Genomic DNA, 55,272 nt, shown 5'->3' on the forward strand with positions numbered 1-55,272 from the left:
CAGGTTTCATCAGAAACCAGAAGCCGTACAAACAGTGAAGCTGACTATCCATCATCGGGTCATGAGCAAGCCCAATCCCCTAGGTAGTTGATATGCAGATGCTTGATCCATCGAATGAACCAAACCGCCCACATATCTCTTCAGTTACTAGCAATTTCAAAGAGCGTAGAGACAAAATCAACAGGATGCGCCGTATCGTAGCTGGCGCGCCCCGCCTCAAGTATCCCTGTTTTTAGTCTACGCCATCCGCTTAGTGGCTTGCGCCGCCGCCCGTCTGACGTCCCGTTGTGCGCCTCAGCGCCGCCGGTGAAAGGGCTTTTAGGGGTACCCACCCAGGGTCGCAAGTGGTTTTTTTCAGCTAGATGACATTTTTTTAAAGGCTTTTAATTTTCAAGCAAAAACAATTAGTTACGACATGCCCTGTTTTTGGCCTTCGGCTCTTTCCGCTATGTTTACCATGGTTTTGCGCGCGCGCTTAAGCGACTCGATTGCCGCCTTTGCACCATATCTTGGGTTATGCACAGGCTTACCCCCAGAATCCGGTGATTTGCGCCGAGTCGGAGTGGATAACCGCGACTCGTGCAAGAATCGTGATTCAGGCCTGACTCGCCCGGCGCACGGGAAATTTGAGCCGCAACGCCAAAAGAAGCACGATCGCCGCGTTGTAGAGCATCGGCTCTAGGTTCCAGGTCTTCGCCAGCATAATGAAGTGGATGCCGCCCAAGAGGACCGCCGGGTAGGTCAGCTTATGCAGCCTGCGCCATTTGATCGGCCCAAGCTTGCGCACCATCCGGTTATTCGAGGTCCAGGCCAGCGGGATCAGCAGCAAGAACCCCGCCATCCCTATGGTGATGTAAGGCCGCTTGACGATGTCACGCCAGATGTCGCCCAGGTCTCCTACATCCAGCACCAGCCAGACCAGCAGGTGCAGCGTGATATATAGGAACGCCATCAGCCCGATTGCGCGGCGGAATTTGACCAGGTCGATCTTTGTGAACCGCCGCAACGGGGTGATCGCCAGGCCAAAGATCAGGATCTGCAGCCCCAGCTCTCCATAGAGGTGCTCCAAAGCGCGGATCGGCTCGGAGCTTAGCGTCCCGTTCAGGGCTTGAAGGAACCACAACACGGCCGGGACCGGCATCACGACATAAAGGACCCAGGCGGGCAGACGGCGCGTCCACGCGTTTATGCGCTGCGCGACGCCCATGGGCTTAGCCCGTGATGCTGCCAATGTGCCTGCGGGCATCAGGATCGGCTCCTTGATTTATCAAAGCGATCAAAAGTGCTCGTTGATCAGATCCATGCCCTCGTACAGGCTGGCGACCTCATCCTCGTAGCCGTTGAACATCAGCGTGGGGATCTTCTGGGCGAAGAGCCCGCCGCCCACGCGCCGCTCCTTGGCTTGGCTCCAGCGCGGGTGCGAGCGTTCGGGGTTCACATTCGAGTAGAAGCCGTATTCGCGCGGGATGAGCTGGTTCCAGCTCGCATGCGGCTCTTCCTCGACCAGCGAGATGCGCACGACGGATTTGATCGACTTAAAGCCGTACTTCCACGGCACGACCAAGCGGATCGGCGCGCCGTTTTGTTTCGGCATAGGCTCGTCGTAAAGCCCAGTCGCCATGATGGTCAGCGGGTGCATAGCCTCGTCCAGGCGCAGCCCCTCGCGATACGGCCAATCAATGAATTGGCGCCGCTGGCCCTGCATCTCTTCCGGGCGCAGCAAGGTCTCGAAGGCCACATACTTGGCCTCGGGTTTCACGCCGACGCGGTTCAGCAGGTCGGCCAGCTCAAACCCGACCCAGGGCACGATCATCGACCAGGCCTCGACGCAGCGGAAGCGATAGATCCGCTCCTCTAGCTCGACGCCCTCCATGATCTGCTCCATGGAGTATTCGCCGGGCTTCTCGACCAGGCCGTCGATGGTGATGGACCAGGGGTCGGTGGTCAAGGCGCCGGCGTGTCGCGCCGGGTCGCCCTTATCGGTGCCGAACTCATAGAAGTTGTTATAAGTGGTGATGTCTTGGAGGGAGTTGGGCTCTTCGCTGATCGAGTACTGGCTAGGCTTGGCATTCAGCTTGGCCCAGGCCGCGCCGCCGATGCCGCCCGCAGCGGCCAGGGCCCCTGCCCCGGCCATAACCTGGCGCCTGTTCAGGAATGCCGCCTTAGGCGTCACATCCGCATGCGTAAGATCGTTCTTCCAACGTCCAGCCATCTATCCCTCCGCTTCAACGCTTGCCCTCACGTAGCCTCCCATACCTTGAAAACCAAATTACTTGTGCTCACGATTGCGTCGGGAATCATTTCAATTCTTAGTGGTACGGCGCAGCATCACCGCGGCGGCAGCCTGCGCGTCATCGTCAAACTCGTCGGACGGTCATAGCCCGGATGGGCGGTGCGGCCGGTCTCCGCAAAGCCCTGGCGCGCGAAATAGGCGTGGTTCTCGGTCAGTTCGACGCGGGTCTGCAGTTCCAGATACTGCGCGTCCCAACCATGGGCTTCCTGCTCGACCCAGTCGAGCAAGGCTCGCGCCAAACCCTGCCCCCGCGCGGATGGGTGAACCGCAAGCTTCCCAAGATAAAGATGATCGGGATGCACGGTGACAAAAAGGCAGGCGAGCGGTTTGCCCCGCTTATCCAAGATGGCCAGTAAGACCTCGTCGGCGGCGAAGTCCCGCACCTGCTGGGCGGTCATCCGATGCAGCGACGACGGTGGGTCGACCCGGCCCTCCATGTATCTGAAGGCGTCGTGCAGGAGCGCTAGAAACGCCTCCGCATCGGGCCGAAGCACCCAAGAGACGTCATCCACGCTCGCCCTCTTCATAATGGACGCATCATGGTGACAACGCCGGGCTCTCCATCGCGCTCTTGCGGTGTCTCGAACCCCAGGCGTCCGAATGTGGCCTGCAGCTGCGTCAAGCTGGCACCGGTATCGAGGGTCAATGCGGCGAGGCCCTGCGTTCTCGCCTGACTTGCGGCACGCTCGACCAACTGGCGCGCCAGACCTTGGCCCCGGCAAGTCTCCTCAACCGCCAGCTTGCCAAGATATAGCGCGTCCGGATGATCCCTTGAGGCGCGCGTGAATAGACAAGCCACCGGGTAGGGCGTTCCGATCAGCCAGCACGCACCTTGCTGGGCTTCCTCCGCAAGCGCCTCTGCCGTCGCCTGCGTCGCCCCGGCGGGGCGCCCAAGGATTGGCTCCATATAAGCGAAGGATTTTGCCAGCAGACGCTGCACGCCCGCCCAGTCGGTCTCATTCCCTGCACGGTAGGGCGTAAGGTCGCCAGGCCAGGGCACGAATTCAAGCTCTGGCCAGAACTTAACATGCCGCGCGGCCTTCGCCTCATGGGTCACACGATTGTTGGTGTCTGTGTTCCCGATCAGGCGAAAGCCAAAGATCGGCTCTAGCCCGCATGGGGTGTAGATTTCCAGCTCCCCGCCAGAGAGCCGTGCGCCGATCATATGCGTCGTGCAGGCGAAGCGGCGGATGCCCTCATGACTGTCTGCAAGCGGCGTGTAGGCGGACCCAAAATGATCCTCATACCATAGATGCACGCGCGCCTGATTGCGGATCTCAACGGGCGGCTCGGGTGGGAAGAGCGGGGTTAGCCGTTGGATCACGGCGTCCTCGGCGGCGTAGCTGAGATCCGTGTCGTCAAAATAGAAGACGTCGTAGTCTTTTACGCCATAGTCGTCGGGTCGCCCGGTGAGGCTGTTCCAGATGTTGCCGTAGAGCGCGCCGGACACCAGCCACCCATCCGGCAAGCCGGTCTCGGCCAAAACCTCCAGACGCCGCATCACACCGCGGTTCGCCGACAGGATATCGCGGGCCGCCTTTAGCTGAATGGCCTGCGAAAGCCCTGAATAGCGAAGGTGGTCCATTCGATGCGCCCGGTTGAGTAAACGGCAACTACGCTCAGTCTAGAATGGCCTCGATCCGAGCACGAGCGGAATTCGACCTGGGCGTCCAAAGCCCGCGGTCCATTGCCTCCTGCAGCCGCTCGGCGATCTCTTTCAGGGCAGAGGGGTTATGTTCCTCGATAAAGTCGCGCGTGGCGTCGTCCTCTAGGAAGGCGCTTTCCACGAGGTCAAAGTGATGCCCGCGCACGGCACCGGTCGTGGCCGCGAAGGCAAAGAGGTAGTCCACCGTGGCGGCGATCTCGAACGCGCCCTTGTAGCCGTGCCGCTTGACCCCCTCGATCCATTTCGGGTTCACCACGCGGCTGCGCACCACCCGCCCGATCTCGTCCTCAAGCGTGCGGATCACCGGGCGCTCGGGGCGGGAGTGGTCGTTGTGGTAGATGGGCCGTTCTTTGCCCTGTAGCGTGCTGACCGCGGCCGCGGCGCCGCCCTCGAACTGATAATAGTCGTCGCTGTCCAGCAGGTCATGCTCGCGGTTGTCCTGGTTCTGGACGATGGCCTCGGCCTGGCTGAGGCGCTGCGTGAGCCCCGCGCGGTCGCGCCTGCCCTCTCCGCCGGAATAGGCGTAGCTGCCCCAATCCAGATAGGCCTCGGCCAGATCGGCCTTATCCGTCCAAAGCCGCTCGTCGATCATTGCCTGGAGGCCTGCGCCATAGGCGCCAGGCTTGGAGCCGTAGACGCGAGCGGCGGCCTCTCCGCGGCGGGACCGCGCGGCGGCAGGGTTCACGTCGTCGGGCTCGTCCAGCGCCTGCACGGCGCGGGCGGCGCTGTCCACCAGGGCCATCTGCTGCGGGAACGCATCGCGGAAGAAGCCCGAGACGCGTAAGGTGACGTCCACGCGCGGGCGACCCAGGGCGGTGTGTGGGATGATCTCGAACCCGGTGACGCGGCGGCTGGCGCTATCCCATTGCGGCTTGACCCCCATCAGGGCCAGGCATTGCGCGATGTCGTCGCCGCCGGTGCGCATGTTCGCGGTGCCCCAGGCGGTCAGCAGCATGGTGCGCGGCCAGTCGCCGTGGTCCTGCAGGTGCTTGTCGATCAGAAGGCTCGCCGACTTCCACCCAAGCGCCCAGGCGGTCGGGGTGGGCACGGCCCGGCTGTCGACCGAGTAGAAATTGCGCCCGGTGGGCAAGACATCGAGCCGCCCGCGGGTGGGCGCGCCGGACGGGCCCGGGGCAACGAATTGCCCTGAAAGGGCGGTGAGGAGCCCCGCCCCCTCGGCGGGTCCGCAGGATTGCAACATCGGGCGGAGCTGCGCCTCTAGATACTCTAAAACGGTGCGGCTCCTGGGCCCTGGCGGGCATCCCTCGCCATCGATCAGCCGCGAGGCCAGTATTTCAACGCGCTCCACCGTGTCGCCGTTGCTGCGCCATGGGTCATCCGAGAGCGACAAGAGCATCGCGGGGCATGCCCCGCCCCACCTTTCGGACATGTCGCAGTCCAGCGGATCAAACCCAAGGTCCAGATCGTCAGCGATGGCGCGCATCAGAGACTGGTTCTGATCCTTCCCGTCTCCCCGCGGCACCCGCAGCAGCGCCTGCAGGAGGTCGCGCTCCAGCCTCCCCTCCGGCGCGCTGCCGAAGATGTGCAGCCCGTCGCGGATTTGTGCCTCCTTCAGTTCGCAGAGATAGGCGTCCAGCTTGGCCAGGTCGGTGTCTTCGTCCTGCCCCGTCATCCCGGCATCCGCGTCCAGACCGGTGGCCGAGGTCAGCGAAAGGATCTCGCGTCGCAGATGCGAGACGCGCCTTGGGTCAACACCGGCGGCCTCGAAATACTCGTCCACCAGCGCCTCCAGCGCCTTCAGCGGGCCATAGGTCTCGGCGCGCGTGAGCGGCGGGGTGAGGTGGTCGATGATCACGGCCTGGGCGCGGCGCTTGGCCTGGGTGCCCTCGCCCGGGTCGTTCACGATGAAGGGGTAGATATGCGGCACGGGGCCCAGCACGGCCTCGGGCAGGCAGGCCTCGGACAGCGCCACCGCCTTGCCGGGCAGCCATTCCAGGTTGCCGTGCTTGCCCATATGCACCACGGCGTCAGCGCCCCAATGCTCCCGCAGCCAGATGTAGAACGCCAAGTAGTTATGCGGCGGCGCGAGATCGGGGGCGTGGTAGGTCTCGGTCGGGTCAACATTATAGCCGCGCGCGGGCTGCAGACCGACGACCGCGTGGCCAAACCGGTGGATCGACAGCTTAAAGCCCGCAGCGGGATCATAGAACGGGTCGTCCTGCGGCGCGCCCCAGCGGGCCTCGATCTGGCTTTTCACGTCCCAGGGCAGCGCGCTGTAATGCGCAAGGTAGGTCTCCAGCGGCAGGCTCTCACCGCCCGCCTTATCGGCCCGGTCGGTCAGCCAGTTGGTCGGCCCGTCCAGGAGCCGCTGCATCAACGCATCTGCGGTCTCGGGAGCCTCCGAGATGTCATAGCCCGCGTCGGCCAGGCTGCGCAGCGTGCCAACGGTGGCCGCGGGCGTGTCCAGCCCGACCCCATTGGCCAGCCGCCCGTCCTTGTTAGGGTAATTCGCCAGCACCAGCGCGACCCGTCGCGCGGACGCCGGCTTGCGGCGGAGGTGCGCCCAGCGCGCCGCCAGAGCGACGACGAAATCGATCCGATCCCCCCGCGCCCGGTAGGCCGCGATGGGGCACTCGGTCGCCTCGTCAAAGAACGCCTCGCCCTTAAAGCTGATCGCGCGGCTAAGCACGCGCCCATCCACCTCGGGCAGGGCCACATTCATCGCGATGTCGCGCGCCGAGAGCCCGGTCAGACCTTCGTCCCAGGTCTGCTCGGACCCGCTGGACAGCACGACCTGGAACACAGGCGCATTATTGGCCAGCAAGGGGTTCGCCACGGTCGCCTCACCCTGCGCAGAGCCAACGGCAAAGCTGGTGCAGTTTAGAATGACGTCTGGTGGTGCCGCAGCGAACAGCTCTGCAAGCGTTGCCGCCGATACCGGATCCTTTAGCGAGGCCACGAAGATCGGCAGCGGGTTCAGGCCCTTGCGCAGAAGAGACTTGATGAGGCGGTTGATCGGGTTGAGCCCCGCCCCCTGCACCAGCGCTCGGTAGAAGACCACCGGCACCACCGGCGCGCCCTCGGTCCAGGCGTCGCGCGCGGTGTCCAAATCGGACACCCCGGCGCCCGGCCAGTAGATTCCCGCCTTCAAAAGCGGCTTTGCCGGTGACGGGCGCTCTGTTCCCCCCAGCATCGCACGGGCGTAACGCAGAAAATTCGTGGAGTTTTCGGGGCCGCCCTCAACCAGATAGGCCCAAAGCGCATCATAGTCCTCAGTGGAGACGGTCGACAGCTCTCGTAGTTCGGGATCTGGCTTGTCGTCGCCGGGCAGCAGCGCCAGGGGCACGCCGGCGGCATGCAGATGCGCGGCGAATTGCTCGGCCCCATAGCGCCAATAGCCCAAACCGCCCAGCACCCGGGCGATCACCAAACGGGACTTCGTGGCGCAGTTCTCGATATGCAGGTCCACCGACATCGGGTGGCGCAGATGCATGATCGAGCCCAGGCGCAGCCCCGGAGGGTCCTGCATCTCGGCGCGCGCCTCGCTGAGCCCTGCCAGTTCGGTATCCGCCGCCGACAGGAACACCACATCCGCAGGGGTCTGGCCCAGGTCGACCGGCTCGGAACCGTCATCGACCGCGCCTGGTATAGCCGCGAGTAAATGCATCTAGGTCAGGGGCTTTTCCATAAAGAGGCTCGTGGGGTCATCCAGATACTCCCCAAACGGGCCGCGATAGGTGAAGCCGTGCCGCTCGTATAGCCGATGCGCCGCATGGAGCGTGTCGCCGGTCTCTAGCCGCAGCACCGGCAGTCCCATCGCGCGGGCCTTGGTCTCTATTGCCTGCAGGATCGCTCCAGCAGCACCAGTGCCACGCGCCTCAGACGCCGTGAACATGGATTTCACTTCGCCGTAGTCGCCCTTGTTGGCCAGCGCGCCGGTGCCGATCACTGTCTCGCCCTTCAAAGCGTGGAAGAAACTGATCTCGGGCGCGCAAAGCGCATCGACAGACAGGAAGTGGTTCGCTTCCGCCGGGAACAGCTCCTGCATCAGGGCATGGCTTGCCTTCAGCAAAGCCTCCGCCTCTGGGTGCCTGGGGTCGCCTTCGGTAACGCGGATCATGCAGCAAGCGCGGCTTCGATGCCCGCGCGATCCAGCCCAGCCTGTCCGATCACGACAAGGCGCGTCTCGCGCGCATCGCCGCCCAGAGGGCGATCAAAATAGGTCTCGATCCGGGGCCCCACCGCCTGCAGGGTCAGGCGCATTGGTTTGCCCTGTACGGCAGCGAAGCCCTTCAGGCGCAGGATGTCATGGTTGCGGATCACCTCGGCGACATGCTCGGCAAAGGCCTTGGGGTCGGTGATCTCGGGCAGGGTGACAACGAAGCTTTCGAACTCGTCATGGCCATGCGCATGTTCGTGATCGTGATCATGCTCGTGGTGGTCTTCGTCGCCCGCGTCATGGTGGTGGTGATGGTGATGCAGCTCGTGCCGCGCGCTCAGGTCGTCCTCAGCCGCCTGGCCGCGACCCAGCAGCACCTCAACGGGCAAAGCGCCCATGGAAGTCTTGACCACCTGCACCCCGTCCCGCGCCTCCTCTCCGAGGCGAGTGGCGAGGCTCATTGCCTGCGCGTCCCCAAGAAGGTCCGCCTTGTTGACGACGATCATGTCGGCGCAGGCGACCTGGTCCTCGAAGAGCTCTGAAAGGGGCGTCTCGTGGTCCAGGTTCTCGTCCATCTTGCGCTGGGCGTCCACCGCCTCGACGTTATGGGCGAACTGGCCATCGCTGACCGCCTTGCCGTCCACCACGGTGACCACGCCGTCCACGGTGACCCGCGTGGCGATCTGCGGCCAGTTGAAGGCGCGGACCAGGGGCTGCGGCAATGCCAGCCCGGAGGTCTCGATCACGATGTGGTCCGGCGGCTCGGGCCGGTCCAGCAGCTTCTCCATCGTTGGCACAAAATCATCGGCCACGGTGCAGCAGATGCAGCCGTTCGACAGCTCCATCACATCATCATCGGTGCAGGTCTCGTCGCCGCAGCCCTTCAGGATGTCGCCATCCACGCCCAGGTCGCCGAACTCGTTGATGATGAGCGCGATGCGCCGCCCTTCGGCGTTCTGCAGCATGTGGCGGATAAGCGTGGTCTTACCGGACCCGAGAAAGCCGGTGACAACGGTGGCTGGTATCTTGGCTGGCATGGCTGGCCCTCAAAACAAAAGGTATCGCGGCCCCTCCCACAAGGAGGGGCCGCCGTAGGTTGCGAGAGAAGGCGATCAGGCGGCTTTATAGAGCCGCGGTGTGGTCAGCGCGGGGCTGCGCAGCACGTCGCGTCCCGCCTTTGCGCCGGCCAGCACGGCCAGGTCGATCAGCGGCTCGACCAGCACCACCAGGATGTAGGCCGCAGCAAAGCTCATCACGGCGGCCATGTTCTCGGCGCCGAAGCCCTGCCCGTAGAAGGCCCAGAACGCGACCCAGGCGATCACGCCGCCCTGGTACATGCCCGAGAGCGTCAGCGCTTGGCCGTATTTGAGGTCAACATAAGCCGTGTTCGGCGCCACGATGCGCCGCGCCAGAGCGGCGATCGCAAAGATCGGCACCAGCAGCGTCGTAACATTCACAAAGTACATCGGCGCGTCCGGAGGCGCGAGGAACAGGCTCTGGATCGCCAGCCCCGCGGCCAAGCCGATCGCGGCGGGCGCGGCGCCCAGGATCAGCAGAAGCGTTGTTCCCAAGATGAAATGTACCTCCGAGACGCCGACCGGGAATTTCGGCAGAATCTCGAAAAAGAACAGGACACCGACAGTCGCGATAACCGCGCGCGTGGCCAAGGCCACCGCACCGTTCGCTTTCAAGTCGTCCCACGCCAGCTTGGCGGCGTAACCAGCGGCCCCAGCCGCGGTTCCATAGGCAAGCACCATTTTTGCGCCGTGCACGACACCCGGTTCGATATGCATAGTTTGTCTCCTCTGCCGTCGCCCCGACGGTCTCTGGGTTGCATTAAGCACGGCAGGTCTCCTGGCTTGCGGGTCGATGCTTGCGCCGCCTTCCCAGGGCTCTTTGGCCCCAGTGGCATTCAGCGCTCGCTCGCCGCGTACAGTCGCGGGGGCGGCTCTGGTTGTCGGCCCCTAATTGGGTCGCCGATCCCAGATTCCCATTTCGGCCCGCCGTGCTTGGGCACGGGCGCGGGCACCATGCATGGCCATCTCGCAGGAATTGCGACGAACGGTCAAGGTCATTTGCGACGCGCGGTGGCGGGATTCCGGCGCGCGACCAGCGCGGCCCCGGGCGACGCAACCGCGATATCTTGTGGAAAACCGGCGGCTAACCGCCAAATGCAGGGGGTTTTCGTTGACTCCTGCCGCCTCGGCCCGCGACACTGCTCGTCAAGAATCAACACGGGCAGCAAGATTGCGGTTCTCACGGCTCAGACTGAACGGCTTTAAAAGCTTCGTCGATCCCACCGATCTGGTGATCGCCGACGGCCTGACCGGTGTTGTCGGCCCGAATGGCTGCGGCAAGTCCAACCTGCTGGAGGCGCTGCGCTGGGCGATGGGCGAGAACCGCCCCACCTCGATGCGCGGCTCGGGCATGGAGGACGTGATCTTTGCCGGTGCCGCGACCCGGCCCGCGCGGAACTTCGCCGAGGTCACGATCCAGATCGACAATACCGACCGGCTGGCGCCCGCGGGGTTCAACGACCATGACCAGCTAGAGATCGTGCGCCGGATCACCCGCGACGCGGGCTCGGCCTTTAAGGTCAACACCAAAGACGCCCGCGCCCGCGACGTGCAGATGCTGTTCGCGGATGCCTCCACCGGCGCGCACTCGCCCGCCCTTGTCCGGCAAGGGCAGATCAGCGAGCTGATCAACGCCAAACCGCGGGCGCGTCGCCGCGTTCTCGAGGAGGCCGCCGGGATCAGCGGGCTCTATCAGCGCCGCCATGAGGCCGCGCTAAAGCTCAACGGCGCCGAGACCAACCTGCAACGCGTTGACGACGTGATCGAGCAGCTCGCCCAGCAACTTTCGCAGCTTGCCCGCCAAGCCCGGCAGGCCGCGCGCTATCGCGAGATCGGCGAGGCGCTGCGCCTGGCCGAGGGCCTTCTGCTCTACCGCCGTTGGCGCGAGGCCGACGCGGCACGCACCGCCGCCGCCGCCGATCTGCGCGAGCGCACCCAGGCCACGGGCGCTGCGGAACGTGCCGCCATCGCCGCCGCGCAAGCACGCGAGACGGCAGAAGAGGCCCTACCGCCGCTGCGCGAAGAGGAGGCCATCGCCGCCGCGCTCTTGCAACGCGTGCAGGTCGAGCGCGACACGCTTGCCGATCAAGAAGCCCGCGCCACCGCCGCGATAGAGACGCTGACCGCGCGCGTCACCCAGCTTGGCCATGACATCGACCGCGAAGAGGCCCTGAACCGCGATGCCGGCGAGACGATTGCACGCCTCACCGATGAGGCCCAGGATCTAGAAGCCCAGGGCGAGGGCCACGCGGAAGCATTAGAGCAAAGCAGCGCCCAGGCCCGCGAGGCGGCGAGCGCCCTGCAAGCGCAGGAAGGCCAGCTTTCGACACTGACCGAGGACACCGCGCGACTGGCGGCACGGCACCAGTCCGGGCAACGCTTGTTGGAGGACAGCCGAAAGACAAGGGAGCGCTCCGAGGCGGAAGCCGAGAAGGCAAAGGCCTCGCTTATCGCGGCGCAAGATTCGCTTGCCTCCGCCGCGGCGGCCTTCGAGCGGGCCGAGGGTGAACGCAGCGGCGCGGCCGATCAAGCCGAGCGCGCGGAAACAGCGCTGGTGGATGCCGACATCGCGCGTTCCGAGGCACAATCGCGCGAGGCGGACGCGCGGGCGGAGCGTTCCGAGGCCGAAGGCGAAGTGAACGCCCTGCAGGCCGAGGTCAACGCGCTGGCCAAGCTGATGGAGCGCGACACTGCCGAGGGCGGGCAGATCCTGGATCTGCTGCGCGTGGCCCCAGGGTATGAAAAAGCGCTCGGGGCCGCCTTGGCCGACGACCTGCGCGCGCCAGCGGTCGAGCCAAGCGCCGCCTCCGGTTGGGTCGCGCTGCCGGGCTACAGCCAGGCGCAGACGCTTCCGGATGGCGTGACCGGCCTGGCCAATCATGTCACCGTGCCCGAAGTGCTCGGACGACGGATCGCGCAGGTGGGCTTGGTGGACGCCGCCGACGGGTCCCGCCTGCAATCGGCGCTGAAACCCGGGCAGCGCCTGGTGTCTGTTGCGGGCGATCTGTGGCGCTGGGACGGGTTCCGCGCCGGTGCTGAGGATGCGCCCTCCGCCGCTGCCTTGCGCTTGCAGCAGTTGAACCGGCTGGAGGAGCTGAAACAAGAGCTCGTCCAGGCCAACGCCCGCGCCGAGGGCGCCGCCCGCGCGCATGAGGTTCTGACCCGCACCCTGGCCGAGCTGACCGAAGCCGACAAGGCCGCGCGTTTGGCGCGCCGCGAGGCAGACCAGAAGCTTGCGGATGTGAATCGCGCGCTCAGCCGCGCCGAGGCCGACCGCAACATCGCCGATGGCCGCGCCGAGAGCCTGCGTCTTGCCGTGACGCGTCACGCCGACGAGGCCACCGAGGCCCGCCGCGCCGAGAAAGAGGCCGCAGACGCCCTGGCCGGGCTCGACGACCTGGACACCGCACGACGCTCGGTCGAGGAGATCAAGGTCTCGGTCGAGGGTGCGCGGATGACGATGATGTCGCGCCGTGCCGCCTTTGACGAGCTAAAGCATGCCGGCGACGCGCGTGCCAAAAGGCTGACCGAGGTTCAAAAAGAGACCGCGACTTGGCAGCGCCGCCTGGAAACCGCCGACAAGCGGATCGCAGAGTTGGCCGAGCGCCGCACCGGGTCAGAGGCCGAGCTTGCCTCCGCCTCTGGCGAGCCCGCGCGCATCGCCGCCGAGCGCGAGAAGCTCTCGGACGCGATTGCCGAGGCCGAAGCCCGCCGCCGCGCCGCAACGGATAGGCTGGCCGAGGGGGAAACCGCGCTGCGCGAAGCCACCATTGCCGAGAGAGACGCAGAGCGCACTGCCGGGGAGGCACGAGAGGCTCGGGCCGCGGCAGAGGCCCGCACCGAGGCCGCCGCTGCCTCCGCCCGTGCTGCCACGGAACAGATCGCCGAGGCGCAAGAGATGTCGCCGCAGGACCTTCTGGAAAGCCTCGATACCGATCCTGACCAAATGCCCGCCGCCGAGAAGATCGAGCACGAGGTGAACCGCCTCAAACGGCAGCGCGACGCGCTGGGCGCGGTGAATCTGCGCGCCGAGGAAGACGCGCAATCCGTGCAGGAAGAGCATGACGGGCTGGTCAGCGAGAAGGCCGACCTAGAGGAGGCCATCGGCAAGCTGCGCTCTGGCATCAACGCGCTTAACCGCGAGGGCCGCGAGCGCCTGCTGACCGCGTTCGAACAGGTGAACTCAAACTTCTCGCTGTTGTTCAAGCACCTCTTCGGCGGCGGCGAGGCGAACCTGGTGCTGGTCGAGAGCGATGACCCGCTGGAGGCCGGGCTGGAGATCATGTGCCAACCGCCGGGCAAAAAGCTCTCGACGCTTTCGCTGCTGTCGGGCGGCGAGCAGACGCTGACCGCCTTGGCGCTGATCTTTGCGGTGTTCCTGGCGAACCCGGCCCCGATCTGCGTGCTCGACGAGGTCGACGCGCCTTTGGATGATGCCAATGTGAGCCGCTTCTGCGATCTTCTGGACGAGATGACCCGGCGCACCGAGACGCGGTTCCTGATCATCACCCACCACGCGGTGACAATGGCGCGGATGGACCGCCTATTTGGGGTAACAATGGGCGAGCAAGGGGTAAGCCAGCTGGTCTCCGTTGACCTCAAGAAGGCCGAGCAGATGGTGGCCTAGAGCCTTCTGCGTTTGACTTGAGGCATCAAGTTGAAGGCCATTTTCCGCTACATCAATGGGTTCTGCCGCCTGCCGCTTCAAAACCTGCGTCAGGTCTTTCGCGATCCGCCCTAGCCAAAACGTAACCCCGCAAGGCCGAGACCTCACGGGGTGGCGATTGGAGAGAGGTGCGGAGCAGTGTTTCCGCAGTGATTGGGTAGCATGCGATTCAAGTTTGTGTAAAATTTTATCGATTGGATTGGTTAAGATCCCGCCTCGCGCAAGCGTGATGGCAGGTGGGCTGATAACGCGCTAGGCTCCGTGCGAAATAGGAGGTCTCATGCGCTCTGTCATTCTTCTCCTTACGCTGCTCGCTGCACCGAGCCTGGCGCAACAAGCCCCGCGCGACGGCGACGTGCTGCTCTCTAAGGACGAGCTGACCGCCCTGGTCAGCGGCAAGATGCTGGAGTTCTTCACCGGCGGCTTTGCGCGGCATGGTACGGATGGCGGCTATGACTACCGCTACGCCATCGACGGCGCGCCTGCACCTGGGCGCTACGAGGTGCGCGATGACAGCACGATCTGCATCACCTTCCACAATGGGTTCGACCGCTGCGATCTTCTGGTGAAGTCAGGCGAGCGATATGTGATGGTGATCAAGAATGGCGACCGCTATCCGGTGAAGGCGATTACTTCGCTCGAATAATGGCGGCGGATTGGCTGACTGCTGGGAAATTCATCGAAAATTAGCGATTCTCCCAGGACAATGGTCCTGGGTGGGCTGGTCCCGGCGCCCTGGATCACGTTACGGCGTGGCGACTGAAGCCGTCTGTTGGCCAATCGGCCCGGCAAAGGACTGAACCCATGCAATTCCGTTCTCACCAATTGTGATCGCCTCGGATCTCACTCGCGCCCAGCCTTCTTCGGTGAGCGGGTATGTGGTCCCAAGCGCCGCGAAAGTGTTCGGCTGCGTTTCGGCGCGCGCCTGCTCTACCCAAGTGGCCGAGAACACGGACTCGAAGGGCGCGGGGTAGCTCCAGATGGCGTTATGCATCAATCCAATCGAGGCGATGACCCCAACCGCGTAGGCCGTAGCGCGCATAAACAAAGCATGTCGCAGCACCACTATCATCAACATGCCCGCCAAGAGCGTCACGACGCCGTCGATCACCATCATCCGTTCAGCACCACCTGCGAACAGCCCGTCCCCCCACATCCAGAAACGCGCATATCGGACGGCCACAACGGCAGCGAAAGCCATTCCGGCAATAATGCCCAGGCGGATTGGAAAGGTGAGGATATCTCCAAGAAGGCCGAAAGCACCACGCGGACGCCCCGTCCCGCTGCGCAGAGACGCGCCAGACCAGTCTGTATTCCCCTGACCCGGTTGATAAGAATTTACCCGGGATTGAAAGTCACTCGCGCCCATTTTCACGGCCTCCTATTAGCAGTTCGGGAGTGATGCGAACTGTGTTGGTTTTATTGTGGGATTGTGGCGTCCTGGCGCTGTTTTGATGATGATTTCTGGACCACTTCTTGCCCGTGCCAATCTGGGCTCAGTTCAGCGCAGGTTAGCTTATAGGACAACGCCTTAGCGGGCCATTCACCACGCGGAACGTCCATCGGATCTTTAGCGCATCGTCTGCGAGCGCGAACCCCAAACGATACCCCCGCAAAGCGTCCTCGCCACAAAGCGCACGGGCGCCCGTGAAGATCCCGTTCTCGCGCTTCTCGACCGGGAACCATATCAAACGGCACCATAATTGGCCGTGCCGCAGCCAACCGGGGCGTATCTCGAAGGGCTGGGCCGGGACGGTGCCGCCCTCTTTCAGCATCTCACCGGCGCATTGCTTGGGCGTGCCCCATATGCCGTAGAGCGCCGCGCGCTCATCGGCAGCGGCGGGTAAACTCAGCGTCAAGAGCAGCAATAAAGCACGCATGGTGAGCAGGCTATTGCGCATGAACCGCAAGCGCCAATCAATTTGCCAAGATCGGCGCGCCATGCCAAACCCAAATGGCCGCAAAGTGGAGACTAACATGCTGCGCATCTTGTCCGTGGTGACCGCCCTGCTCGCTCCGATCGGCGCGACCGCGCTGAACTGCGACGCCTATCAGGCGTCCGCGCTGGCCCTGCCCGAGCCGTGGGAGGCGCATACGCGGACCTATTCCAACGGCGCGATCCGCGTGGCCCTTTTGGACCTGATAGAGCCCGCCGCGGGCGCGATCACACCCTGGTTCGAACTGCCATGATCCTGGGGATAGGCACCGACCTAGCCAATATCGAGCGTATCGCGGGCACTCTCGAGCGTTTCGGCGACCGATTTCGCAACCGCGTGTTCACCGAGACCGAGCAGCGCAAGGCCGAGCGGCGGCGGGATGTCGCCGGAACCTACGCCAAGCGCTGGGCCGCGAAGGAGGCCTGCTCGAAGGCGCTCGGCACCGGGCTTCGGATGGGGATCTCCTGGAAGGACATGGCGGTGACCAACCTGCGTACCGGCCAGCCCCAGATGGCCGTGACCGGCTGGGCGGCGGAACGCCTGCGCGACATGACCCCGCCGGGACATGAAGCCGTGATCCACGTCACTTTGACCGACGACCACCCTTGGGCGCAGGCCTTTGTGGTCATCGAGGCGCGGCCCCTCGCTTGACTCGCGCCGCCAACCGCCTAAGACACGCCGGAGGCAAATCGCAGGCAGGACACGAGCATCATGGCAGCCAAGACTGAGAAGAAAGACGGCATCTGGGAGACCGTCAAGACGGTGGTCTACGCGCTGCTGATCGCGGGCGTGTTTCGCACCCTGTTCTTTCAGCCGTTCTGGATCCCGTCCGGCTCGATGAAGGACACGTTGCTGATCGGCGACTTCCTGTTCGTGAACAAGATGGCCTATGGCTACTCGGCGACCTCCTGCAAGATCCCCTTCACGACCCTATCGGCCTGCCCGTTCATCTCGGACCGCTGGCTGGGAAGCGAGCCGCAGCGCGGCGATGTGGTCGTGTTCGAGCACCCGGTTGCAAAGGTCGAGTTCATTAAGCGACTGGTGGGCCTGCCCGGCGACAAGATCCAGATGAAGAACGGCGTGCTATTCGTGAACGGCCAGGAGGCGGCGCAGACCCCGGACGGCGTGTTCACCGAGGATTACGCGTTGCAAGGGCCGATGCGGCAAACGCCGCGCTGCTCCAACGGGGCCGTGGGCCTTGGCGGCGTCTGCGAGAAACAGAAATTCGTCGAGCAGTTGCCCGGCGGCCCATCGCATTCCATCCTGAACATCGGCAATGCCAGCACCGACAACTCGCTGGTGCACACGGTGCCGGATGGGCACTATTTCTTCATGGGTGACAACCGAGACAACTCCACGGACAGCCGGGTCTCGCAGAACGCGAACGGTGTCGGCTATGTCCCGTTTGACGCGCTGATTGGGCGCGCGGACCGTGTAATGTTCTCCTCCGCCGGGCGGTCGATGCTGTTTTTCTGGACCTGGCGCGGCGATCGGTTCTTTAAGAAGATTTGACGGATGAAGCTTTCGGCTGAGGTACAGGCGTTCGCAGACCGGCTCGGGCACCGTTTCGAGCGCCCCGCCTTGTTGCTGGAAGCGTTGACGCATCCGTCCGTCTCTAACACTGTGCGCGCGGACAACCAGCGGCTGGAGTTCCTGGGCGACCGCGTGCTGGGGCTGGTCATGGCCGAAGCGCTGTTCTCTGCCGACCAGACCGCCAGCGAGGGCAAGCTGGCGCCGCGCTACAACGCCTTAGTCCGGAAAGAGACCTGCGCCGATGTCGCGCGGGCGCTGGATCTGGGCGATGTGCTGCGCCTTGGGCGCTCCGAGATGATGTCTGGAGGGCGGCGCAAAGAGGCGCTCTTGGCAGACGCGATGGAGGCGGTGATTGCCGCCGTCTATCTGGATGCCGGATTTGAAGCGGCGCGCAAAATTGTCCTTCGATCCTGGGGCGACCGCACAGATCGGGTCGAACAGGACGCCCGCGACGCCAAAACAGCCCTGCAGGAATGGGCGCAGGGCAAGGGCCAGCAACCGCCACGCTATGTGCTGGTCGATCGCAGCGGCCCTGACCACGCACCGGTCTTCACCATCGAGGCGCGCCTTCAAAGCGGTCAAAGCGCGACCGCCAAGGCCGCCTCAAAACGCCAGGCAGAGCAGGCCGCCGCCGCGGAACTGCTGACCAGCGTGCGGGGAAACTAGAGCCCAACCTCCGGTGGCGCACCAAATCTCTTAAATAAGAGATTTGCAACTTTCCTTGAAAGGAAAGTGCGCCCGCCCGTAGGCAGGCGACACAGGGTCTTGGCGATGGATCGCGGCGAAACGCGGAAACTCTTCTAAGAGTTTCGCCAATTTCTTCCAAGAAATTGGCCCCCCTCGGAAAGCGACGCCCCAGGTCAATCTGCGCGAGCGCTTCTACAATCGGTTGAGCAATTCGCGCGTCGGCCAGGCATCCGCGGGCAGGCCGAGGCGTTTTTGCTCTTTCTGTACAGCGCCGCGGGTGCCAGCGCCCAGGATGCCGTCGATTTTGCCCACGTCATGCCCGCGCGCGGCCAACTTCTTTTGCAGGGCCTTCATCTCGCCATCGCTCAACGACTTGTCGGGGCTGCCCGCGTCATAGACCTGTGCGCCAGAGAGCCGCGTGGCGAAGTAGCCCGCGGTGGCGACATAGACAAAGCTCTGGTTCCACTCAAACAGCGTCTGGTAGTTCGGATAGGCCATGAAGGCGGGGCCCTTGCGGCCCATGGGGATTAGGATGGAACCGGTCAGGTTCGCGCCCTCCCAGCTGCCCGCGCGCGGCTTGACCCCCAGGTTGGCCCACTCGCTGATCGCCTTGGTGGACGCGATTCCGGTGTCCTCCCAGGGCAGTTCCCGCGGCAGGACCACCTCTTGTAGCCAGGGCTGCCCCGGTTGCCAGCCGAAGCCCCGCAGCATGTTTGCGCCTGAGAACAGCGCGTCGGCGGGCGATTCCTTGAGGTTCACCTCGCCGTCGCCATCCCCGTCCAGCCCGCGCTCCAGGATGTCCTTGGGCAGCATCTGCACCATGCCGATCTCGCCGGCCCAGGCCCCGGTCACCCCAGTCGAGAAGTCGCCCTTGGAGTAAAGCTCAAGCGCCGCAAAAACTTGCGGCTGGAACAGCGCCGGCCGTCGGCAGTCATGGCTCAGCGTCATCAACGCATCCAGCGTGTTAAAGTCGCCCTGGAAGCTGCCGTAGTCGGTCTCGAACGCCCAGAAGCTTAGCAAAATGCCGCGCGGCACGCCCAGGTCGCGTTCGATCGCCGTAAAGATCCGGTCGTATTTCTGCGAATTCGAGCGCCCGCGGTCGATGCGATTTTGGCTGATCAGCTTTCGCGAGAAATCAATGAAGTTGGTCTTAAAGATCCCCTGTCGCCGGTCCGCCTTGATCACGCGGTCGCTATAGCCCGCGGCGCCAAAGAACTTGTTCAGAACGCTGTCGGAATAGCCCTGCGCCTTTCCCACCGCCTTCATCTTTCCAACGAAGCCAGAGAACGAACCGCCGCACTCGACGTAAAGCTTGCCCTCGCCCCCGGCCCCAAAGGCCATTGTCGCGGAGATTAGAAGGGCGGAAGCAGACAGGAATAAACGCATCGGAACCTCATACTGAATTTCGTGCAGGCTATCGGAAATGCCGCGTCACGGGAATCAGGTTTCGGGGCATTAATGCCAGAATTTTGTGACCCAACCAGAGCGCTTAGATCACAAAAGTGCCATCAAGACCGCCACGCCCAGAAGCGCGGCCCAGGCGCGCCACAACAGCCAGGCCGCCGCCTCGATATCGTTCGGCCCCGAGTCGTGGCGCCCCTCGGGGTTCACAAATGGGAACTCGCGCATCTCGCCGTCATAGGATCTCGGTCCGGCCACGGCGACGTCCAGCGCGCGCGACATGGCCGCCTCCGGCCAGCCCGCGTTGGGCGAACGGTGGCGACGCGCGTCGCCTACGATGCCGTGCCAGGCCCCCCAAAGCCCGGTGAGGCCAGTGAACAAGAGCGCCGTCAAACGGGCCGGTATCCAGTTCAGAAGGTCGTCAAAGCGTGCCGCCGCCCAGCCGAATTCCTCGTGTCTTGGCGTGCGATACCCGATCATAGAATCCGCCGTATTCGTCATCTTATAAAGAAGCATCCCCGGCAGACCGCCGATCGCATACCAAAAGATGGGGGCGGCAACCCCGTCCGAGAAATTCTCGGCCGCACTCTCGATCGAGGCCCGCGCAATGGCGGGGCCATCCATCGCGCGCGTGTCTCGGCCCACGATTCGGGCCACCATCACGCGCCCATCCCCGACCGACAACCGAAGAGCCTTGGCGACGTCGCGGACATGATCCACCAGGCTGCGATGCGCCAGCAGGACGGCGCACAGGAGTGTCTCGCAAAGCCAGGCGAGCGGCAGCGCCTTCACAAGCCACCCCACCGCCAAAGCCGCAACGCACATTCCAACCAAGGACAATGCGCCCTTTAACCTGCGCCGCGAACCGGCGTTGAACCGGTCATCGAGCCGCCCGACCAAGCGGCCCATAAGGACCGCGGGATGCGGCAGGCGATCCCAAAGCCAGCGCGGCTCCCCCAGGATTGCGTCCAAAATCATGGCGATTGCGAGTGTCATGTCCGGGCGCTCTCGTTAACTTTACCTTAGCAAATAAGCCTTAAATCCGGCACTGACGTTGACGTCAAAGGAAATTCTATCATTTCTGATGTACAAGCGGCTTGTTGGCCCATTTTGGGGGAATTCCGAATCGCTCGATCCACCCATGCGGGAATTTTTGCCACCGTCGAAGTGAGATTGCGCGGCGCTCTTTTCCTTCGCTCGCCCGCCTAGAATCAGACTCAGAAACGCGCGAGACCTTCATGGCGCGGGGCCTCTGTTCGCGGCCTTGGAAGTTGATCGCACCCATCTAGATTGCTTTGCCGCCAGACGCGCCCGCCTCGGTCAACGCGCCACCGCGCCCGAGACGTGAAACGGGCTTTGAAACATCGCCTTCAGAGGTGCGGCAAGAACCGGTCATCCTCGATACACACCCTGTGGCGAGGCCAGTGGCACGGCCCTAAAAACCGCCCGGCGCCGCGCATACTATACTTGGCCAGGCGCCTATTGTCCCGCGCAAACCCCTGTTATTCCTCAGGAATTGGGGGATGCCTTGTAACGAAGTGACCTTTGATGGACTGCGGCCACTGACGGTAAGGAACCTGCCCGGTTTCGCTCTCTTCAAAGAGCGCGGCGTAGTCGACAATGCCCTGCGCGGCGTCCTCGTTGGGCTCGAAATCACCAAGCGTGTAGGCGAGTTTCCCGGCCCCCTGCACCGTGATGTTGCAGCCATTCTTGCAGCCCATCAGGCAGGAATGCCGCCGCGCGCGGACCGGCCCGTCGGCGCGAATCAGCGCCTCAATGGCCTCGGCCAAACGCTCGCCATCGGTCTCGCCTTCGGGGCCGCCGTCCCAGTTTTCGCGCTTGCAGGTGTCGCAGATCGTGATCCAGGTGGTCATAGTCGCCTCATCTTTGCGGATCCGTTCAATCCGATCCGCGTTGGATAGGCAATAGCGCGTCTTGTTAACGATTTATTTGGCGACGTTAACGATCTGTTAGGGATTTAGTCACAATTTGCGGACATTGGGACTGAAACCGGAGCCAATGGGGTGGGTCCGGTCCCGGAGGCATTATGCGAGTTCTCATCGTAGAGAGTTGTCCAGAGCTGGCACGGCTATGGTCTGCTTACTTACAACGCCAAGGTGCCGAGGTCGTCGTGGCCGCCTCCGAATCGGGCGCGGTTGATCACCTACGCGACGGCACCGTCGACGTGATTGTATTGGACTTGGTCCTGGAAGTCGGCAGCGCCTTCGCTGTGGCCGACTTTGCAAGCTATAGCCAGCCATCGGCCCGGGTGATCTTCGTCACGAACACCACGTTCTTCTCGGACGGGTCGATCTTTCGGCACATCCCCAACGCCTGCGCCTACCTGCCCAGCGGCACCTCGCCAGAGGATCTGGCCGCCGTGGTCGACCATTACGGGCTGGCGCATTAGGTCGTTCTAAGGAACGACAGGAACTGTCGCCAATCATAGGCAAGCAGGTCGTGCCCGCCCTGTCTTTGGTGGAACCCCAAAGCCGCGTCTGAGAACGCGACCTCTGGGGTGGCATCTGGCCAAGAGCCCGGCGTTGCGTCCGGCCAGGCCCGCGCCGCGCAGCGCAGCGCCTGATAGCTCCCCGCCGGGTCGGCCCAGAGGTCCTCCGCGCCCTGCGCAAGGTAGACGCGGCGCGGCGACAAGAGCGCGAGCAGGTCCTGCTGGTCCAACCCGGTCGCCGCCTGCGGATCGACGACGGCCCAATGCGGGAAGCGCTCGACCAGCTGCGCCACGGTCTCGCCCGCGGGATGCGCCGCGGGCGCCGCGCCCAGGCAGCCCGATTGGTTGGCAAAAACCGCTGCAATCCGCTGGTCCTGCTCCGCGGCCCAAAGCGCCGCCTTGCCCAAGCGCGAATGCCCGACGGCAATCACCGGCGCGCCGCTGGTTTGAGGCAGCTGATGCGCCACATCCACCAACCGCAAGAGCGCCCAGGCCCAAAGCGAAATCGCGCCGGTGGGATGCGATAGCTGGCTCTTTATCAGCGGATAGACCCCGTGCGCCTGCCAGCCCTGCGGATCATCCGGCGTCCAGGATCCATAGCAAGAGGTCATCACCGCATAGCCCTGCGCGGTCAGCAACTCGATGGGCCAGCGATGGGCCGCCGTGCCGCGCAAGGTGTCGGTCAAACGGCCCTCCGCCGCGCCCAGATCCGGTCTGGGATGCACCCTTGCATGCGGGTCCAGCGGAAAGGCCTCATCCGCCAGGATGCCGGCGGGTCCGACAAAGTCCAGCCCCAGGATCACAGGCACAGGTACAGACCCAGGCCGATCCGGCAACCAAAGCGCAGCATCGACGGTAAATCGCTCGACGCCGCATCTCAGCGTTAGGCAGAGCCGCTCGGCGCGCGCACCCGGCAACAGGTGCCGCTCGATCTCTACCGAATCCGGTGGCGGCGGAACCTCGCCGTATATCAGCCGCGCAAACGCATCGACGGACGCGTCCGGGTTTAAGGCCAGCGCAGCCACGCGCTAGGGCAGCCAGCCGTCAAAAAGGGGATGCTCCGCCCCCAGGGGCAAGCGCACCGGAGCCTCGGCACGCGCAGAGTGGTAAACCGCCGTGACGAACTCCAACGAGCGCCGCGCGTCGGCCAGGGTCACGGCAACATTCGGCTGGCCGTCCAAAGCATCCGCCATCGCAGCGAAGAGCCCGGCGAAACCCACGCTCTGAGGCCCGACCTTGGCCAGCACCGCATCTAGCGCCGCCTGCTCGGTCGGCGCGCGGGCCAGGAACCGCCAGGGCGCGGCGGCGGGGGCATAGGGGGCGTGGTCGGATTCCACCGTGAAGCCCTCGAACATTAGCCGCATCCGGCTGGTGTTATCCGCCGCGCCCAGGGTCACCGAAGAGGTGACCAACGCGCCCTCCTCCATCCGCAGGGTGATCGCCGCGCAATCCTCCACCTCGATGTCATTCACTCGGGTGGCCAGCTCGGCATAGACGCTGGCGACGGGGCCCAGCACGGCGGGCAGGAAGTCGTGAATATGGATTGCGTGACCCAGGATCGCGCCGCCCTGCTCTCCGGCCCAGGTGCCGCGCCAGTCGATCGCGTAATAGGCGGCGTCGCGGTCCCAATGCGTCTCCAGCGTGCCCGCATAGCAGCGCCCGGCCAGCCCCGCGTCGATCAGCGCGCGCAGCTGCGCCATGCCGGTGCCAAAGCGGTACTGGAAGACCGGGAAGACCTGCCCGCCGGTCTCCTCTGCCTTGGCGATCAGCGCGTCGGCCTCGGCCAGCGAGGCCACAAGGGGCTTCTCGCAGACCACGGTTTTGCCCGCCTCCAAGGCGGCGACGCAGGCGCCGTAATGCAGGTGCGGCGGCAGGCAGACATCGACGATGTCCACCCCCGGATCGGCCAGGACCTTCTGAAAATCCGCCTCATAGCCCGCGCCGAACCGGTCCGCGATGGGCGCGGCGCGGGCCTCGTCCAGATCACAGATGCTGTGCAACCGGAACCGATCCGGCAAGGCGGCATAGCCCGCGCAATGCTGTGCGCCGATCCCGGCGCCGATGACCGCGACGCTACGCATCTTGGCCCTCGGCCTTCATCTGCGCGGTGATCGCGATCTGCATGGTGCGGAAGGTGTGCTCCTGCGGCGCGGCGCTCCAGCTGCGCGCCTGCACGTCGGCGACCAGGCGTGGGAAGTAGGGCAGTTCGGCATCCGAGCAGTCGATATGGCGGTTCTCGCTGCCGTTCACCAGATAGAGGTTATCCGTCCGGTGCGGCTGCCCGATTTCGGTGTATTTGCGGCACTCGATGGTGCCCTCGGTCCCCAAAAGAAACAGCCGCCCGTCGCCCCAGGTCGGCAGGCCATCGGGGGTGAACCAATCCAGCCGCAGATAGCCGTGGCCCTTGTCGCCCACCAGGGTCATCTCGCCGAAATCCTGGAACCCGGGCTCGGCGGGCATCGTGGTGTTCTCGACCAGCGCGTGGCCCACCTGCACCTCGGTGGAGCCGGTGAAATGCAGGAACTGGTCCACCTGATGCGAGCCGATATCGCACAGGATCCCGCCATAGCGCGCGCGCTGAAAGTACCAGGGCGGGCGCGTCTTAAGGTTCTGCTTGTGCGGCGCCAGGGTGACCACCTGTATGACCCGCCCGATGGCGCCCTCGGCCACCAGCTCGGAGGCGCGGGTGGTGGCGCGCACCTCGAACCGCTCCGAGAAGTTCACCGACCAGATGCGCCCGGTCTCGGCCTGCACCTGCTTGATCTCGGCAAGCTGCTCCAGCGTGGTGCAGCCCGGCTTGTCGACCATCACATCCTTACCCGCGCGCATCGCCTCAATGGCCAGGGCGGCCCGGTCGGCGGGCACGGCAGAGATCAGCACCATGTCCACATCGCTGTCCAGAACGGCCCGCCGGTCAGCGACCTTGGCGACCTCCGGGAAGACCTGATTGAACTTCTGCTCGGTCACCGCAGGGCCGTCCGTCCAGTACTGCGCGCAGGTGCAGCCCTGGGCCTTCATATTGGCGAGCATGCCAAAGATGTGCCCGTGATCGATGCCAAGTACTCCGAGTCTTAGGGTCATCCTAGCTGTCCTCTACGGTGGTTCTTCTGCCCGTGGCGGCGGCGCTTTCCAGCGCCGCGATCAGCCTATGAACCTCTAGCGCGTCACGACCGGTGACCAAAGGATCGCGATCCTCGTGGATCGCCGCCACGAAATCCTCGATCACAAAGCGGTGCCAGTCCGAAGTGAAGGCCATCGGGTCGGCCCCGGCGCCAGAGGCGGCGGCCTGCCCCAGCGTCTCAACCGAGCCGTCCTGGCGCGAGATGGTCAGCGTGCCCGCATCAAGATGCGCCGAGCCCTGGGCGCAATGCAGCGTGATGGTCTCGCCCCGGCCCGGGAAGCTCGCCGTGGTGGCAAAAAGCTGCCCCACCGCGCCATTGGCAAAGCGCAATCCGGCACAGACGAAATCCTCGGCCTCCATCTGGTGGAACCCGCTAGTGGCGGCCATGGCGGTGACCTCGGAGACCGGCCCGGTCAAAGACAGCATCAGGTCCAGGGTGTGGATCGCCTGGCTGATCAGCACGCCACCGCCGTCGCGCGCATAGGTCCCGCGCCCCGGCTCGTCGTAATAGGCCTGGTCGCGCCACCAGGGCACGTTGACCTCGACCGCGCGCAGATCGCCTAGCGAGGTCATCGCGGATCGCAGATCCTCCACCACGGGCCGGGCGCGATGCTGGAGCATGATGCCCAAGGGGACATCCGCCCGCTCGCAAAGCTCGACGAGCTCTGTCGCTGCGGCAAGCGTGCGCTCGATGGGTTTCTCCATCAAGATCGGCTTGCCCGCGGCCACCAGCGCCTCGACATAGGCCATTCGCCCGTTGGGCGGCGTCGTCAGGATGACGAAATCGGCATCAGAGGCGGTCACGTCCTCGATGGTAGCGACCTCCGCAGGGCCCGGCCACTCCGCCAGGAACGCGGCCCGACGGGCCGCCGTCCGTGAATAGACAAGCGACAGATCCGCGGCCTCTGTGTTCCGGAAGGCATCACCATAGGTCTTTGAGACCATGCCGAGCCCAATCAGTGCAGCCTTCATCCGGTCATCACTCGCTCGTCTTCGCCAAAGATGTGGAACGCCTCGGTGGGTAGGGTCACGCCGATCTCTTGGCCGCGGGTCAGCGGCACCTGCTCGGGCAGCTGCACCGTAAGGCGCTCGCCATTGGCGAAGGCGGCGTAGATATAGGTCACCGCACCGAGCTGCTCGAAATTCTGCACTGTCACCGTCGCATCCCCCGCGCCGTCCAGCGACACGCCAATCGCCTCGGGCCGGATCCCTAGGGTGACGGCCTCGTTGCCCCGTGCGGGGACGCCTCGGCCTATGCCGCAGTCGAGCACCAAATCCTGGCCGGACAGCTTGCCGGCGAGGAAGTTCATCTGCGGCGCCCCAATGAACCCCGCCACGAACTTGTTCGCCGGGTTGTTGTAAAGGTCCAGCGGCTTGCCCACCTGCTCGATATTCCCACCGCGCAGCACCACGATCCGGTCGGCCATGGTCATCGCCTCGATCTGGTCATGGGTGACATAGATCATCGTGTTGCCCAGCTCGGCATGCAGGTTCGAGATCTCCACCCGCATCTGCAGGCGCAGCTCGGCGTCCAGGTTCGACAGCGGCTCGTCAAAGAGGAAGATCACCGGCTCGCGCACGATCGCCCGCCCGATGGCCACGCGCTGGCGCTGCCCGCCCGAGAGCTGCCCGGGGCGGCGCGCCATAAGCTGGTCGATCTGCAAGAGCTTGGCGGCCTCATTCACCCGCCGTTCGATCTCGGCCCGGTCCATGCGGAAGTTCTCCAGCCCGAAGGACAGGTTCTGGCGCACCGACATATGCGGGTACAAAGCGTAGCTTTGAAACACCATGCTGAGCCCGCGCTCGGAGGCCGGCACGCTGTTCACCCGGTTGCCCTGCAAAACGATGTCGCCCGAGGTCGGGTCATCCAGCCCCGCGATCAGCCGCAGCAAAGTGGACTTGCCGCAGCCCGAGGGCCCCACGAAGACCACGAACTCGCCCTCCTCGATCTCCAGGTCGATCCCATGGATCACCTCCAGATCGCCCCAGGACTTGCGGATCTCTTTCAGTTCTAACGCGTGCTCGGTCATTTCAGCCCCGTTGTGGCGATACCGGTTGTGATGAAGCGCTGCAGCCAGACGAAGACCAGCGTGATCGGGATCAGCGACACGACCGTCATGGCCAGCACGTAGTGGAAGGCGATGTCGAACTCGCCCGAGAATGTGGTCAGGCCCAGCTGGATCGTGTGCAGTTTTGGGTCCGAGATCAGCACGATCAGCGGCCAGAGGAAGTCGTTCCAGCGCCAGATCACGCTGAGGATCGCCAAGACGCTGAGCGCAGGCAGTGACAGCGGAATGATGATCCGCCAGAAGATGCGCCATTCCGAGGCCGCATCCATCCGCGCCGCCTCCAGCAGCTCGTCGGGGATGGTCAGCATGTATTGCCTGAGCAGGAACACCCCCGTGGGCGTCGCCGCCGCCGGGATGATCACCCCCCAGAGCGAGCCGAATATCCCAAACGACCAGACCACAAAGAACAGCGACACCAGGATGATCGAGTTCGGGATCAGCAGCGTCGCGATGATCAGGATCGTCACCGTCAGCCGCCCGCGGAACTTGTACTTCGACAGCGCGAAGGCCGCCATCGCGTTGATCAAGAGCGTGATCAGGGTCGCGGCCACGGTCACGAAGATCGAGTTGAAGAGATAGGTGCCGAAGCTGAAGAAATCCTGCCCGTTCCGTTTCAAGAGCGGGTCAAGGTAGTTCTCGGTCGCCACGCGGATCTCCTCGTTGGGGCGCAGCTGCTTGCGGGAGGCCTGGAACACCTCCTCGGGGTTCTCCAGCGTGGCCACGTCGGTCAGCTTGCGGGTCGGCCCGGCCTTGTAGACATAGCTGACCGAGCCGTCCTCGGCATGGAACTCCCACACGGTCTTGGTGCCGACGCCCTCGACCTCGGCCTCGACCTGGGCATAGGGCACCAGGCGGGTGTCGAACGTGTCCAGCGTGCGCTCGGGCTTGATCGAGGAGAAGAACGTCCAAAGCACCGGCACCAGGATGATCAGAACGCCCAGCACCAGGTAGGAATAGGCCAGGAAATCCGCGACACCGAACCGGTCGGCGCGGTCGTTGCTGCCCCCGGCGGTGCGGGTGAGGAAGGTGACAAGGCGGCTCATCTCCTCGCCCCCCAATTCAGTGCAGATGCGGCAGGGATCGCGCGCAGACCGTTCACCACGACTGATGGCCAGAGCGACGCCTTCGCGGATGGCAGGTTCGAGCCCCGCTCGCGCCGAAATGGCGCAGCGAAACCTCGCATTTCTTCATGAAATATCAACCCGGCTGCGCGCAGAATCTGCGGGTGGTGGTCGGGGTCCAGGCTCGGGGTAGTCCCCGAGCCAACCACCCGTGGAGGGTGGCGCGATTCGGGTTGAGATAAGGTTAACTCAAACGGCTTTTGGCGCGCGCGCCCCGGCATAGGACGCGAACGCGCAGGTCCCGCACAAGCCTGTGGCACAAGAAGGTCAGACCAGGGCGTGCGTGTGACGCGCAAAGGTCGCAAGGCGGAAAAGGGCGCGCAAATCATAGGTCGGATTGCCTCCGCGTGATCCAGAGCTGGACGAAGGTGAAGACCGCGATCACGATGGCCATCAGCACCGAGCCCGCCGCCGCCTCGCCGTAATCCGGCACGTTGTTGGTGAAAGCGATCTCGTAGATGTTCTGCACGATCATGAAGGTCTCGCGCCCCGGCCCGCCGCCGGTCAGCAGGTAGACCTCGTCAAAGATCTGGAAGCTGCGGATCAGGCTCAGCACGATCACCACGGTCAGCGTGGGCATCACCAGCGGCAGGGTGATGCGCCAGAAGGCGCGGAAGGGCTTGGTCGCGTCCATCTTGGCGGCCTCGTAAAGATCCGTGGGGATCGCCTGCAGCCCCGCCAAGAGGATCAGCATGTAGAAGCCCATGTGGCTCCAGCAGAATACGAAGACCAGCCAAAAGAACGGCCAGTTGGTGTTCGGCGTCACCAGCCAGTTGATCGGGCGGTAGCGGCCGAAATCGAACACCGCGTCGAACTGGATCGACAAGAGCAGCGCGGCGGCGATCACCGCGGCGACCATCAAGGCGATGCGCGCCCAGGTCTGGCCGCTGCCCACGACCCATAGGATCGCGGCGCCCAGCGCCGCCCCCAGCCAGAAGCTGCCCGGCATCCCCAACAGGCTCAGCGGGTTGGCCCAGCTCACCAAGAGCGCCAAGAGCCCGGCCAGCACGGCGGTCCAGGCCAGGGAGGGATCGCGGCCCGAACGGGCCGCCGCCCGCTCGAAGACCACCATCAGCACCACGGCCATGACCACCGTCATCACCATGTCGAACCCGGTCAGCCCCGCTAGGCCAGACAGCGAGTCGCGCGTGCCACCGATCACCTCGTTCAGCACGCCCTTGCGGTGCAAGACCCAGTTCCAGATGTTGGCGATCACCACCGGCGACAGCATGACGGGGTAGAAGAACATCGCGCGCCAGAACCCGCGCCCCTTGATGTTCTTGTTCACCACCAGCGCGGTCAACAAGGCCGCCACGCAGAGGATCGGCACCTGGATCACCACGAACCAGAGCGAGTTGAACATCCCCGTCCAGAAGTTGAACCCCGCGTTGGTGCAGGTCTTGGGGCTAAAGATCGTCTCGCAATTGAAGATGTCGCGGTATTTCTCGAACCCCACAAAGGGGCGGTTGATCAGGTTGATGCTCTCGCCGCCGGTCAGCGAGACGTAGAAGTTCAGGATCATCGGCACGAAGGTGAAGAACCCGAAGATGATCAGGTTCGGCATCAAGAGCGCGTAGGGCACGCCGCCGCGGCCCCAGATCGACTGGGCGTACTCCACCGGGAAGCCCAGCAAATCGGCGGCGAATTGCGGCGCCTGGCGCAAGCGGTAGCTGCGCCGCGACAAGAGCCACAGTGTCCCGCCGCCGACCCATAAGAGGCCGAGCAGTGCCATGATCATTCCGGCAATAGACATGTTTTGGAACCCACCCAGGGATCAGGGGCGCGCGTCGCGCCCCCGATCTTTGCGATTTATGAGGATCACTTGTTGTTGGCGTTGGTGTCCAGGTCTTCCTGGATTTTCTCCAGCGCCTCGTCGAGGCTCAGCTCGCCATTCATCGCCGAGGCCAGGTACTGCGTGGTGGCGTTGAACATCACGAAGCCGAACTTAGAGCCCTGCAGCCGATAGGCTTGCGGCGTTTGCTCGGCTGCGACGGCGGCCATCTTGGTGAAGGCGTCCAAGCCCTCGGCCACCGCGGGGCCGGCGCCCGCGCCTACGTAATCCAATCCTTCGGCCTGCAGCTTGGCGTGGGCCGGGATCGCGTAGGTGCGCGTGTACCATTCACGCGCCTGATCGTCGGCCCCCATCCAGGCGACGAACTTCGCCGCTGCGTCCTCTTTCTCGCTGTCGCCCGACTTGAAGGCCACCAGGCCCGCGCCGCCCGGCATGATGCCGCAGCCCGCCGGGCCGCAGGGCACCGGCACCACCGTCCAGTCGAAGGAGTCGCCGACATTGTTCTGCACGTTGCGGGTGTTCCAAGAGCCGGACATGTAGAACGGCACTTCTTGGTTAAAGAACATCTCGTTGCCGTTGGCGTATTTGCTGCCCGAGACGGCGGGCCAGATGTCTGGCGGCATCAACCCACTCTTGTGCCAATCCAGCATAAGCTGCGCGAATTCCTTATAGCCGTCATCGACAATGATCTTGCCGTCATCGCTGAAGTAAGCGGCGCCATAGGACATCGCGGGCCCGGCCATGCGGTGGCCAGAGCGGTCCATGACCATGCCAGCATAGCTGTCGGTTGCGTCCATAACGGCCTGGGTCGCCTCCGCCCAGTCCTCCCAGGTCGCGCCCGGTCCTGGCAATTCAACCTCGGCCTCTTCGAACATGGTCAGGTTCACATAGGGCCCGGTGACGGTCATCTCGGTGTGATAAGCGTAGATCCCGCCGGGCTTGCCCGCGCGGTACCAAGACAGCACGGAGCCATAGTTGGCCTCCCACGCGTCGGCGTCCACATGCGGGGTCAGGTCCACATAGTAGGGGTTCAGCCCGCCCAGGTTCGTCACAAAGGCCAGATCGGGGCCGGTGCCCGCCTCTAGCTGGATCGGCAGTTGCTCGCGGATCACGTTATAGCCGACCTGGTTAACGGTGATCGTTACGCCCGGGTTTTCGGCCATGTACCGCTCAACCAGATCGCCGACGACCGGTCCTTTCAGATCGACGTCGCTGATCATCAGGTCCAGGTCCGCCGCCCAGGCGCCGGTGCCCAGCAGCAGGGCCGTGGTCAGCGCGGTGCCCGCAACCTTGTATTTTAGATGCATCGTCATAATTCTTACCTCCCAAATGTACCCATCGGCATTAGCTGCAATGGGCAGGTAATGAATACTGCAAGCAGAGTTCGAGTTGGGTCAACCGGCTTCGCTCGTTCGCGCCAGGGGTATATGAAATATATTTCACTCCCGCCGCCCAACTGGCCGTTGCCGTTTACAGCGGGTCGCCGACGTTCTATGCGAATTGAATCGAATACCCGTACGAGAAAGGCGCCGCCGTGGCCAATCACCTCTATCAGAAAGACCTGCCGGATGGGCTGGACCTGGGCCCTGTTGTGGCCATCGACTGCGAGACGATGGGGCTGAACCCGCATCGCGACCGGCTGTGCCTGGTGCAGATGTCCAACGGCGACGGCAACGCGCATCTGGTGCAGGTGGCCAAGGGGCAGAGCCAGGCGCCGAACCTGGCGCGCATGCTGGGCGACCCCAACGTGCTCAAGCTGTTCCACTTTGGGCGCTTTGACATCGCGGTGCTGCTGCAGGCCTTCGGCGTGCGGACCGCGCCGGTCTACTGCACCAAGATCGCCTCGAAGCTGGTGCGCACCTATACCGACCGGCACGGGCTGAAGAACCTGCTGGACGAGCTCTTGGGCGTGGACATCTCCAAGCAGCAGCAGATGAGCGACTGGGGCGCGGCAGAGCTGACCGAGGCGCAGCTTGACTATGCCGCCTCGGACGTTTTGTACCTGCACCGCATGAAAGAGGCGCTGGACGCGCGGCTGGCGCGCGAGAAGCGGACCGAGCTGGCGCAGTCCTGCTTCGACTTCTTGCCCGCCCGCGCCGAACTTGACCTCAAAGGCTGGCCCGAAATTGACATATTCGCCCATTAACCTGGACGCATGCTAAACCGGATGGACCAGAACAAGTTCCTCTCCACAGGCCGCCGCGTGGTCACCCGCGAGGCCCAGGCGTTGCACCTGCTGTCGTCCGCGCTGGATGACAGCTTTGGCCAGGCGGTCGAGATGATGCTGGGCGCCACGGGGCGCGTGATCGTCTCGGGCATGGGCAAATCCGGCCATATCGCGCGAAAGATCGCCGCGACCTTTGCCTCGACCGGGACGCCCGCGCATTTCGTGCACCCCGCCGAGGCCAGCCATGGCGACTTAGGCATGATGGCGCAGGGCGACGTGGCGCTGGTGCTGTCGAACTCTGGCGAGACCGCCGAGCTGGCGGATCTGGTCGCCTACACCCGCCGCTTTGGGATCTCGCTGATCGGGATCGCCTCGCGCCGCGAAAGCACCCTGCTGACGCAATGCGATGTCTGCTTGGTGCTGCCGCCCGCGGATGAGGCCTGCGAGCAGGGGATCGTGCCGACCACGTCAACCTCGATGTCCCTGGCCCTGGGCGACGCGATGGCCATCGCCATGATGGAGCACCGCGAGTTCACGCCCGAGCATTTCCGCCAGTTCCACCCCGGCGGCAAGCTGGGCGCACGGCTGAGCAAGGCCGCCGACCTGATGCATACCGACCTGCCGCTTGTGTCGCCCGACACCGATATGGGCGAGGCCCTGCTGGTGATGAGCCAAAAGGGCTTTGGCGTGCTGGGCGTGCAGGACGAGACGGGGCTGATCGGTGTCGTCACCGACGGCGACCTGCGCCGCAACATGGACGGCCTGCTGGAGCGCACCGCGCGCGAGGTCATGACCGCCGAGCCCACCACCATCGGCCCCGACGCCCTGGCCGAGTCCGCCGTGGCCGTGATGAACGAGCGCCGGATCACATCCCTCTTCGTGGTCGACCCCGAAAGCAGCCGCAATGCGGTGGGCATCCTGCACGTGCATGACTGCCTGCGCGCCGGCATCGGCTAGGCGCGAAGATCCGCGCAACCACCAAATGCCAAGATGCCGCAGTAGTCCTGCGCCGCGGAATGAATAAGTTGTAGCTTGCTCGTGTTGTTCTACAATTGCCAACACGAGACCGGGCTGCGCGCCCCGCGCGCGCACCCGGTTTGAACCCGTCAAGGAGAAGGTCGCCAAATGAAAACCATTAGCTCCCTAGCCGCCATAGCCACGCTCGCCGCCGCGCCGGTCTTGGCCGAAAGCCACCTGTCGGACGGCGCAATGATGGGCGAGGCGGATTTCACCCGCTGCCAGACCTGCCACGTGGTGCAGGACGAAGAGGGCAATATTCTAGCGGGCAAGCGCTCCAAGACCGGGCCGAACCTCTATGGCATCATGGGCGCGCCCATGGGCAGCGTCGAGGGCTATCGCTATGGCCCGGGCCTCCTGGCGGCCAAGGAGGCCGGGCTGGTCTGGACCGAAGAGAATATGATCGCCTGGCTGGTCGACCCCAAAGCGTTCCTGAAGGGTCTAGAGCTCGACAAGGACCGCACCAAGATGACCTACCGCGTGCGCGCCGATAGGAAGACCGACCGCAGCGCCGAGGACGTCGCCCGCAACTACGCGGATTTCCTCAAAGAGATCGGGCCGCAGATGCCCGAGGCCGAGACCGAAGCCGAGGCGGAAGAGGTCGAAACCAACTAGGCCAGATGCCGCTTTAGGATCGGCGCCAGCGCCAGCGCCAGGCGCCGATGCACGACGGGCCCCAGAAGTTCCTCGGCGGCGGGTTGCTCTAGCGCGCCGAAAACCATCTCGTCGAACCCGGCGGCGCGCTCCTCTGGCGTGGCGACGATCTCGACCGTCTCGGCGACGCGGTCCGCAAGGCGGGCGATCATATCGCGGTCGATGAACATCGGCTCGGTGTCGATGGGGCCCTCGCCCGGCGCGTGGTCGGCCAGCCAGAGCAGCACGACCTTGCCGCCGATTTGATCCAGCAGGTCGGACATGCGGGCCACCCAGGCCTCGCGCAGCTCCGTTTCGACCATGCCGAACTTCTCGGGGCTGACCGCGGCCAGGCTCGACAGCAGGTGCCGGGTAAAGCTGAACTCGGTAAAGTCCACCTCGGCGTAGATCTTATGCAGCAGCGAGGAGGCCCGCAGGAAGCGGTCGTTGCGGCGCGGATGCACCGCGTAGTAGCGGTTCGACATGTTCTGCGCGCCCATGACCTGGATCACGGTGACCCTGGCGTTGGCGCAGATCTCCAGCAGGCTCTTATCCGTCAGATAGGCGTCCACCCCGACATTCGCGCAGCCCAGGTTCACCGCCTTCACGCCGGTCTCATGCTCTGCCAGCGTTGGGAACGGAAGCTCAACGAATTTGCCGTAGGTCTCGATGCCACCCAGGAAGGCCACGTAGTCGCCGCTAAGGCGCCGCCGCGGCCCCCGGAAGAGAAGTTTCGATCTGCCATAGCGACACGGAAAGTAGTCCAGGACCTCTGGCCCATGGCTTTCGTAGGTCATTCCACCACCCAGTTTTCTTCACCCAATTTAGAGATTCGCAGAGAATCCTTTCCAAGCGGCTAATGGTGGGAATTGAGACGAATTGCGCATGCCATTGGCCCTTGGCGGCCCTGCCCGGTCGGCTTAAGGTCGCAGCAACAGCGCTAGGAGCGACAAGTATGCAAATTCAATCGGTGGGCGTCGTAGGGGCCGGGCAGATGGGCAACGGCATCGCGCATGTGCTGTCGCTGGCCGGCTATGACGTGCTGCTCAACGACATCAGCGAAGAGGCGATCGGCGCGGCCCTGGACCTCATCCGCAGTAACATGACCCGCCAGGTGGGGCGCGGCAAGATCGCCGAGGCCGATATGGAGGCCGCCATCGCGCGCATCCGCGGGACGCGGGTGCTGTCCGATCTGGGCGCCACCGATCTGGTGATCGAGGCCGCGACAGAGCGCGAGACCGTCAAGCAGGCGATCTTCGAGGACCTGCTGCCGCATCTGCAGCCGCACACGATCCTGACCTCGAACACCTCGTCGATCTCGATCACACGGCTGGCCAGCCGCACCGACCGGCCCGAGAAATTCATGGGCTTCCACTTCATGAACCCGGTGCCGGTGATGCAGCTCGTCGAGCTGATCCGCGGCATCGCCACCGACGAGCCGACCTATAAGGCCTGCTACGCGGTGGTGGAGCGTCTGGGCAAGACCGCCGCCAGCGCCGAGGACTTCCCCGCCTTCATCGTGAACCGCATCCTGATGCCGATGATCAACGAGGCGGTCTATACGCTCTATGAGGGCGTCGGGAACGTGAACTCGATCGACCAGGCGATGAAGCTGGGCACGAACCACCCGATGGGGCCGCTGGAGCTGGCGGATTTCATCGGTCTGGACACCTGCCTGGCGATCATGAACGTGCTGCATGACGGGCTGGCGGATACCAAGTATCGCCCCTGCCCGCTGCTGACGAAGTATGTCGAGGCCGGCTGGCTGGGGCGCAAGACCCAGCGCGGCTTCTATGACTATCGGGGCGAGGTTCCAGTCCCGACGCGCTAATCTGGGCGGCGCAAAACTCTTTGAAGAGTTTTGCAAATTTCTTGAAAGAAATTTGCGTCGCGCTCCAACGGCTCGCGAAGGACCTAGAACAGGTTCTGCAGTGAGAGGCTTTAGGCGTCCGGGTTGTCGCGCAGGGCCAGGGTGCGCTTGCGCAGCCAGGCCATAAGGGCGCGCGGCTCGCCCATGAGGTCGGCCATCTCTTCGGGCGGGATCGGGTTGCCGATAACCGGGGCCTGCGGCTTTTTGCAGGCCGCCACGATCTCGTGCAGCAGCAGGCCCTGGCGCAGCGTCGCCGACAGCCTGTTGGCGATCTGGTACTTGCGCGAGTTCGAGCCGGGGAAGAACACCGGCACCACGGTCGCGCCCGAGCGCCGGATCATCTTGGCGGTGAAGACGTTCCACTCGCCCTCCACCACGGGGCCCATCATCGTCTCGGAGGCGGCGACCACGCCCGACGGGAACAGCGCGACCACGCCGCCATCGGCCAGCTGCTTCATCGCGGCGGCGCGCATCTCGATCCCCTTCTGCTGCGCGTCCTCCTCATGCGGGAACGGCACCGGGATCAAAAAGCTCGCCGCGATCTCGTCGATCCCCGTCAGGATCGAGCGCGTCAGCACCTTGTAATCGACGCGGGACTTGCTGATCAGGTCCGAGATCACCATCCCGTCCACCAGCCCGTGCGGGTGGTTGGCCACGATGATCACCGGGCCGTCCTTTGGGATCCGGTCCAGCTGCGCCTGCGGCGTCAGCAGGTCGATCTGCATCACCTCCAGCGCGTCGGCCCAGAACGTGCGGGCCTCGTGCGGGGCGTTGGCCTGGAACTGCCGCAGCATCTTGATGATGGTGATCTTGCCGGTCAGCCATTCCAGCGCGCGGATGGCGTTCGCCTTCCACGCGTTGTCGAACGTGTTGGCATAGGTCAGCCGGCGGCGGTCGTATTTGGAAGGCTCGGACGACGACAGGTCGGGGCGCGCCGCGCCCTGGCCCTGCATCATCATCCGCTGTTGCGTGCTGCTGTCCACCAAAGTCAGCGGCCTCCCCTGCGGTTACTTCTACATGTCTTCGCCGAAGCGATCCCCAACGAGCGCCTCGATGGCGTCGGCAAGTGCCTCGGCCTGCGCCCCGTCCGTTTGCACCTCAATAGTGGTTCCTATTGAAGCTGCCAACATTAAAAGCCCCATAATGCTGTCGCCAGAGGCCTCCATACCGTCGTTTTGCACGACTGCCGTTGCGTCAAAAGATTCCACCACCTCCACCAGCTTGGCCGAGGCGCGGGCGTGCAGCCCTTTTACGTTGATGATCTCGAGGCTGCGGGTGATCGAGGCCATCCCGCGCTCAGCCCAGCACGCCGTCGCAGCAGTCGATATACTTCCGCCCCGCGTTCAGCGCCCGCGTCACCGCATCCGACAGCTCCAGGTGCCGCGACTTCGCCAGCTTGACCAGCATCGGCAGGTTCGCCCCGTAGATGATCTTGCGGTCGGCGCAGTTGCAGGCGTTCATCGACAGGTTGCTGGGCGATCCGCCGAACATGTCGGTGACCACGACCACGCCGTCGCCGCTATCGACGTTATCCGCGGCGTCGCAGATCTCGGTCTGTTTCTTGGAGCGGTCATGGTCCGCCTCGATCGAGATCGCGCGCACGCCGTTTTGCGTTCCCACCACGTGCTCGACGGCGGAAAGGTATTCCCTTGCAAGGCCCCCATGGGCCACAATCACAATTCCGATCACAGGCTTACCCCAGCTTGCGGCGGTACGGATCGGGCGTGCCGCTCAAGTTCCCTATGCCTTATAGACGCCTGCCAGCCCTGGTTTGCAAGGGCCTTTCCCAGCTTTTCGGTCATCATGACGCTCCGGTGCTTGCCTCCTGTGCATCCGAACCCGATTGTCAGATGCGACTTGCCCTCGGCTTGGAACGCCGGCAGCAACAATAGGACCATATCCGCGACTTTGTCGAAGAACGGCGCGCAGAGCGGGTCCGCGGCCACATATCCCGCCACCCCCGAATCGCGGCCGTCCCGGGCGCGCAGCGCGGGCTCCCAATAGGGGTTGCGCAGAAAGCGGCAGTCAAAGACCAGGTCCACGCCGCGGGGCACGCCGCGCTTGTACGAGAAAGACTGCACCGAGATCGCCAGCCGCCGCGCGGGCTCTGGGTCGTACCATTCCTGCAATGCGGCGCGCAGCTCGTGCGGCGACAGCTCGGACGTGTCCAAGAGCACCGTCGCCTGGTGCCGGATCGGCGCCAGCAGCTCGATCTCGCGCACGATGCCCACGCCCGGCGCGTCCCCCGGAGACATCGGGTGCCTGCGCCGCGTTTCTGAGAAGCGCCGCAGCAAGACCTCCTGCGTGCAATCCAGATAGAGAACCTCCGAGTCGATCTCGGGGTCCGCCGCCAAGCGCCGGATCGTGTCCAGCACCGCGTTCACCTCAAAGTCGCGGTTGCGCACGTCGAGGCCCAGCGCCAGGGGCCGCTCCAAGGGCGGGCCGTCCAGCAGCCGCGGCAGAAGGTTCAGGGGCAGGTTGTCGATCGACTCAAAGCCCAGATCCTCCAGGACGTTGATCGCGGTGGACCGCCCGGCGCCCGAGGGGCCGGTCACCAACACAACACGGTGGCTTGGGATTTCTGAGTTTCGTCCGGTCAACGGTCCGCCTTTCCTCCCTTAAGGTATTGCATCAGCCCCGCGGCGAAAGCCGCGCTCTCGACCTTGTGAAGCAGGGGCAAGGCGCAGCCGCAAAGCTCTATCGTCTGGTCCGCGGGCAACCGCGCCGTGGACAATGCCGCCATGTCGACCACAACCGCCACCGGGACATCATCCACGGCGTCCGCGTTCAACAGCCCAAGGCCGCGCATCTCGATCAAACCGCGAATAGAGGCCGGCGCGCGGGCCAGCAGGCGCCCATCCGCTGCGGCGATATCCGTCTGGTCGTCGGCCACAAGCCGCGCGCCAAGCGCCATCAACTGCAGCGCAAGCGCCGACTTGCCGCTGCCGGATGCGCCGGTCAACAGCGCGGCTTTGCCTTGGACGGCAACGCAACTGGCATGCAGCCGCATCCGCGAGTTCCTTGGTTGGGCGAAGGGGTGAGCGCCCCCCGCCTTCAGTTAGTTCGAAGGGCGCTCGGCTAGACGGGAAGACCGACGACGAACCGCGCGCCCAATGGGTCAGAGGTCACATCCGCGTCCGTCGGGCGGATATTCTCCGCCCAGATGACACCGGAATGCGCCTCGACAATCTGTTTCGATATCGCCAGCCCCAGGCCGGAATTGTTGCCGAACTGGCCTTCGGGGCGCTGCGAATAGAAGCGGTTGAAGATCTTGCTCAGCGCCTCTTCGGGGATGCCGGGCCCGGTATCCTCGACCACAACCAGCACGCGGTTGTCGCGGCGGCGCGCCCAGACGCGGATCGCGTCGCCCTCTTCACAGAACGAGGTGGCGTTCGAAATAAGGTTCACAAAGACCTGCGCCAGGCGGGCCTCTAGCCCGTGGATCTCGATCGGCTCTCTGGGCAGGTCGGTGATGAACTCAACGCCCTTCTCCTGCGCCTCGTTGCCAAGGAAGTCCGCCAGGTTGCGCAGCATCCCCAGGAGGTCAAAGACCTCCTCTTCCTCTTTCACCAGCTCGCTGTCGAGCCGCGAGGCGTTGGAGATATCGCTGACCAGCCGGTCCAGGCGGCGCACGTCATGCTCGATCACCTCAAGCAGCCGCTCGCGCTGGTCGTCGCGTTGGGCGACGCGCATCGTGCCGATGGCAGAGCGCAGCGAGGCCAGCGGGTTCTTGATCTCATGCGCCACATCCGCGGCGAATTGCTCGTTGCTGTCGATTCTCTGGTAAAGCGCGCCGACCATGCCGCGCATCGCGCCCGAGAGGCGCCCGATCTCGTCCGGGCGGCCGCTTAGGTCCGGGATGCGCACCCGGGCCGGGCTTTTCTTGCGATTGCTGCCGTCCTGTCCGAACTCGGCGGCAGAGGCCAGATCGCTGATCGGGTTGGCGATGGTAGAGGCCAGAACCAGGCTAAGCCCGATGGACACCAGGATCGCGATCACGAACATCTGCAGCACCTGCTCGCGCTCGCTGCGCACAAGCTGGTCCAGCTCGCCGGACGCGCTTGCAAGCGCGATCACGGCCACCGTGTTTGCGCCCTGCAGCACCGGCGCGGCCACGGCGAATATCTCGCCGCCATCCGCATGGGTCACCGTTTGCCTTTGCGTTTCGCCGGCGAGCGCGCCGGGTACAAGCATCTCGAGCTGCATCTGCAGCTCGGGGCGGTCCGCGGATCTATCGACCCCCGCGGCCAGGCGCGCCAGCCCATCCCAAACCGCGTTGAGGAAGTCCAAGACAACGGTATTGCCGCCGCCATCCACCAGCGCTTTCGCGGGTTCGTTGCGCCCGACCGTCTTGGCCACAAGCGTGCCGGACTGGTCGTAGACATAGACCTCAGACCCAAGCGCCAGGTTCAGCCCGGCCAGCGTTTCCGCCACGTCGATGCCGTCGCCGGTGATCAGGTTAACGGGCGCGCTTTCCGGAAGCTGCGCCTCGAACACGTCGGCGATTAGATGCGCCTCTTTGACCAGGCCGATCTCGCGCTGCACCAGCAGGTTGTCGCGCGTCGGGTTCAGCCAGAGCACGCCGAGCACCAGGATCAGAAGGCCCAGCAGATTGAAGGTGATGATCTTGCGCGCCAAGGGCGAGCCCTTGATCGCGATGAAACTACGGCGCTTGCGGCGCGCCTCTGTGGCGCGCCCCGCTTCGGACGTCGGAGAGATCCAATCTTCGCCTAGGACAAGATCATCGTCAGAGACTGGCTTGGATCCGCGAACATCGATCTCGGACGCGAGCGTCATTACTCCTCGTTATATCTGTAGCCGATGCCGTAAAGCGTCTCGATGGCGGTGAACTCGTCATCGACCGCGCGCATCTTCTTGCGCAGGCGCTTGATGTGGCTGTCGATGGTGCGGTCGTCGACATAGACCTGGTCGTCATAGGCGACGTCCATCAGCTGGTCGCGGCTTTTGACGAAGCCCGGGCGTTGCGCCAGCGCCTGCAGCAGCAGGAACTCGGTCACGGTCAGCGAGACGTCCATGCCCTTCCAGGTCACGGCGTGGCGCAGCGGGTCCATCGAAAGCTCGCCGCGGGCCATGATCTTGTTGGCCTCGCCCTCGGCGGTCTCGCCGGTCTCGATGGCCTCCTGGCGGCGCAGCAGCGCGCGGATCCGCTCCACCAGCAGGCGCTGGCTGAACGGCTTCTTGACGTAGTCGTCGGCGCCCATGCGCAGGCCCAGCACCTCGTCAATCTCGTCGTCCTTGGAGGTCAGGAAGATCACCGGCATGGTGGTCTTCTGCCGCACGCGCTGCAGCAGATCCATGCCGTCCATGCGGGGCATCTTGATGTCGAACACTGCCATATCGGGCAGGCGTTTATTGAAGGCGTCCAGCGCGGACTGGCCGTCGTTATATGTCTCTACCTCGAAACCCTCTGCCTCAAGAGTCATCGAGACCGACGTCAGGATGTTCCTGTCGTCGTCGACCAAAGCTATCCTCGACATGTGAGGTTTCCTTATACTGCTCTGCGATTTGCTTATTTTTTCCAGCATATTTCCCAATCCGGGCCCTCGAATCAACAAAGAAGTGCGAATCACCCCCAAAGTCCCCCCAAATCAAATGCTAAAAGTCGTAACTAATGGCTAATATGCCTCACTTTGGTTGCGCCGGCGGGCAATCGCCAAGATGGTTGCGCTAACCTTTGGATGGTTGCGCTAACGCCGCGGCTCCCCCCTGTTCTCAAATAAAATCCGCATGTTATAGCCCATCATAGTGGCGTCGGGACAGCCCGCGCGCCGCGGTATTTTGTGAACCGCCGCGAGAGGCGGCAAAGGAGAGAAGTTATGGACACCGGACGGGTTAACCCGAAAATGAGACTTGAGGATCAAGGCATCACGGGGCTCGGTCAGGTCTATTACAACCTCCTGGAGCCCGCGATCATCGAGCAGGCGCTCAAGCGCGGCGAGGGCACGCTGGGCAAGGGCGGCACGCTGCTGGTGGAGACCGGCAAGTACACCGGGCGCTCGCCATCGGACAAGTTCACCGTCAAGACGCCCGCCACCGAGGGCACGATCTGGTGGGAGAACAACAACGCGATGACGCCCGAGGCCTTCGATGCGCTGCATGCGGACATGCTGGAGCATATGAAGACCCGCGACTACTTCGTGCAGGACCTCTACGCCGGCGCGGACGCGGCGCATCGCCTGGACGTGCGCCTGGTCAACGAGATGGCCTGGCACAACCTCTTCATCCGCCACATGCTGCGCCGGCCAGAGCGCCACGAGCTGGAAGATTTCGTGCCCGAGTTCACGGTGATCAACTGCCCCAGCTTTAAAGCCGACCCCGCGCGGCACGGCTGCACCTCCGAGACCGTGATCGCGGTGAATCTCGACAAGAAGATGATCCTGATCGGCAACACCGAATATGCGGGCGAGAATAAGAAGGGCATCTTTGGCGTCCTGAACTACTTCCTGCCCGAGAAGGGCATCATGCCGATGCACTGCTCGGCGAACCACGCGCCGGGCAACCCGGTGGACACGGCGATCTTCTTTGGCCTGTCGGGCACCGGCAAGACGACCTTGTCGGCGGACCCCAAGCGGGTGCTGATCGGCGACGACGAGCACGGCTGGTCCGAGCGCGGCACCTTCAACTTCGAGGGCGGCTGCTACGCCAAGACGATCAACCTGTCGGAGGAGGCCGAGCCCGAGATCTACGCCACCTGCTCGATGTTCGGCACGGTGATCGAAAACATGGTCTATGACCCCGACACGCTAGAGCTGGATTTCGAGGATGACAGCCTGACCGCGAATATGCGCTGCGCCTACCCGCTGGGCCATATCTCGAACGCCTCGCCCTCGGCCCTGGGCGGGCACCCCAAGAACATCATCATGCTGACCTGCGATGCGTTCGGCGTGCTGCCCCCGATTGCCAGGCTGTCGCCCGCGCAGGCGGAGTACCACTTCCTCAGCGGGTTCACCTCGAAGGTGGCGGGGACCGAGCGCGGCGTGACCGAGCCGACGCCGACCTTCTCGACCTGCTTCGGCGCGCCCTTCATGCCGCGGCGGCCCGAGGTCTATGGCGCGCTGCTGCGCGACAAGATCGCCAAGCATGGCGCGACCTGCTGGCTGGTGAATACCGGCTGGACCGGCGGCGCCTTCGGGACCGGCTCGCGGATGCCGATCAAGGCGACGCGCGCCCTGCTGTCGGCGGCGCTGGACGGCTCGCTGGCCGAGGCCGCGTTCCGCAAGGACCCCAACTTTGGCTTCGACGTGCCGGTGGACGTGCCGGGCGTGGCCTCGATCCTGCTGGACCCGCGGCGCACCTGGGACGACGGCGCGGCCTATGACGCGCAGGCCGAGAAGCTGGTGCAGATGTTCGCCGACAATTTCGAGCAATACCTGGCGCATATCGACGCCGATGTGCGGGCCGTGGCAATCGGCTGATCTTTGACGGGCCGCGGCCCAAGGATGCAACCGCCGGAAGCTTTCAAAGCTTCCGGACCGATTTCTTTTAAAGAAATCGTTGCCGGGGGCGGCGGGACAAGTCCCGCCCTACCCCAAGACGGACCCACCGCGCGCTCTGTTAACCATGGGCTTTGCCATACGCGGGGCCGACGCAAGTCCGACGCTTTGCCGACGTTTTGCCGACACCGGATTTCGCCGCAAAATAAGGCGTTAACCGATGATTCGGTCCGGAACGGCGCGCGGCTCGGTAACATCACCTTAACCGCGCGGCCCCACCACTTTGCGAAACCCGCCCGCACCGCTAGTCTGCGCCCATGCGCTTTGTTTTGATTCTGGCATTTCTTTTGAGCCTCGCGACGGCCGGCCGCGCCGAGGTCTCCTCCCCCGGCGCGGTCTTTTTTGACTATGGCTATTTCTGCGAGGTCGAGACCATCGAACAGCAGGAGGCCGAGGGCACCTTGTCCGGCGTGGTCAACCTGGTCGCCGAGCCGCCGGACTTTCTCCGCCAAACCACTATAATCCCTGCACAAATCGGCGTGGGCTTTGGCGTGCATTTGATGGTCACACCCGAATTCGCGGGCCTGGTCACCGTCCAAACGACGCACCCGCCCATGGGGCCAGACGGCATCACCGTCGAGACCTGGGAGACCGAATTTGAGACCGACGACCTCAGCTATAACGGCTTCACCTTCGAATATGAGTACGAGCTGGTGAAGGGGCCCTGGACGCTATCCGCCTCGGCGAATGGGCGGCTGATCTACAGCGTGGATTTTGAGGTCGTCGACCAGAGGTTTCTGCCGCCGGTAAACTGCGCCGGCGGGCTGCTCAGCTAGAGCGCTGCCACGATCCTCGTCTGCAACCAGATCAGCGACGGATAGGCCGCCAGCCAGATCCAGAGGAACCTATTTAGCCCGAAAAAACAGGCATTTGCGGCGTGGAACGCCGCGCCCAAGGCCAGTGCCGCAAGCAGGCTAACCTGGGTCAATAGCGCCAGCGGGAACAGCACCTCAAAGAGGATCACCGCCCAAGAGGCGCCCCGCAAAAGACCCTCTCTGAGGGCCAGCGCCCGCAGGTTCTCCGCCACCGGATAGGCCGAGAAGGCAAAGACATCCGCCAGCGCCCGCCCGCTGCGCCAGTCGGGGTTGGTAAGCTTCACCTGGCCGGAGATGAAGTAGGACAGGGTGAGCTGCACCGCGAGATATCCCATAGCCAGTTCAGCCCAAAACGGGCTCGGCGCCAAATGCGCCGCCGTCAAACACCACAGGATAAGGCTGCTCATCCGGTCGCTGCCGCCATTATACGGCCCCTGAAAGCGCTGTAATTGCAATAGGTTGAGGGCCACCAGGCAGAGCAGACCGGGTAATACCGCGACGCCAAACAACAGCGGGAGGCATGCCAGCATGCGCAGCCCAAAGAGGGGCCGATCTGCGCGATCTACCAGGTGCTCGGCGGATTGCTGGAGGAACGCCAGCGCAAGCAGGACCTCGGTCGCGCGGAGGGCGATGTCAAAGCTCATAGCTCCATGCACTCCGAGACGTATAGCACTTCCTCCACGATCCGCTCCCCGTCCCGCGCCACAAAAACCAGACGGAACTGAAGGCGCTCCGCCGCAATTTCCGGGTGCTCCTTGGCGACGATCCGTAAGATCTCGGCGCGGCTGAAAGAGAGCTGCCCGTCCAGCAACCGCTCTGACAAGCTCACCAGATAAAGGCCCTCGTTCCAGCGCGGGTTCCAGACCAAACGGCGCAAATAACCCTGTGCCGTCAGCATGTTGGGCCTGGGCCGAAATTCTTCCCAAACACCGTCCTGAGCACGCCACTGCACCCGCGGCGACGGCTCAATCGACTTAAAGAACCGCCAGGACGGGACCAATGCCGGCAGCAGGAGGCGCAGAAGATGCAGCATGTACCAGGCGTAACCCCACGGCTTTAGAATGTGGTTAATGGGGATAGGGACGCACCCCGAACAGCGCCCGGCCAACTTCCTTCCAAGGAAGTTGCAAATCTCTTGGAAGAGATTTGGTGCCCGCCTCTAACCGCGCCGCAAAGCAACCACGTTCGACACCACCAAGGCGCCCAGAACGATGGCTCCGCCCGCCAGCGCCCAAGCGCCCGGCTCTTCGCCGATCACCGCCCAGACCAGCAGGGGCGCGAGCACAGACTCCAGCAGAATCAACAACGAGACCTCCGCCGCGCCGATATAGCGCGGGCCCAGGGTCAGCAGGCAGGTCGCCGCGCCGATGAAGGCGCCATGGCCCAGCAGCAGCGGCCAATGCGTCTCGAACAGCGGCAAAGGCGCGCTGACCAGCCCCAAAACGCAGGCCGCCCCCAGGTAACCCATTGGTACGGCTGGGATCATCGGCACGTCCCGCACCCGCCGCACCGCGGTCAGCGCCGCCGCATAGGCCACCGAGACGTAAAGCGCCCAGAGATCCCCCGACCAATGCGCCACCTCGCTCTGCGCCGAGCCATAGGCGATCACGCCCAGCCCCGCCCAGACCACCAGCATGGTCCACAGGATGCGCGGCCGGATCGGCTCGCCCAGGAACACCCGGCTTAAGAGCGCCGCGAAAAGCGGGATCGAGGCGAAGATGAACACCACGTTGGCCACGCTGGTATAGGTCACCGCCAGCACGAAGCCCGGCGCGGTGGTGCCGATCAGCACCGCGTAGATCAGCCCCGCGCGTCCGGTGCGCGCCACGGCCCGGAACCCCTTTGGCCCCTGCCACACAAGGGCCACCACCAGCACGATCAACCCCGCCGTGAGGCTGCGCCAGAAGGCCGTGACCATGGGCTCGGCCCCGATCAGGCGCACGAAGAGCGAATCCGGCACCACCAGCAGCACGCCCAGCGCGGTCAATAAAAGGCCCTTGGCTTGGTCGGTCATCGCGCCAGGAAGGCGCCTGGCATTGGGAATGTAAAGCGCGGATCCGCCTCCATGGCTGGCCACGGCGCAGTCGCGGCGCAACGACGCAGGCCCAATTTCTTGAGAGTATGTTCACCAAATCGGCGCAACATTGCAATTGGGTGGGCGCCGCCCCGGCGCGCGACGTCGCCCACCCAGGACGATTGTCCGGGCAGAATCACTAAAATTCGATGAATCGCGAACAAAAACCGAGCGCCCCAAGCATCGGCGCGGGCGGGCGCTCTACCCGCCCGCCAGTCTTGCTATTCGACCTCCAGCGGCTGGCTGGCCAGCACCTTGCGGTCCAGGTTCATCACATAGCGCAGCTCGTAGGTGCCGGGGCTGTCCGGCGCCCTGATCACCAGCGGAGAGCCGCCCTTGGTATAGGAATAGGTCTCCCAGCGGTCATCGCCGACCTTCGAGATCGCGATGAAATCGCTGCGATAATCCGGCCCCTCCCAGGTCACGGCGAGGTTCCCTCCCGCGGCCACGAACCCCTCCGCCGACAGGGTCGCCTGCACCGGCCCGACCTCTATGGGCTGCCGGGCCAGGATCATATCCTGGCGCCCCTGGGCGATGTAGCGCAGCTCGTAACTGCCCGGCTCAGACGGCATCTGCAAACCCAAGGGCGAGCCGCTCCTGGTATAGGTGTAATGCTCATACCGCTCGGGCTTGGCGTCGGGCTTGGCGACCACAACATAGTCACCCTTATAGTCCGGGCCCTCCCACCCAACTTGGACCCTGTCGCCGATCTTGGCCTGCGCCGGGCCGCTGACCGAACCCGTTATCGCCGTGATCTCGATCTCTTGGCGCGCGCCCACCGAGCGGTCCTGGTTCAGCACATAGCGGATCTCATAGGTCCCGGGCTCCAGCGGCATGAGAAGCCCCGCGGGCGCACCGTCCTTGGTGTAGGTGTAGTTGATCCAAGCGCTGTCCTTGGCGTCCTTCTTGGCGACGGCAATGAAGTCGTTCTTATAGTCCGGCCCCTGCCAGTCGACCTGCACATTGCTGCCTGCGGGGGCCGTCCCCGGCGCGGCGACCGCAAAGCTGATCGCCGAGACCGTGATGGGCGCCCGCGCGATCACCCGGCGGTCCTGGTTCATCACATAGAGGATGTCGTATTCGCCAGGTTCGGGCGGCATTTGCAGCCCTGCGGGCGCGCCTCCCTTGGTGTAGGTGTAGTTGATCCACTTGTCCTCGCCCCGCGCGGCCACGGCCAGGAAGTCCTGGTGATAGTCCGGCCCCTGCCAATCCACCGGCACTGTGGCGCCCACCGGCGCTTCGGCGGGCGGGGTCACTGACGCCGCCACATCGGTCACGGTAATCTTGCGTGACGCCAGATCTTCGCGGCCCTTGTTGAGCACATATCGGATCTCGTATTCCCCCGGCTCGGAGGGCATCAAAAGCATCAGCGGCGAGCCCTCGCGGGTATAGCTGTACTCCTTCCAGGTGCCCTGGCGGCCACCAAGCTGCACGACCGCGACAAAATCGTCCTTCTTGTTCGGGCCGGTCCAGGCGACCTCGATCTGACTGCCCGCCACGGCGCTGTCCTGCGCATCCACGGTGGCGGGGCGGACAAGTTTGGGCAGCACCAGCTCCTCAGAGCGGTTGCCGCTGGCCAGCCGGAACTCCGCACTGGCGGTGGCCTCGTCCTCGGGGCGCAGCACCTCGATGCGGTAGGCGCCCGGCACCAGCTTGATGCTGCCCTGGGCGGTGATCTCGGTCTCCAGCACCGGGTTGCCATCCGCGTCATAGATGTCCCAGACCAGATCGTCATGGATCACCTTGCCGTTCTCGCCGTCCCGCGCGCGGTACTTCACGGTACGCGGCTCGGGCGGCAGCTTGGGCAGCACCAGCACCTCGGTGGCGTAGCCATCGACGGTAAAGCCCTTCTCGGCATAGGCCTCGTCCACCTGCCGCAGCACCGAGGCGCGGTAGCTCCCCGGCAGCAGCTTGAGCGTCGGGGTGAAGTCCCCGCCGCCATCCAAGAGCACCGCGCCGTCAGCCTCCGCAACCCGCCAATAGAGCCCCTTGGTGATCGTCGGCCCACCGGGGCCATCCTTGGCGTTGAAGGTCACATCAAACGGGCGCGGCAGCTTGGGCAGCACCAGCGTGGCGGTCTGATCCGCCTCCAGCCGCACGGCGGCCTCGGCCCGAGCGCCGTCCGCGGCGCGGGTCACGATGGCGCGGTAGGTCCAGGGGTCGAGCGTCAGAACCGGCTTGGCCTCGGCGCTCGCATGCACCGGGTTGGCGTCGCTATCGAAGACCTGCCATTGCAGGCCCTCAAAGATCGTCGGGCCGTTCGGGCCGTCAATAGCCCGCAGGGTCAGCACCACCGGCGGCGGGGGCGGCGGCGGGGCGGCCACGACCTCTAGCGCCTCGGCAAGCTCGCCCGCGTCAGAGGCCGAGCGGAAGGTGCCCCCGGTCTCATCGGCCAGGCATTGCAGCTGCGCGCGGTCCTCGGTCGCCGTCACGTCGAAGCCGATCACATGGGCGGTGAAGTTCACCCCCGCCTCTTCCAGGCGGCGACCCACCTCGCAGGGGTCGAAGTCGCAGGTCTCGCGCCCGTCGCTGACCAGGATCACCGTGGCGGCCTCTTCGGTGTATTTCAGCGCCTCGGCGGCCTGGATGACCGCGGCCGACAGGGGCGTCTTGCCCTTGGGCTTGATGGCGTTCACGGCGCTTGCGATGGCCGCGCGCTGGTCGCCGCCGGGCGCGATCATCGTCTCGATGTCGCCGCAGTCCCCCTTGCGGCGGTGGCCATAGGCGGTCAGGCCCAGCTCTTGCTCGGCGGGCAGCTCGGACAGCAATCCGCCGATGACCTCCTGCGCGATGGTGATCTTGGCCACGCCGTCGATCTGGCCCCACATCGAGCCGGAGGCGTCCAGCACCAGGATTGCGCGAGAGCGGTCCTGCGCCATTGCGCTCGCGCCGGCGAATATCAGCAAAAGAGAAAGAAGAATTCTGACCATCGGGGCCTCCGAAGAAAAATTGATTGCCCAAAGCTTAGCGAATAAGCACTGCGTGATAAAAGTAATGAATTCACCCATTTCCCAAGCACGGGCCACCCCGCCGCGGCAAGCCAATACTTGACGCGCGGCGCCCGCGGTGGCTATTGAGAGACGGTAGGTATCAGTGTTCGACCACCCAGAGAGATACTCTCGGGTGTGATTGTTCTTGTCCTCTCTTTCCAAGTTAACTGCTGATCAGAATGCCATAAGGTGTTGTCCGAACAATGGACTCGCTGCTTAATCTTGCTGGAATACTGGATGCCCCGTTATTTAGGGACATCGCGCGCGGCGACGTGCGAAAAATCACGAATCAAGCGCGCGTGGTCAGGTTTGACACCGGCTCTTTGATACTCGAGCAGGGCGCTGCGGTCGCGGGGATGTATCTGATCCTGCAAGGCGGCGCGGACGTCACCTGCGCGAATGCAGAGGGGCAAATCGTGTTGCTCCACGTTATGGGGCCGGGCGAGGTCTTCGGCGAGACCGAGGCCCTGTCAGGCCTCCCGGCGGTCGCGAATTGTCACGCCACCCAGCCCACCACCCTTCTGCTTTGCCCGACCACTAGCGTCCGGATGGCCCTGAGCAACCCGGTATTCACCCGCAACCTCTGGCGGGCAAGCTACGACCGACTGGCCTACAGCAATCGGATCAAGTTCGTGGACCAGTTCTATTCGGTCGAGCAGCGGCTGCGCGATTACCTCTATCGGATGTCCATTGAGGGGCCGCAAATCTCGCGAACGCAGGCAGAGCTCGCTGGGTTCCTGGGCGCGGCGCGGCAAACGGTGAACCGAGAGCTTGGGCGCCTGCGCGACAAGGAAATCCTGGAGCTTACCAAGGGCAGCATCCGCATCCTGGACCGGGCCGCGCTGCGCGAGAACGCGGCGACGTAGCGGGCCGAGCGGCGCAAGGGCCGCAAGGGCCGCGCCTATCTCAGCGCCCGGCCCTTCATGATAGCGTCATCGCCAAAGCGCTCGCGGATCGCGTCCGTGGCCCGTTCGGCGGTTGCGCGCTTGGCGGCCTGCGGGTCAAGCAGGTCGCCCGACAGATCCGCGCCCTCGGCGTCGCTGAGATGGCTGATGCCCACGCCCAATAGCCGGTAGGGCCCCTGGTCGCCCACGATGTCAAAGAGGTCCCGCGCGGTGCGATAGATCCGGTCGGCGATTTGCGTCGGGTCGGTCAGCTGCGATTGCCGCGTCAGGATCTTGTGGTTGTGGCGCTTGAGCTTCAGCGTCACCACATGCCCCGCGATCCCCTTGGCCTTGGCGCGGTCCGCGACCTTCTCGGCCAGGCGCCAGATATGCCCGTCCAGCACGTCCGGGTTGGCGGTGTCCTCGTTGAACGTGGTCTCGTTCGAGATGGATTTGACCGGCGCGTTGCGCTGCACCCGGCGGTAATCCTCGCCCCGCGCAAGGTGCCATAAACGGGTGCCGGACTGCCCGAAGCGGGCGGTCAGGTCCTGTTTCTCCCAGCGGCGCAGGTCGGTGAAGGTGCGGATGCCCGCCTTGTCCAGCGAGGCCTGGAAGGCGGGCCCAATGCCCCAGATCAGCCGCACGGGGCGGTCGGCCAGGAAATCCGCGGTCTCGGCCTTGCCGATCACCGCGAACCCATGCGGCTTGTCCAGATCGCTGGCCACCTTGGCCAGGAACTTGTTGTGCGACAGCCCGATGGAGCCGGTGATGCCGATCTCGTCGCGCATCCGCCGCACCAAACGGGCCAGCATCACCGCCGGCGGGCGCCCATGCAGCCGCGCGGTGCCGGACAGGTCCATGAAGGCCTCGTCCAGCGATAGCGGCTCGATGGCCGGGGTCAGCTCTTCCATGAGGGCGCGCACCTGGCGCGATACCTCGCCGTAGACGGACATGCGCGGCTTGACGATGACGGCCTCGGGGCATTTCTCCAGCGCTTGGAACATCGGCATGGCCGAGCGCACGCCCTTGATGCGCGCGATATAGCAGGCGGTCGAAACCACCCCGCGCCGCCCGCCGCCGATGATCACGGGCTTGTCCGCCAGCTCGGGATTGTCGCGCTTCTCGACCGAGGCATAGAAGGCGTCGCAATCCATATGCGCGATCGTGAGGTCAAAAAGCTCGTCATGCCGCGCCACGCGCGGCGACCGGCAGGCCGGGCAGCGGGGGCCGTCTTTGAACTCGGTCAGGCATTCGCGGCAGAGGGCGGGCATGGGGTGATGTTACCAAACTCGGCCGAAAGAGAACACTGCTTACCGCGTGTGGGCTGCGGCAACGCGCCCGACGTCTAACCGCCGCTCAAGACCTCGCGCGGGGGCGATTTCTTGCAAGAAATCGGCAAAACTCTTCCAAGAGTTTTGGCCCTCCGGGCCGATCCAAACCCGCACACATGTGCCCGCCCTCACTCTCGCGCCACCAACTTCCTTGCAAGGAAGTTGCAAATCTCTTGCAAGAGATTTGGTCCCGCCCGGGACTGGATTGGACGCGAAACACAATCGCTGCGCAGCCCAACCCGGGGATTGGCCACGAATCCTGCGCAATCCTCAATTTTTCGAAAATTCGTCTCATTTTGAACAACAATTGTTGCCAAAATGGGATCAATGTATAACGAGGAGCAGGATACAACATGTTTCGCACACTAGTTCTGAGCGCCTTTTCAATGGCTTGCATTGGCGTATCCGTGTTGGCCTACCAGGCCGAGACGCGCCACGCGCAGGCCATTCAAATGGCCGAACTTGCGGATGTGAAGCCGCAAGACTGTTCGCTGGAGGGCTTCGAGATCGACGGAGTCTTTGTTGGCTGCCTACAGCCCGCAAGCTACGCCTTCAACGACGAGACCCCCAGCCGGCTGCAGTTCTTTATCGACGAAGTCGCCTATACCTTTGGCCTTTAGGCCCATGTCTGCATCGGCCCAACAGAACGTCAGCAGCGCATCTGAGCAACCGGGTGCGCGCCTGCCCAGTTGGGCATCGGGAGAATGAGAATGAGAATGAATTTGCACGGACTTTCACTTATCGGCGCTTCGGCGGCATGCCTCGGCGCGGCCGCGGCCCTGAACCATTTGGACAAGCACCTTGCCGACAACCGCGTGATCGCGGCGGCCGAAAGCGACGCGCCGGTTGGCTGTATGTTCGACGGTTTCGACACCGATGCGGGTCGGGTCGGCTGCCTGGTGCAAACCAGCCATGCCAACCCGAGCTCTGCCAAGGTGACGTTCCTGGACCGGTGGTTCTTTGCCCAATAGGGCGCCTTAGCGGCTCAGCCCAGCGGGCAGGTTCGGCGCATCCAGCGCGGCGAACCCATAGTGGCGCAGCCAGCGCAGGTCGCTGTCAAAGAACGCCCGCAGATCCGGCATCCCGTATTTCAGCATCGCGATCCGGTCGATCCCCATCCCGAAGGCAAAGCCCTGCCAGTCCGCGGGGTCAATTCCGCCAGCCTGCAGCACCTTGGGGTGAACCATGCCGCTGCCTAGGATCTCCATCCAGTCGTCGCCCTCGCCGACCTTAAGCGTACCGCCCTTCCACGAGCAACGCAGATCCACCTCCGCCGAGGGCTCGGTGAAGGGGAAATGCGAGGCGCGAAAGCGCAACTCGACCTTATCGACTTCAAAATAGGCGCGGCAGAACTCCTCCAGGCACCATTTCAGGTTCGCCATCGACAGGTCCTTGTCGATGGCCAGCCCCTCGATCTGGTGGAACATCGGCGTGTGGGTCTGGTCGTAATCGGCGCGGTAGACGCGCCCCGGCGCGATCACGCGGATCGGCGCGCCCTGCGCCTCCATCGAGCGGATCTGCACCGGCGAGGTATGGGTGCGCAGCACATGCGGCGGGCGGTTATCGCCCTCGGCGCGGTGCATATAGAACGTGTCCATCTCGGTGCGGGTCGGGTGCTCGGCGGGGATGTTGAGCGCGTCGAAATTGTACCAGTCGCTCTCGATCTGCGGGCCCTCGGCGACCGAGAACCCCATATCGGCGAAGATGGTCGTGACCTCCTCGGTGACCTGGCTGACCGGGTGGATGGTGCCCTGGCGGCGGTCGCGCGCGGGCAGGGTGACGTCCAGCCACTCGGTGCGCAGGCGCTCGTCCAGCGCGGCGTCGGCCAGCGCGGCTTTCTTGGCCGCCAGCGCGCTGTTGATCTCGTCCTTCAGCGCGTTCAACGCGGGGCCGGCCACCTGGCGCTCCTCGGGCGTCATCTTGCCCAGCTCGCGCATCTTCAGGCTCACCTCGCCCTTCTTGCCGACCGCCTGCACGCGCAGGTCCTCCAGCGCGCCCTCGTCGGCGGCGCCAGCGATCAGGTCAATGTACTTTATTCTGAGATCGTCCATCATGCGCCTCGTAGAGTTTGAACTCTGCTAGCTTCCGTCCCGCCTGATTGCAAGCATCGGGGCTTGCCTAACCGTTCTAGCCCCATATGATCCCGCCAAACAAGGTTCCCCGGGGGGCATCGGGCAGTGTTCCAGACCACCACAGCCGAGGAGGCGGCGCGCGCGTCGTGGGATGTTGTCATCGCCGGCAGCAGCTTCTCTGCGATGTTCTTCTTGCGGGGATTGCCCGCCGGAACCCGCGCGTTGATCGTCGAGAAGGGCGCCATCATCCCGCATGAAGCGCAGGTCGCGGCCCTGGACCGACCGCGGGAAGAGTACCCGATGGACAACCGGTCCGAGATGCCAAAGGATTGGATCGCGCACCGAATGTTTGGCGGCAATTCAAACTGTTGGTGGGGTCAGGTTCCGCGGTTCCACCCCAACGATTTCCGCATGGCCGAGCTTTATGGTCAGGGCGCATCATGGCCCATCGACTATGACGATCTAGAGGTGTTCTACGGCGAGGTCGAGGATGTGATGGAGGTGGCCGGCGGTGGCGTCGATCATATCCTGCCGCGGTCGCGCCCGTTCCCCTACCCGCCCCACGCGCTGTCGCGAAGCGATAGGGCCTGTATCGACGCCATGCCCGATATCTGGGTGCCGGTCGCCTGCGCGCGCGCGAATGGTGGAGGCCGCGCCCAGTGCTGCGCCAATGGGGTCTGCCATCTGTGTCCGGTCGATTCAAAATTCAGCGTATTGAATGGCATCGACAGCTTTCTGCGCGACGGCGTGCACCTCTTGACCGGGGCCGAGGCGGTCTCGGTCGTCATCAACGCCGGACGCGCAGGCGGGTTGGTCATTCGGGACGGCGCTGGCGAGTACACGATCTCCGGTGGGATCGTGGCGCTTGGCACGAACGCGATCTCAAATGCGGCGATCCTGAAGCGCTCCGGCCTGACCGCCCCCGCATTGGGGCGCTACCTGCATGAGCAGCATTCCATCGAGTTGGTCATCGACGTTGCCGCGCCGGGATATTTTGGCGGCACTTCAATCACCGGCCATTGCTATGGGTTCTATGACGGGCCCCACCGCGCCGAAGCGGCGGCGGTTCTGGTTGAGAACTACAATGCCCCCAACGATCTGCGGCTGACGCCCGGTCGCTGGACCGACAGGATGATGCTCAAGCTGATTGCCGAGGACCTGCCGAAGGCCGAAAACCGGGTCGAGCTGGATGAAAACGGCGCGCCGCGGATCATCTGGACGGGACATTCCGCCTATGCCCATGCCGGGTTGGAACGCGCCATGGCCGGGATTGCGACGATCCTGCCGTTCGAGCTGGAGGCGATTGTCAGCCAGCGCTCCGCGGCGACAGAGGCCCATATTCAAGGCACCCATCGCATGGGCCTTGATGCCGCCAGTTCGGTGGTGAATGGGCATTGCGAAACGCACGAGGTTTCAGGGCTCTTTGCGCTGGGCTCGGGTGTATTTCCAACATCCTCGGCCGCGAATCCGACCCTGACCCTCTCGGCAATCGCATTGCGGGCGGGGAGGTCCGTTTGATGGCAGTTTCCAGACGCAGCTTTCTGAGGTTTGGGCTGGTCGCCGGGGTTGGGGCGGCCGGGGCGTGGATCTGGTCACGCTCGATTGAAGCAGAACTGCGCAGCATTCTGCGCCGCAACTTTGCAAGCAGGATCGCCGATGCGGAAGGCTCCACCGCGTTCATCGACGATTTCGCGCGGCTGTGGCGGGGGCGAACCTCTTTGCACAATCAAAGCTATCGCCCAAGGTTCTGGGCCACCGCCGTCTGGTCGCAAAAGGCGCAGAGGGAACGCGAGGCTTTCGAGGCGAACGTTCTGGCACATTACCTGCGCGCGACGAATGTCATCCGCGCCGATGAGACAGACCAGGACCTCATCTATCTTGGCATGCCGAACCCTTACGAGTCGCCCTGCAGCAATCCCATCAGCTCAGAGTGGCTTTGAACGACAAAGGGCGCAGCAATCGCCGCGCCCTGTC

Annotated in this window: 53 protein-coding genes and 1 riboswitch; of the genes, 18 read left to right on the plus strand and 35 right to left on the minus strand. The window is 64.3% G+C overall.

The annotated features are described in order from the left end of the window. Nucleotides 1–595: 595 nt before the first annotated feature. The 8 genes from msrQ to AIOL_RS03565 all read right to left on the minus strand — a co-directional run bounded on the left by msrQ (nucleotide 596) and on the right by AIOL_RS03565 (nucleotide 9,872). Complete coding sequence (msrQ, locus tag AIOL_RS03530) at nucleotides 596–1,246, minus strand: protein-methionine-sulfoxide reductase heme-binding subunit MsrQ (RefSeq protein WP_235438856.1); 651 nt, start codon at nucleotides 1,244–1,246, stop codon at nucleotides 596–598. Nucleotides 1,247–1,276: 30 nt separating this feature from the next. Next, a complete protein-coding gene (msrP, locus tag AIOL_RS03535; protein WP_049641608.1) occupies nucleotides 1,277–2,212 on the minus strand; it encodes a protein-methionine-sulfoxide reductase catalytic subunit MsrP in 936 nt (311 codons plus the stop codon). A gap of 116 nt (nucleotides 2,213–2,328) precedes the next feature. Further along, nucleotides 2,329–2,820, minus strand: coding sequence for a GNAT family N-acetyltransferase (locus AIOL_RS03540; protein ID WP_049641609.1), 492 nt, complete (start codon nucleotides 2,818–2,820; stop codon nucleotides 2,329–2,331). Next, the gene (locus tag AIOL_RS23890) at nucleotides 2,817–3,878 is read right to left on the minus strand and encodes a nucleotidyltransferase family protein (protein ID WP_053101170.1); all 1,062 of its coding nucleotides are present in this window, start codon (nucleotides 3,876–3,878) and stop codon (nucleotides 2,817–2,819) included. The genes AIOL_RS03540 and AIOL_RS23890 overlap by 4 nt, the downstream gene beginning before the upstream one ends. A 34-nt stretch (nucleotides 3,879–3,912) precedes the next feature. Further along, nucleotides 3,913–7,587, minus strand: a complete 3,675-nt coding sequence (gene cobN / locus AIOL_RS03550; RefSeq protein ID WP_049641610.1) for a cobaltochelatase subunit CobN — start codon at nucleotides 7,585–7,587, stop codon at nucleotides 3,913–3,915. Beyond that, nucleotides 7,588–8,040, minus strand: coding sequence for a GNAT family N-acetyltransferase (locus tag AIOL_RS03555; protein ID WP_049641611.1), 453 nt, complete (start codon nucleotides 8,038–8,040; stop codon nucleotides 7,588–7,590). Further along, the gene (gene cobW, locus AIOL_RS03560) at nucleotides 8,037–9,116 is read right to left on the minus strand and encodes a cobalamin biosynthesis protein CobW (RefSeq protein WP_049641612.1); all 1,080 of its coding nucleotides are present in this window, start codon (nucleotides 9,114–9,116) and stop codon (nucleotides 8,037–8,039) included. The genes AIOL_RS03555 and cobW overlap by 4 nt, the downstream gene beginning before the upstream one ends. A gap of 75 nt (nucleotides 9,117–9,191) precedes the next feature. Further along, a complete protein-coding gene (locus tag AIOL_RS03565) occupies nucleotides 9,192–9,872 on the minus strand; it encodes an energy-coupling factor ABC transporter permease (RefSeq protein WP_049641613.1) in 681 nt (226 codons plus the stop codon). Nucleotides 9,873–9,906: 34 nt separating this feature from the next. Beyond that, nucleotides 9,907–10,127: riboswitch (cobalamin riboswitch) on the minus strand. Between the two features lie 199 nt (nucleotides 10,128–10,326). Here AIOL_RS03565 and smc point away from each other — a divergent pair. Both smc and AIOL_RS03575 read left to right on the plus strand, forming a co-directional pair. Next, nucleotides 10,327–13,782, plus strand: a complete 3,456-nt coding sequence (gene smc / locus AIOL_RS03570; protein ID WP_049641614.1) for a chromosome segregation protein SMC — start codon at nucleotides 10,327–10,329, stop codon at nucleotides 13,780–13,782. A gap of 319 nt (nucleotides 13,783–14,101) precedes the next feature. Next, on the plus strand, nucleotides 14,102–14,467 hold the full coding sequence (locus AIOL_RS03575) for a hypothetical protein (protein ID WP_049641615.1): 366 nt from the start codon (nucleotides 14,102–14,104) through the stop codon (nucleotides 14,465–14,467). Between the two features lie 99 nt (nucleotides 14,468–14,566). Here the strand turns inward: AIOL_RS03575 and AIOL_RS03580 are convergent, their stop codons facing one another. Together AIOL_RS03580 and AIOL_RS03585 are read right to left on the minus strand one after the other, a co-directional pair. Next, on the minus strand, nucleotides 14,567–15,190 hold the full coding sequence (locus AIOL_RS03580; RefSeq protein WP_152912341.1) for a hypothetical protein: 624 nt from the start codon (nucleotides 15,188–15,190) through the stop codon (nucleotides 14,567–14,569). A gap of 142 nt (nucleotides 15,191–15,332) precedes the next feature. Next, nucleotides 15,333–15,701, minus strand: coding sequence for a hypothetical protein (locus AIOL_RS03585; protein WP_152912342.1), 369 nt, complete (start codon nucleotides 15,699–15,701; stop codon nucleotides 15,333–15,335). A gap of 97 nt (nucleotides 15,702–15,798) precedes the next feature. Here AIOL_RS03585 and AIOL_RS23895 point away from each other — a divergent pair, with 97 nt between their 5' ends. From AIOL_RS23895 to rnc, 4 genes are read left to right on the plus strand one after another with little or no spacing between them, the layout of a single operon-like run. Further along, nucleotides 15,799–16,011, plus strand: a complete 213-nt coding sequence (locus AIOL_RS23895; RefSeq protein ID WP_152912343.1) for a hypothetical protein — start codon at nucleotides 15,799–15,801, stop codon at nucleotides 16,009–16,011. Continuing rightward, nucleotides 16,008–16,409 carry a holo-ACP synthase gene (gene acpS / locus AIOL_RS03595; protein ID WP_049641618.1) on the plus strand — a complete coding sequence of 134 codons (402 nt, stop codon included), beginning with the start codon at nucleotides 16,008–16,010 and terminating at the stop codon, nucleotides 16,407–16,409. The genes AIOL_RS23895 and acpS overlap by 4 nt, the downstream gene beginning before the upstream one ends. A gap of 60 nt (nucleotides 16,410–16,469) precedes the next feature. Continuing rightward, nucleotides 16,470–17,270 (plus strand): signal peptidase I, encoded by an 801-nt coding sequence (lepB, locus tag AIOL_RS03600; protein ID WP_049641619.1) that lies wholly within the window; start codon nucleotides 16,470–16,472, stop codon nucleotides 17,268–17,270. Between the two features lie 3 nt (nucleotides 17,271–17,273). Beyond that, on the plus strand, nucleotides 17,274–17,957 hold the full coding sequence (rnc, locus tag AIOL_RS03605) for a ribonuclease III (protein WP_049641620.1): 684 nt from the start codon (nucleotides 17,274–17,276) through the stop codon (nucleotides 17,955–17,957). A 213-nt stretch (nucleotides 17,958–18,170) separates the two neighbouring features. Here the strand turns inward: rnc and AIOL_RS03610 are convergent, their stop codons facing one another. The 3 genes from AIOL_RS03610 to AIOL_RS03620 all read right to left on the minus strand — a co-directional run bounded on the left by AIOL_RS03610 (nucleotide 18,171) and on the right by AIOL_RS03620 (nucleotide 21,253). Then, nucleotides 18,171–19,319, minus strand: a complete 1,149-nt coding sequence (locus AIOL_RS03610; RefSeq protein WP_049641621.1) for a lytic murein transglycosylase — start codon at nucleotides 19,317–19,319, stop codon at nucleotides 18,171–18,173. Between the two features lie 153 nt (nucleotides 19,320–19,472). After that, nucleotides 19,473–20,375, minus strand: a complete 903-nt coding sequence (gene cbiB / locus AIOL_RS03615) for an adenosylcobinamide-phosphate synthase CbiB (RefSeq protein WP_049641622.1) — start codon at nucleotides 20,373–20,375, stop codon at nucleotides 19,473–19,475. Between the two features lie 506 nt (nucleotides 20,376–20,881). Continuing rightward, nucleotides 20,882–21,253, minus strand: a complete 372-nt coding sequence (locus tag AIOL_RS03620; protein ID WP_049641623.1) for a DUF1636 family protein — start codon at nucleotides 21,251–21,253, stop codon at nucleotides 20,882–20,884. Between the two features lie 173 nt (nucleotides 21,254–21,426). Between AIOL_RS03620 and AIOL_RS03625 the strand changes: the two genes are divergently transcribed. Next, nucleotides 21,427–21,789 carry a response regulator transcription factor gene (locus tag AIOL_RS03625; RefSeq protein WP_049641624.1) on the plus strand — a complete coding sequence of 121 codons (363 nt, stop codon included), beginning with the start codon at nucleotides 21,427–21,429 and terminating at the stop codon, nucleotides 21,787–21,789. On the opposite strand, the gene AIOL_RS03630 is transcribed toward AIOL_RS03625, so the two are convergent. The 8 genes from AIOL_RS03630 to AIOL_RS03665 form a co-directional block, all read right to left on the minus strand. Next, entirely contained in the window at nucleotides 21,786–22,853 is a 1,068-nt protein-coding gene (locus AIOL_RS03630; protein WP_049641625.1) for a glucuronyl esterase domain-containing protein, read from the minus strand. The genes AIOL_RS03625 and AIOL_RS03630 overlap by 4 nt on opposite strands. Before the next feature lie 3 nt (nucleotides 22,854–22,856). Then, nucleotides 22,857–23,909: a Gfo/Idh/MocA family protein gene (locus AIOL_RS03635; protein WP_049641626.1), complete on the minus strand. Its 1,053-nt coding sequence runs from the start codon at nucleotides 23,907–23,909 to the stop codon at nucleotides 22,857–22,859. Continuing rightward, entirely contained in the window at nucleotides 23,902–24,909 is a 1,008-nt protein-coding gene (locus AIOL_RS03640) for a Gfo/Idh/MocA family protein (protein ID WP_049641627.1), read from the minus strand. The genes AIOL_RS03635 and AIOL_RS03640 overlap by 8 nt, the downstream gene beginning before the upstream one ends. Nucleotide 24,910: 1 nt before the next feature. Beyond that, nucleotides 24,911–25,921: a Gfo/Idh/MocA family protein gene (locus AIOL_RS03645; RefSeq protein WP_049641628.1), complete on the minus strand. Its 1,011-nt coding sequence runs from the start codon at nucleotides 25,919–25,921 to the stop codon at nucleotides 24,911–24,913. After that, entirely contained in the window at nucleotides 25,918–26,979 is a 1,062-nt protein-coding gene (locus AIOL_RS03650) for an ABC transporter ATP-binding protein (RefSeq protein ID WP_049641629.1), read from the minus strand. The genes AIOL_RS03645 and AIOL_RS03650 overlap by 4 nt, the downstream gene beginning before the upstream one ends. Continuing rightward, nucleotides 26,976–28,061, minus strand: a complete 1,086-nt coding sequence (locus AIOL_RS03655; RefSeq protein ID WP_049641630.1) for a carbohydrate ABC transporter permease — start codon at nucleotides 28,059–28,061, stop codon at nucleotides 26,976–26,978. Before AIOL_RS03655 ends, AIOL_RS03650 begins: the two co-directional genes overlap by 4 nt. Nucleotides 28,062–28,464: 403 nt before the next feature. Then, complete coding sequence (locus tag AIOL_RS23900) at nucleotides 28,465–29,871, minus strand: carbohydrate ABC transporter permease (protein WP_160314397.1); 1,407 nt, start codon at nucleotides 29,869–29,871, stop codon at nucleotides 28,465–28,467. 86 nt (nucleotides 29,872–29,957) lie between these two features. After that, complete coding sequence (locus AIOL_RS03665) at nucleotides 29,958–31,244, minus strand: ABC transporter substrate-binding protein (protein WP_049641631.1); 1,287 nt, start codon at nucleotides 31,242–31,244, stop codon at nucleotides 29,958–29,960. Between the two features lie 221 nt (nucleotides 31,245–31,465). Between AIOL_RS03665 and AIOL_RS03670 the strand changes: the two genes are divergently transcribed. The 3 genes from AIOL_RS03670 (at nucleotide 31,466) to AIOL_RS03680 (ending at nucleotide 33,730) form a co-directional block, all read left to right on the plus strand. Further along, nucleotides 31,466–32,077 carry a ribonuclease D gene (locus AIOL_RS03670; RefSeq protein WP_049641632.1) on the plus strand — a complete coding sequence of 204 codons (612 nt, stop codon included), beginning with the start codon at nucleotides 31,466–31,468 and terminating at the stop codon, nucleotides 32,075–32,077. Between the two features lie 21 nt (nucleotides 32,078–32,098). After that, entirely contained in the window at nucleotides 32,099–33,055 is a 957-nt protein-coding gene (locus AIOL_RS03675; protein ID WP_049641958.1) for a KpsF/GutQ family sugar-phosphate isomerase, read from the plus strand. A gap of 168 nt (nucleotides 33,056–33,223) precedes the next feature. Next, the gene (locus tag AIOL_RS03680; protein ID WP_053101178.1) at nucleotides 33,224–33,730 is read left to right on the plus strand and encodes a c-type cytochrome; all 507 of its coding nucleotides are present in this window, start codon (nucleotides 33,224–33,226) and stop codon (nucleotides 33,728–33,730) included. On the opposite strand, the gene AIOL_RS03685 is transcribed toward AIOL_RS03680, so the two are convergent. Next, nucleotides 33,727–34,545, minus strand: a complete 819-nt coding sequence (locus tag AIOL_RS03685) for a DUF6473 family protein (RefSeq protein WP_049641633.1) — start codon at nucleotides 34,543–34,545, stop codon at nucleotides 33,727–33,729. The genes AIOL_RS03680 and AIOL_RS03685 overlap by 4 nt on opposite strands. Nucleotides 34,546–34,703: 158 nt before the next feature. Here AIOL_RS03685 and AIOL_RS03690 point away from each other — a divergent pair, with 158 nt between their 5' ends. Further along, nucleotides 34,704–35,579: a 3-hydroxybutyryl-CoA dehydrogenase gene (locus AIOL_RS03690; protein WP_049641634.1), complete on the plus strand. Its 876-nt coding sequence runs from the start codon at nucleotides 34,704–34,706 to the stop codon at nucleotides 35,577–35,579. A gap of 110 nt (nucleotides 35,580–35,689) precedes the next feature. Here the strand turns inward: AIOL_RS03690 and AIOL_RS03695 are convergent, their stop codons facing one another. The 7 genes from AIOL_RS03695 to AIOL_RS03725 all read right to left on the minus strand — a co-directional run bounded on the left by AIOL_RS03695 (nucleotide 35,690) and on the right by AIOL_RS03725 (nucleotide 41,116). Then, nucleotides 35,690–36,577, minus strand: a complete 888-nt coding sequence (locus AIOL_RS03695; RefSeq protein WP_049641635.1) for a lysophospholipid acyltransferase family protein — start codon at nucleotides 36,575–36,577, stop codon at nucleotides 35,690–35,692. Between the two features lie 54 nt (nucleotides 36,578–36,631). Then, nucleotides 36,632–36,907 carry an HPr family phosphocarrier protein gene (locus AIOL_RS03700; protein ID WP_049641636.1) on the minus strand — a complete coding sequence of 92 codons (276 nt, stop codon included), beginning with the start codon at nucleotides 36,905–36,907 and terminating at the stop codon, nucleotides 36,632–36,634. 7 nt (nucleotides 36,908–36,914) lie between these two features. Continuing rightward, the gene (locus AIOL_RS03705) at nucleotides 36,915–37,307 is read right to left on the minus strand and encodes a PTS sugar transporter subunit IIA (protein WP_049641637.1); all 393 of its coding nucleotides are present in this window, start codon (nucleotides 37,305–37,307) and stop codon (nucleotides 36,915–36,917) included. Beyond that, on the minus strand, nucleotides 37,304–38,218 hold the full coding sequence (gene rapZ, locus AIOL_RS03710) for an RNase adapter RapZ (protein ID WP_235438858.1): 915 nt from the start codon (nucleotides 38,216–38,218) through the stop codon (nucleotides 37,304–37,306). Before rapZ ends, AIOL_RS03705 begins: the two co-directional genes overlap by 4 nt. Continuing rightward, entirely contained in the window at nucleotides 38,215–38,628 is a 414-nt protein-coding gene (locus AIOL_RS03715) for an HPr kinase/phosphorylase (protein ID WP_049641638.1), read from the minus strand. The genes rapZ and AIOL_RS03715 overlap by 4 nt, the downstream gene beginning before the upstream one ends. A gap of 68 nt (nucleotides 38,629–38,696) precedes the next feature. Further along, the gene (locus tag AIOL_RS03720; protein ID WP_049641639.1) at nucleotides 38,697–40,415 is read right to left on the minus strand and encodes a sensor histidine kinase; all 1,719 of its coding nucleotides are present in this window, start codon (nucleotides 40,413–40,415) and stop codon (nucleotides 38,697–38,699) included. Then, complete coding sequence (locus AIOL_RS03725; RefSeq protein WP_049641640.1) at nucleotides 40,415–41,116, minus strand: response regulator transcription factor; 702 nt, start codon at nucleotides 41,114–41,116, stop codon at nucleotides 40,415–40,417. Before AIOL_RS03725 ends, AIOL_RS03720 begins: the two co-directional genes overlap by 1 nt. A 339-nt stretch (nucleotides 41,117–41,455) precedes the next feature. Here AIOL_RS03725 and AIOL_RS03730 point away from each other — a divergent pair, with 339 nt between their 5' ends. Together AIOL_RS03730 and AIOL_RS03735 are read left to right on the plus strand one after the other, a co-directional pair. After that, nucleotides 41,456–43,054 (plus strand): phosphoenolpyruvate carboxykinase, encoded by a 1,599-nt coding sequence (locus tag AIOL_RS03730; protein WP_049641641.1) that lies wholly within the window; start codon nucleotides 41,456–41,458, stop codon nucleotides 43,052–43,054. A gap of 335 nt (nucleotides 43,055–43,389) precedes the next feature. Continuing rightward, nucleotides 43,390–43,908, plus strand: coding sequence for a DUF3859 domain-containing protein (locus AIOL_RS03735; RefSeq protein ID WP_049641642.1), 519 nt, complete (start codon nucleotides 43,390–43,392; stop codon nucleotides 43,906–43,908). On the opposite strand, the gene AIOL_RS03740 is transcribed toward AIOL_RS03735, so the two are convergent. From AIOL_RS03740 to AIOL_RS03755, 4 genes are all read right to left on the minus strand, one after another. Beyond that, nucleotides 43,905–44,591, minus strand: a complete 687-nt coding sequence (locus AIOL_RS03740; RefSeq protein ID WP_049641643.1) for an HTTM domain-containing protein — start codon at nucleotides 44,589–44,591, stop codon at nucleotides 43,905–43,907. The genes AIOL_RS03735 and AIOL_RS03740 overlap by 4 nt on opposite strands. Next, nucleotides 44,588–44,980 carry a hypothetical protein gene (locus AIOL_RS03745; RefSeq protein WP_049641644.1) on the minus strand — a complete coding sequence of 131 codons (393 nt, stop codon included), beginning with the start codon at nucleotides 44,978–44,980 and terminating at the stop codon, nucleotides 44,588–44,590. Before AIOL_RS03745 ends, AIOL_RS03740 begins: the two co-directional genes overlap by 4 nt. 126 nt (nucleotides 44,981–45,106) lie before the next feature. Continuing rightward, on the minus strand, nucleotides 45,107–45,961 hold the full coding sequence (locus AIOL_RS03750) for a DMT family transporter (RefSeq protein WP_049641645.1): 855 nt from the start codon (nucleotides 45,959–45,961) through the stop codon (nucleotides 45,107–45,109). Between the two features lie 281 nt (nucleotides 45,962–46,242). After that, the gene (locus AIOL_RS03755) at nucleotides 46,243–48,951 is read right to left on the minus strand and encodes a VWA domain-containing protein (protein WP_082152396.1); all 2,709 of its coding nucleotides are present in this window, start codon (nucleotides 48,949–48,951) and stop codon (nucleotides 46,243–46,245) included. 359 nt (nucleotides 48,952–49,310) lie between these two features. Here AIOL_RS03755 and AIOL_RS03760 point away from each other — a divergent pair, with 359 nt between their 5' ends. Next, nucleotides 49,311–49,877: a Crp/Fnr family transcriptional regulator gene (locus tag AIOL_RS03760; protein ID WP_160314399.1), complete on the plus strand. Its 567-nt coding sequence runs from the start codon at nucleotides 49,311–49,313 to the stop codon at nucleotides 49,875–49,877. A gap of 35 nt (nucleotides 49,878–49,912) precedes the next feature. Here the strand turns inward: AIOL_RS03760 and AIOL_RS03765 are convergent, their stop codons facing one another. Beyond that, complete coding sequence (locus tag AIOL_RS03765; protein WP_049641648.1) at nucleotides 49,913–51,166, minus strand: DNA polymerase IV; 1,254 nt, start codon at nucleotides 51,164–51,166, stop codon at nucleotides 49,913–49,915. A 413-nt stretch (nucleotides 51,167–51,579) separates the two neighbouring features. Between AIOL_RS03765 and AIOL_RS03770 the strand changes: the two genes are divergently transcribed. Both AIOL_RS03770 and AIOL_RS03775 read left to right on the plus strand, forming a co-directional pair. Further along, nucleotides 51,580–51,846: a hypothetical protein gene (locus AIOL_RS03770; RefSeq protein WP_152912345.1), complete on the plus strand. Its 267-nt coding sequence runs from the start codon at nucleotides 51,580–51,582 to the stop codon at nucleotides 51,844–51,846. A 96-nt stretch (nucleotides 51,847–51,942) separates the two neighbouring features. Further along, nucleotides 51,943–52,197: a hypothetical protein gene (locus AIOL_RS03775; RefSeq protein WP_049641650.1), complete on the plus strand. Its 255-nt coding sequence runs from the start codon at nucleotides 51,943–51,945 to the stop codon at nucleotides 52,195–52,197. A 6-nt stretch (nucleotides 52,198–52,203) separates the two neighbouring features. Here the strand turns inward: AIOL_RS03775 and pheS are convergent, their stop codons facing one another. Further along, complete coding sequence (pheS, locus tag AIOL_RS03780) at nucleotides 52,204–53,277, minus strand: phenylalanine--tRNA ligase subunit alpha (protein ID WP_049641961.1); 1,074 nt, start codon at nucleotides 53,275–53,277, stop codon at nucleotides 52,204–52,206. Between the two features lie 126 nt (nucleotides 53,278–53,403). Between pheS and AIOL_RS03785 the strand changes: the two genes are divergently transcribed. Next, nucleotides 53,404–54,816 carry a GMC oxidoreductase gene (locus AIOL_RS03785; RefSeq protein WP_049641651.1) on the plus strand — a complete coding sequence of 471 codons (1,413 nt, stop codon included), beginning with the start codon at nucleotides 53,404–53,406 and terminating at the stop codon, nucleotides 54,814–54,816. Continuing rightward, nucleotides 54,816–55,238, plus strand: a complete 423-nt coding sequence (locus tag AIOL_RS03790) for a hypothetical protein (RefSeq protein ID WP_049641652.1) — start codon at nucleotides 54,816–54,818, stop codon at nucleotides 55,236–55,238. The genes AIOL_RS03785 and AIOL_RS03790 overlap by 1 nt, the downstream gene beginning before the upstream one ends. Nucleotides 55,239–55,272 lie beyond the last annotated feature (34 nt).

This window comes from Candidatus Rhodobacter oscarellae (assembly GCF_001078595.1).
Classification (GTDB): Bacteria; Pseudomonadota; Alphaproteobacteria; order Rhodobacterales; family Rhodobacteraceae; genus Rhodobacter_B; species Rhodobacter_B oscarellae.

Bases quoted from the DNA above. Each gene is read 5' to 3' on its own strand.
- AIOL_RS03650 (WP_049641629.1), bottom strand. From the start codon at position 26,979: ATGACCGAGCACGCGTTAGAACTGAAAGAGATCCGCAAGTCCTGGGGC.
- AIOL_RS03540 (WP_049641609.1), bottom strand. From the start codon at position 2,820: ATGAAGAGGGCGAGCGTGGATGACGTCTCTTGGGTGCTTCGGCCCGAT.
- acpS (WP_049641618.1), top strand. From the start codon at position 16,008: ATGATCCTGGGGATAGGCACCGACCTAGCCAATATCGAGCGTATCGCG.
- AIOL_RS03790 (WP_049641652.1), top strand. From the start codon at position 54,816: ATGGCAGTTTCCAGACGCAGCTTTCTGAGGTTTGGGCTGGTCGCCGGG.
- AIOL_RS23890 (WP_053101170.1), bottom strand. From the start codon at position 3,878: ATGGACCACCTTCGCTATTCAGGGCTTTCGCAGGCCATTCAGCTAAAG.
- AIOL_RS03665 (WP_049641631.1), bottom strand. From the start codon at position 31,244: ATGACGATGCATCTAAAATACAAGGTTGCGGGCACCGCGCTGACCACG.
- cobW (WP_049641612.1), bottom strand. From the start codon at position 9,116: ATGCCAGCCAAGATACCAGCCACCGTTGTCACCGGCTTTCTCGGGTCC.
- AIOL_RS23900 (WP_160314397.1), bottom strand. From the start codon at position 29,871: ATGGCACTGCTCGGCCTCTTATGGGTCGGCGGCGGGACACTGTGGCTC.
- AIOL_RS03680 (WP_053101178.1), top strand. From the start codon at position 33,224: ATGAAAACCATTAGCTCCCTAGCCGCCATAGCCACGCTCGCCGCCGCG.
- AIOL_RS03740 (WP_049641643.1), bottom strand. From the start codon at position 44,591: ATGAGCTTTGACATCGCCCTCCGCGCGACCGAGGTCCTGCTTGCGCTG.
- AIOL_RS03655 (WP_049641630.1), bottom strand. From the start codon at position 28,061: ATGAGCCGCCTTGTCACCTTCCTCACCCGCACCGCCGGGGGCAGCAAC.
- AIOL_RS03645 (WP_049641628.1), bottom strand. From the start codon at position 25,921: ATGAAGGCTGCACTGATTGGGCTCGGCATGGTCTCAAAGACCTATGGT.
- pheS (WP_049641961.1), bottom strand. From the start codon at position 53,277: ATGGACGATCTCAGAATAAAGTACATTGACCTGATCGCTGGCGCCGCC.
- AIOL_RS03715 (WP_049641638.1), bottom strand. From the start codon at position 38,628: ATGCGGCTGCATGCCAGTTGCGTTGCCGTCCAAGGCAAAGCCGCGCTG.
- cbiB (WP_049641622.1), bottom strand. From the start codon at position 20,375: ATGACACTCGCAATCGCCATGATTTTGGACGCAATCCTGGGGGAGCCG.
- AIOL_RS03640 (WP_049641627.1), bottom strand. From the start codon at position 24,909: ATGACCCTAAGACTCGGAGTACTTGGCATCGATCACGGGCACATCTTT.
- AIOL_RS03575 (WP_049641615.1), top strand. From the start codon at position 14,102: ATGCGCTCTGTCATTCTTCTCCTTACGCTGCTCGCTGCACCGAGCCTG.
- AIOL_RS03775 (WP_049641650.1), top strand. From the start codon at position 51,943: ATGAATTTGCACGGACTTTCACTTATCGGCGCTTCGGCGGCATGCCTC.
- cobN (WP_049641610.1), bottom strand. From the start codon at position 7,587: ATGCATTTACTCGCGGCTATACCAGGCGCGGTCGATGACGGTTCCGAG.
- AIOL_RS03580 (WP_152912341.1), bottom strand. From the start codon at position 15,190: ATGGGCGCGAGTGACTTTCAATCCCGGGTAAATTCTTATCAACCGGGT.
- AIOL_RS03755 (WP_082152396.1), bottom strand. From the start codon at position 48,951: ATGGTCAGAATTCTTCTTTCTCTTTTGCTGATATTCGCCGGCGCGAGC.
- AIOL_RS03750 (WP_049641645.1), bottom strand. From the start codon at position 45,961: ATGACCGACCAAGCCAAGGGCCTTTTATTGACCGCGCTGGGCGTGCTG.
- AIOL_RS03675 (WP_049641958.1), top strand. From the start codon at position 32,099: ATGGACCAGAACAAGTTCCTCTCCACAGGCCGCCGCGTGGTCACCCGC.
- AIOL_RS03735 (WP_049641642.1), top strand. From the start codon at position 43,390: ATGCGCTTTGTTTTGATTCTGGCATTTCTTTTGAGCCTCGCGACGGCC.
- AIOL_RS03685 (WP_049641633.1), bottom strand. From the start codon at position 34,545: ATGACCTACGAAAGCCATGGGCCAGAGGTCCTGGACTACTTTCCGTGT.
- AIOL_RS03555 (WP_049641611.1), bottom strand. From the start codon at position 8,040: ATGATCCGCGTTACCGAAGGCGACCCCAGGCACCCAGAGGCGGAGGCT.
- AIOL_RS03635 (WP_049641626.1), bottom strand. From the start codon at position 23,909: ATGCGTAGCGTCGCGGTCATCGGCGCCGGGATCGGCGCACAGCATTGC.
- AIOL_RS03745 (WP_049641644.1), bottom strand. From the start codon at position 44,980: ATGCTGCATCTTCTGCGCCTCCTGCTGCCGGCATTGGTCCCGTCCTGG.
- AIOL_RS03730 (WP_049641641.1), top strand. From the start codon at position 41,456: ATGGACACCGGACGGGTTAACCCGAAAATGAGACTTGAGGATCAAGGC.
- AIOL_RS03565 (WP_049641613.1), bottom strand. From the start codon at position 9,872: ATGCATATCGAACCGGGTGTCGTGCACGGCGCAAAAATGGTGCTTGCC.
- msrQ (WP_235438856.1), bottom strand. From the start codon at position 1,246: ATGCCCGCAGGCACATTGGCAGCATCACGGGCTAAGCCCATGGGCGTC.
- AIOL_RS03690 (WP_049641634.1), top strand. From the start codon at position 34,704: ATGCAAATTCAATCGGTGGGCGTCGTAGGGGCCGGGCAGATGGGCAAC.
- AIOL_RS03700 (WP_049641636.1), bottom strand. From the start codon at position 36,907: ATGGCCTCGATCACCCGCAGCCTCGAGATCATCAACGTAAAAGGGCTG.
- AIOL_RS23895 (WP_152912343.1), top strand. From the start codon at position 15,799: ATGCTGCGCATCTTGTCCGTGGTGACCGCCCTGCTCGCTCCGATCGGC.
- AIOL_RS03585 (WP_152912342.1), bottom strand. From the start codon at position 15,701: ATGCGTGCTTTATTGCTGCTCTTGACGCTGAGTTTACCCGCCGCTGCC.
- lepB (WP_049641619.1), top strand. From the start codon at position 16,470: ATGGCAGCCAAGACTGAGAAGAAAGACGGCATCTGGGAGACCGTCAAG.
- AIOL_RS03625 (WP_049641624.1), top strand. From the start codon at position 21,427: ATGCGAGTTCTCATCGTAGAGAGTTGTCCAGAGCTGGCACGGCTATGG.
- AIOL_RS03620 (WP_049641623.1), bottom strand. From the start codon at position 21,253: ATGACCACCTGGATCACGATCTGCGACACCTGCAAGCGCGAAAACTGG.
- AIOL_RS03725 (WP_049641640.1), bottom strand. From the start codon at position 41,116: ATGTCGAGGATAGCTTTGGTCGACGACGACAGGAACATCCTGACGTCG.
- rnc (WP_049641620.1), top strand. From the start codon at position 17,274: ATGAAGCTTTCGGCTGAGGTACAGGCGTTCGCAGACCGGCTCGGGCAC.
- AIOL_RS03765 (WP_049641648.1), bottom strand. From the start codon at position 51,166: ATGCCCGCCCTCTGCCGCGAATGCCTGACCGAGTTCAAAGACGGCCCC.
- AIOL_RS03695 (WP_049641635.1), bottom strand. From the start codon at position 36,577: ATGATGATGCAGGGCCAGGGCGCGGCGCGCCCCGACCTGTCGTCGTCC.
- AIOL_RS03720 (WP_049641639.1), bottom strand. From the start codon at position 40,415: ATGACGCTCGCGTCCGAGATCGATGTTCGCGGATCCAAGCCAGTCTCT.
- AIOL_RS03770 (WP_152912345.1), top strand. From the start codon at position 51,580: ATGTTTCGCACACTAGTTCTGAGCGCCTTTTCAATGGCTTGCATTGGC.
- msrP (WP_049641608.1), bottom strand. From the start codon at position 2,212: ATGGCTGGACGTTGGAAGAACGATCTTACGCATGCGGATGTGACGCCT.
- AIOL_RS03610 (WP_049641621.1), bottom strand. From the start codon at position 19,319: ATGGCCTTTGGGGCCGGGGGCGAGGGCAAGCTTTACGTCGAGTGCGGC.